Here is a 57,671-nt window from a genome sequence, read left to right as displayed (position 1 = left end):
ATATGCCACAATTCGTGATCCAGGAATATTGTCCACTGATCGATTCATCGGATATGGCGCCGACAGATTGGCAGATGATCGCCAATGATATTAAGTTAAACTACGATAAGTATGATGGCTTCGTGATCTTGCACGGCACAGATACCATGGCCTTCACTGCTTCGGCCTTGTCCTTCATGTTACAAGACCTCTCAAAACCTGTGATTGTCACGGGGTCTCAGATCCCCTTAGCCCAGCTCAGATCCGATGGTCAAACCAACCTGTTAAATTCACTCTACATCGCCGCTAATTACCCGGTCGCCGAAGTGTGCCTATTCTTTAATAACAAGCTGTTTCGGGGAAACAGGACGACCAAGGCTCATGCCGATGGTTTCGGCGCCTTCGCCTCACCTAACTTTCCCTTATTACTCGAAGCAGGCATCAAGATCCACATGAAGGCCGGGAAAATAGCTGAGCCGTCGGATAAGCCTTTAGATGTCGCCACCATCAGTCCCCAACCAATAGGCGTAGTGACACTCTATCCGGGCATCACCACCGATATCATAGAGAACATCTTACAGCAACCGGTCAAAGCACTGATCTTGCTTACCTATGGGGTCGGTAACGCCCCTCAAAATCCAGCGCTGCTTAAGGTGCTGTCACAGGCGAGTCAACGTGGGATAGTCTTGGTTAACCTCACTCAATGTCTACAGGGCAAGGTCAATATGTCGGGCTATGCGACGGGGAATGCCCTGCAAGAGGCGGGTGTGATCAGTGGTTCGGATATGACGACGGAAGCCGCTTTGGCTAAGTTACACTACCTACTGTCTAAGCCCTTGTCCCCTACACAAGTGAGAGAGGCGATGCAGCAGGATCTGGTTGGCGAGCTGAGCGAAGATTGATCTCCCATTGAAACCTTACTGTGAACTCGATGTTTATTGAAGTATGAGAGATTAGCAATAATATGCTGCGCATATTAGCCAGAAAATAAAGAAAAAAGGCGAGTAACTGCTATTTGGTTACTCACCTTCTCAATAGAGATGCGTAGCAGATCTATTATAGGTCTTTCTCTTTAAACTCGGCGATGGACTCACCTTTGAACTGTTTCTTTAGCTGAGACTTAGATAATTCATTGAGCTGCCCGGCAGAGTTCACCGTTAAATGATCCGTTTGGTTCAATCTTCTCGCTTGATACAGCATCACCAACTGCAGAGTCGAGTCACGCTGCGCTTGTGACAACACGGTGCCGTCTTCCCACTTGCCCAACTCGACGCCGCTAACCAGTCTCTCATAGACGACATGGGGCATCTCATCGATCATCTTATTTATATCTGTCATACACTTTTCCGTTTATGCAATACCATTCTCACGCGAGTGATCATGTAGCCCACAAAACCCAGCACAAAACACACACCGGCGATGTAAGATCTAATCCCTTGGGCAGGCTCCCCTCCCCAAAACCAGATCACCACTCCCGCTATAAACAAGGTCATAGACAACATGCTGTGGTTCATCAGCTGATTCGAACGCTTAATATGACTGATGGTGGTCAATGAGTCAGTATTACCGGTTAGGTCTGCATTGCAGAAGCTGCATGTTGTCGCCTTACTCGAGATCCGTTTCTGACAACTTGGACATTTAATTAATGCCATCGTTACCTCAAATTTATGATGAGTGACCTAGCGAAGTTCGTCCACTACGGCTAACATCGCCGTGAGTGAGGCTTCACCTAAGTAGATTGAGCGTTCAGGAGACCATCCCGACATAGGATCTGCTAAATTATCATTATCTTTAAATGGCATCTCCAATGTATTAGACAAACATTGGAATGTTTCAGCGACCCAGTTAGAGGCCACGGTTAGATTTGCCTTGCCAGGCTCATCTTTGTCGTAACCGAACTCAGTTTGGAAGTCGGCGCTGGTTAATTTAAGTGTATCGATAAATTTCTGCTGCAATGCTGCCATCTTATCATTATAACAAGGGACGCCTTCACAGCCTGCAAGGAAGACGAAAGGCAGGCCTTCATCGCCATGAACATCATAAAACAGATCCACGCCAGTCTCTTTCATCTTGTTGGTGACATGGAATACTTCCGGGCTCTTCTCGAGAGACGGGCTGAGCCATTCACGATTAAGGTTGACGCCGGCAGCATTGGTTCTCAAGTGCCCTCTCACCGAGCCATCCGGATTCATATTAGGCACAATATAGAAGTTTGCCTTGTCTAATAATGCCTTTGCATTGGCACAATCACCGTCGAGCAGATTATTGATAAAGCCTTCTACCAACCATTCGGCCATCGTCTCGCCCGGATGCTGACGAGCGGTGATCCAGATATTTGCCTTCGACTCGTCGCCATCACCCACCTTGATTAAGGTCAGATCTCGGTCATCGAGTGTCAGACCCAGATGCTCAAGACTCACGAGAGGGTGCACTTGCACTGCGGCCAGTAGATCTTGATGACGCTCGTAGCTGTATGGGGCAAAATAGGCAATTTGAATCGCATCACAGTCGAGATCGACCGCTATGGTCAATTTGCCATCTTTATACTCTGTGGGCAGCCTAAACCATTGTTGTCTGTCGTATGTGGCGACGGCTTGGTAGTTTTCCCATCCTTTTGGATAGGAAGCAGAACCAGCGTTGACAATATTAAGCAGATATCGATTACCCACTTCACCTTCGAGGCGGAAGTTGAACCATTGGTAAAATTCTCCACCAACGTCCGGACGAATGGCTAACTGCACATCATTAATATCATCTTGATTGATGACTTCAATGTTTCCACCATCAAAATTAGCACTGATCCGCATAGGTCTTCCTTTGATTAATCTGAGAGAATGAGTCATCTGAACCTAGTGACTCAATAAATGGCCTATAGGATAAACGAAAATGTGCAATGGGGCAGCTAAAAAACAAAAAAGCCACATCGAATGTGGCTTTTGTATCCTTTATTTAAACCGGTTCACCAATTAGCAAAGCTATACCCTTGTCCTCTGACCGTGTTAATCAGAGTTTTTGGTAGCTGGGTATCGGCTAATTTACGGCGAGTGTTACTGATATGCATATCCAGATTTCGATCGAACCTGCCGAGATCTTTGTGCAGTACACTGCGCTGTAATTCCTGTTTCGTGATCACTTTCCCTTTGCGTTCAAACAGGTACTTAAACAATTTAAATTCTGTTTGAGTAAGGGTAACCTTTCTCGATGCTATCGAAACACAATATTGAGTATCGTCAAATTTAACTTCAGTGTCAGAGCTTGGGCTGACAGTAAATTGCTCTGCTCGAGTTAATTCTACGCGACGTTGTAATGCTATCATGCGGACTAAAAGCTCCTTTACGCTAAAAGGCTTTGTAAGGAAATCATCGGCCCCGAGTTCATAGCCTTTTATTCTTTCATCTTCATTATCGATGGCAGAAATCACTATCACAGGGATCTGATCTTTCCTTGCAGCCAATAAACCAAATCCATCTAATTTTGGCATCATAATATCTAGCAGAATAATATCGGGGAGGTCTTCCTCTAATATTGCCAATGCTTCAAAACCATTCTCAGCACAGACGATATTGTGTCCTTCAGCCTCTAACGCTTCCTCAAGTAATTCCCTAAACACTAGATCATCATCGACCAATAATATGTTGCTCATCTCACCAAACATTGCGAATGCGAACCGTTATCATTAACACTACTATAGCTATTATTTTTATTCCAGTTGTTTTTTATTTAAATGTGAGCTGTGTTAGTTATTTAAACTAAAAGCATTGGTTAGCACCTTGTTAAATACCTAGGCAAAAAAAAAGACCAGACTAATGCCTGGTCTTTTTTTGAACACTCTTTTTAAACAGAATGTCGAACCCTAATAGTTCAACCTGCTCGCTTACAATGTTATTTCATCATCAGCTCTCGGATATATTTAACAGGGGCACTGCCGTAACTTAGAAATTGCTCATGGAAGCCTTTAAGATCAAATTTCTCGCCTTGAGACATTTTAAGCTCCTCCCTGAAATCATAGATCTCGCGGTAACCTGAATAGTAACTGGTCAGCTGTACTTGACTCAGCGTCGCCCTCCTCCACTTACCTTCGGCTTCGGCCGTCTGCTGGAAGGCTTCTTGGGTCATCAAGTTAAGGGCTTCTTGCTCAGTCATGCCTTTTACCTGAATACTGTAATCGAGAATGGTGTTGGCAATAACTCGTAAGTTCCACTTGTAGTACATCAACCACAGCTCAGGCTCAAAGTTACCGTAACCTTCTTCGAGCATCATACGCTCAGAATACACGGCCCAGCCTTCGATCATGGCGCCGTTGCCAAACAAGCTCTTTATCATGCTCGGCGACTCATTTGAATAAACCAGCTGAGTGTAGTGACCAGGAATGGCTTCGTGAATATTAAGCACCTGCAAGATCCAGTGATTGTATTCACGCAGATAGCTTTCTGCCGATTCATCACTCATACCATCGAGAGGAGTCACGTTATAATAAGTGTTACTCGACTTCTCATAGGGACCAGGCGCACTGATTGACGCCCCGGCAAAACCACGCATATAGGCTGGCGTCTCACGCACAACCAGAGGTTTATTGGGATCTAAGGTGACTAGCTTCTTTTCTTTCACAAATGCAATGAGTTCAGGGATTTGTGCGCGTACTTCATCGACAAACGCATCGCGTTTTACATGCTTAGATGACAATTTATCGATCAACTGCTTGGTGGCGGTGTTTTTATCTGCAGGCATAGCTGTGTCAAAATACGTAGACCAAAGCCTAGAGGTGATTTCTGCCATCTCGTCCTGTACCCGAACCTTATCGGCACTGGCCTTCTCATATAAGGCTTTGCCACTCATCCCGGCCTGAATATCGAAGGCAAACTTCTCTTCGTAGAGGGCTTCACCTATTCTGAAACTGCGCGCACCATCCCGAGTTAATTGTGTTTCTAACCCATCCAGCCACTGAATATGCGTATTGATAGCGTGCGTCGATGCGTTAAAGCGCGTCTCGAACAAGGCTTTTTCATCTGCTGTTAACCCAGACTCTTTTGCCTGAGTCAGTAGCTCATCAGAAAAAACGGAGAAGGCGCCCTTATTCTGCATTATCGCTAATTGAGTATGCTCAAGCGTTGGCGATTCAATATTATCCTGGGCCGCTTGATAATAAGCTGGCACATTTTCCATTCGGGCGAGCACCGAGCGTAGACGGGTATCCAAGGGAGCAAAATCTTCGTTCACCAGCTGTGCGAAGCCGCCGGCAACATTGTATGAAGAGGGATCCCACTGCCAGGACTTAAACTGCTTGATCTCCCAGATGTCTCTTTTAAGTAAGTTTTCAATCAATCGATAATCGATCAGCTCATTAGCCGACAACTTGTCTAGATCGAAAGAGGCGAGCTTACTCAACTCTTTCTGGTTAAAGGCTAAAGACAGTTCACGATTCTTGGCATTGGGTACTTTAAGCACCCCATCATATTGGTGAAAACCACTGTAAAGCGCCCAAGTCGGTGACTCTTTCCATAAATCGTCAATAAACTGGCTGGAAAATGTTGCGAAATTCTGTTGCTGACTGGCCTGTGCCTCAGGAGTCTCTGAGGTTTCCTCCTGCGTTTGGCATCCGCCTAATCCGGCAAAAGATAAGGCTATGGCTAGCGATAATGTGGCTTTTTTCATTGTTATTCCCAATATATATTTTCGTTATTATTTTTTGTGGGAGAACTCCCACCTTGACACTAGAAATGCACCAAACAGTAGAACACGTATGATGAGAAATATCAGCATCGGGCATTGATATGTCATAGAGATTTACAATTTCAACGCCTGACACTGTGCTGAAATCTAGGTCAGATTAGACTCAACCCAAAGTTTTACCTCGCCGAAGGGATATTTTTCCAAAGAAGCATGGCCTTTACATGCCCTCATCTTGAGACGAGTGAATATGGGCGTCGTCAAACCACACAGAAATCGTGACAAGAGTACCGGGCTGCACGCCTTATCCAGTTTTATGATGCCAGCTTGGGTAAGCGCATTAAAATCGAGCTCATTTAAGGAACGAAGGTAAGGTTGCGGCGGTAATACGGCCAGTTGACCCAGACAGACACTGCAAGTGCCACAAGCAGCCGTCATGTTCCTGTCGGCAAAATAGTGAGCCAGTTGTTGGCTGAGGCATGAATCAGACGTAAAGAAGGACACCAGATGGTTAATTCTCTCTATCTCACTGCGCTCTTTTTGGCTAAATCGCTCAAACAGAGAAGACTGCAGAGATTGTGCAGAGAAATTAGGATCTAGAATGTCATAGACTTGGGTCATCTGTTTACTCTGAAGCTCGATCATGCCTTTTTCATCCAGGTAATTAATGGCTTTGAGTACACGCTGGCGATCACTGGCATAATCTTGGTGTAGCCTATCGAAATTGACACTAAACCAGATCTTAGCTTTATCTGAACTGTTAAAAATGGCGTGAACAAAATCACGCCTCTCGCCGTTAAAACCGGCCAAGATCTCCTCTTCGCCTTTGAGTAATTTATATTTATACTCGGCAAAATAGCTGTAGGTGGGCTTGATCACATTAAACAGCTCGAGATATACCAGTAAGGTCTTTAGAGACAAGGGGCGAATATTTGATTGCCCGGACAGGCTATTGAGCACCAGTTCCCACTCCTGGCCTTTGTTGTCACTCTGGCTATGCGCCGCCTTAAGGATTTCATCGAGCACGATAGCAATGGCTGAAGATTCTGGTGTATCGCCATAGACGAAGTTTTCCAGTGTGCTTAAGTTATCGCCATTGGCTAACACCAGACAGTCAGAATCGCCACCATCACGACCAGCACGGCCAATTTCCTGGGCATAGTTTTCAATGGATTTTGGCAAATCATAATGCACCACGTAGCGAATATCGCTCTTATCTATCCCCATGCCAAAAGCAATAGTCGCCACAATAAGCTGCTGCCTACCTGACATGAAATCATCTTGAATTTTTGAGCGGACATCTGAGTTCATGCCGGCATGATAGGCTATTGCCGGGATATTTCTGCTTCTAAGGTGATCGGCCACCTGCTCGGCAGTCTTTTGCAAGGTGACGTAGATGATGCCTGACAGCTCTTGTCTGGGCTGTAACCAGTGGCACAAGATATCAAGTTTATCTGCGCTTTTAACGCCCTGTACGGCCAGGTGAAGATTGGCACGATAGAAACCAGTTAAGCTGACATTGTCTTTAGCTATGCCAAACTTATCCCCCATATCCTCAATCACCTTAGGGGTGGCTGTGGCAGTCAAGAGTAAGGTCTGTGGGATATTAAGCTCTTGTCGATAGCGGGGTAGTTTAAGGTAATCGGGCCGAAAGTTATGCCCCCACTCTGAGATACAGTGCGCCTCATCCACCACCAACAAAGACAGGGGGATCTCTGAGATAAACTGTCTGAACCTTTCGTTATTGAGGCGCTCGACGGAGATCATCAATATTTTAATCTGACCACTTCTTATCCCCCTCATGATTTCATTGGCTTGCTCCCGGCTCTGGGTGGAATCTATGCTTGCCGCACTAATCCCCTTCTGCTTAAGAAATGCCAGCTGATCTTGCATCAAGGCCAATAATGGCGACACCACTAATGTCAGGTGAGGCAAGGCGATAGCGGGGAGTTGGTAACAGATAGACTTGCCGGAACCGGTCGGAAAAATCGCAGCAGCGCTCTGCCCGTTCAAAATAGCATTGATAACGTCAAGTTGACCTGGCCTAAACGCTTCAAAGCCAAAATATGATTGTAACAAGTGATAAGACTGGGAAGTGATAGCATTTGAAGACATGTGATGCGCCTAAATATAGAGAAACGGGCTCTTAAAACCCTAGTGTACAAGCTTAACCATGATAAATGGCTTCAATCACGGATTTTTCTAGAAAACTAACAAGATGAATCTCAACTTACACAGAAAATCAGCTGCACTTTCGCTGTTACTTAGTTTTCAACGCATCTCTTTTGACATCACCTAAACCTAAACTAGAATTTATGATATGAAGGCTGTGAGTGACATTACCTTGATACCTTTACTTCAATCTATACCTGACTCCGATTTTCCTCTCAGGCATTGGCTCTGCGAAAAAATGGCCCCCATGGGGATGCTCAGATTTATCACAGGCTCGATGGCGATGCTATTACTTGGGAGCCTGATCGCGGCTCAGGCAAACGAGCAAGTGCCCAAATTATCCATATCAACCAAAGAATGGCCTCCCTACCAGATGGAGTCGAACGACAAACAGACTGGCTATGCTATCGATGCGCTCAATTGTGTGATGACGCGCCTTAAACAGGATTATCGGGTCATATTTCTTCCCTGGGGGCGCGCACAAAAAGGCGTCGAATTAGGAATGTATGATGCTTTCTTTGCCGCATCACATAATGATAAGAGAGACATTTATGCCGTTCAATCAAATACCTTTATTGAACAAGATTGGAATTTTTACCTGCTAAAAGACAGTAAGATCCCCTCTAGCCCAACCGAGATAAAATCGACAGCCGTCTTTGCCAGTCGTCAGCACTCAAATACCACACATTGGCTCGTTGAAAACAATTTTATGATTGCCCATCAAACCAACTCTATCGATCAGCTCATTAAGCTACTCATTCACAAACGAGTGGATGCCATAATGGAAAATAGTTTACTGTTCCAATCCGCTGTCGAGCGAGCGGAATTGGACATGGACCAATTTAAGCGTGTACATAACAAGAGCAAACCACTTGGGGTGTATTTCGGTAAAATTTTCTTGGCTAAATACCCGGAATTTATTACAGACTTTAATGAGCATACCTCAGCCTGCTCTTTTGGCAGTCAATGAACTGAGCAGATTTAAATCTTGTCCCCATATTTATCAGGAACAGTTCAATGGGATCACTTAAGCATGAAGCGAGCCGTGATGGGGTTGTGATCTGAGCTTGAGGTCGCTAAAGATTCGGCCTCTTTGAAGATTAAGCCACGATAGTAAAGGTGATCTAAGGGGAAGCCAAATACACGTTGGCGTTCATCGACTCGATAACTGATTTCAGACAAGTTAAATCGCTTAGCAAAATCGCTAACAAGATTGAGTCTCTGTGCACGCCAGGTATTAAAGTCACCCGCTAAGATGATAGGACCCTGATGCTTTTCGAGTTCGAGGGCTATCGCCTCAAATTGCCTGGAGTAATGGGTGAGAGTCCACTCAAAATTAATGCCATGTAGATTCACAACCAAAAGTTCCTCGCCGCTCGACAGTGGATAATATGCAAGTATCCCGGATTTTTCGAAACGGATTAACGGCTCTGTTGCCGTAAATGCACAAGCAGATTTTACCTCTGTGTGAGACAGGTTCATCACGCCATATGAGGTATCCAAGAGCGTAAATGCCTTCGCCATAGACACCTTTAATTGAGCATGTCGAATATACTGCCTGAGTTCAGGGCTCAGGCCTGCCTCTTGCAGTAACACCAGTTGACTCGCGTGATTTAAATTCGCCAGTTGCTTCTCCCAGCCTTGCCTCTTCTGCTTATATATATTCCAGATAGAAACACTCAATGAGCCTTGGTTATCCAGGTATGAACTCTTAGAGTCAAGGCCTTGGACACATCGATTATCGAAGGATGGTATGTCGAGATCAGTCAAGATTTTAGGCTCACTCGTTGGCAATAATGCTAAAAATAGAATGATTGAGATAAAAAGAACAAAAATAAAAATGCAAAAGGAACGGATCAGATTAGCGATTTTCATGCCAGTGAAATAAATAAGGATAAGTCTGCAATTTATACCACAAGTCATCGCACCTAAACATCGCCAGGCACACATATTACCGATACAGTGCAAGCGCAATGGTGGCGAGTTCAGACTCGCCATGTACTAAAAATACTGATCTTTATAGCTATTTAATGCAGTATATTATCAAGCATTCCCTTGAAAATAATTGAAGGGAAGTTATTTAAAGGCAAAAGACTCCATGGATCATTTGTACGAAATTCTCACTCTATTGAGCGTGCTTGCTTATTGGATAATAATCGCAGCTATCACGGCTCGGATTGTGATAAGACGTCGCTCCATCGGCGTGTCATTTGCCTGGATGATGGTCATTTATGTCATTCCTGTGGTAGGCATAGTCGCCTACCTGCTTTTTGGTGAACAAAACATAGGTCGTACCCGGGCTGTCAGAGCTAAAAACATGTATCGGCCCTATGCCGAATGGTTTTCACATCTGTTTAAAATTAGACAGTATCAACCCGGTACCCTGAGCCACCATGCGCAATCTATTGGCCTCTTATGTGAAAACCGCCTCGGGATCCCCCCTCTTGCCGATAATGACTTACAACTATTATCATCTCCCGAGCAGATCTTGAACTCGATGATTAAGGATATTGATAACGCCAAGCACTCTATCCATTTGGAGTTCTATATCTGGCACCCCGGCGGCATGGCAGACTCAGTAGCCCAGGCCTTGGTGCAAGCGGCTCAAAGGGGCATAACAGTAAGACTGTTACTCGACGCGGCAGGGAGTCATCAATTTTTTCGAAGTAAATGGCCGGCTAAAATGCAATCTGCTGGTATCACGCTAGCCAGAGCACTTAAGGTCAGTCCGCTCAGGGTGTTGTTTCGAAGAATGGATCTTAGAATGCACAGAAAAATCGTGATCATAGACAATAGCATCGGCTACACGGGCTCGATGAATTTAGTGGATCCCAGTTGTTTTAAAGCAAGCTTAGGTGTCGGCGAGTGGATAGACGTGATGATCCGCATCACAGGGACCTGCGTACCTCTTCTGGACGTCATCCAATCTTGGGACTGGGAAGTGGAAACGGATCAGCGTTTTTTACCAGAGAGCCCCATTTGTAAGCCCCATCATTCCCCGGAGCAGCTGGACACGGTTCAGGTCATCCCCTCGGGACCTGGAATGCCGGAAGAGATTATCCACGAAGTCCTGCTACAAAGCCTTTACCAAGCAGAGCACAAGATAGTCATCACAACCCCCTACTTTGTGCCCAGTGAAAACTTACAGGTAGCTTTAATTTCCGCGGCTCACAGAGGCGTATGTGTCAATATCATTATCCCCAACAAAAATGACTCAGTCATGGTGGAATGGGCCAGCCGGTCCTTCTTCACCGAACTTTTACAAGCCGGAGTTAACATCCACAGATTTAAGGGCGGTCTGCTGCATACTAAATCTGTGGTGATTGATGAGACGTTCAGCTTAATCGGCACCGTTAATCTCGATATGCGCAGCCTGTGGTTAAACTTCGAATTGACCTTGGCCGTCGACGATCTTAGCTTTACCCAGGAGTTAACTCAGTTACAGCAGGAATATATGGATAGCTCCAGCTTAATCGATTACTCACTCTGGCAGAAAAGACCGGTTCATAAACGTGCAACAGAACAGTTTTTCTATCTGTTCAGTCCACTGCTTTAACTGACAGATTAATAGATTCATTACTCGTCTATTTTTTTCAAATTTAAACCAACTTAGCTAATATTGCTTAGCAAACGTGCAAACGCTTGAAAGTACACTTTTATCCCTTGACCATTAAACCGGTATTGCGTAAAGTACGGCTCCGTTAAAGGAGAAAGCAATTAAGCCAGCTTGATGAATCTTTTAACGATATTGGTGGCGTTAAACACTTTAAACATAACGAAAATTGGTGAGTTGGCTGAGTGGCTGAAGGCGCACGCCTGGAAAGTGTGTATGGGTTTATAGCCCATCTAGGGTTCGAACCCCTAACTCACCGCCATATTTTAAAGTTAAAGCCCTGATTAATAGAAATATTAATTCAGGGCTTTTTCGTATTAGCCATGAATCAGTCACCATTCTAGTCATAAATTCAATACCAGCAAGGCCGCCTTCATCGCGTAGCGACCCCTGCTGCTTAGGTCTTCCAATGAGTAAAACTCCCTCTGCAGGCTATCAAGCCCCTTCAAGACATCCTCAGACATCTTTAGAAACTCCGAGAACTCATATCCGTCAAAGTTTGATAGCGAAACATTGAAGTAGCCCTCGCCCGCATAATTCTCAAGAACTTGGAATGTTTGCAAAGATAGAAAGAAACTTCATTGTCACTCGTACCAGAGAGGGTAAAGAGGCTTCAAATAACTTTGGTAAAAGAAAGCCCAAGTTAACACCTCTAATCAGGTGGCCAAATTTAGCGTACCACTACTCAGATTAGAGGTTCAAAAGAAGTTAGTTAACGGTCTGAGCCAAATCTATATTTTTTACTGCACTTAAATTTGAAAGAGTATTGATAAGCTTGTTCGCTTTACCATTTTCGTCTGCCAATACTTTCCATTCTAATTGCCACAAGTTATCCTTGATGGTTTTTTCCCACAAGAGGGTATTTTTTGCACCAGATGCTTTAGATACCCAGTCAGTATTAACCAGCATTGCGCTGCTAAAAACCTTAAGTAGTTTATCGATATTTCCGGATGTGACCACTCCATAACTTCTGTACCAATTGTTTTTATCACCAAAGCCAATAGCATTTGAAAACTTTGCATCTTCCGGCCACTGATAATCATTAGTCGGCAAATGCTTGTCTGCCATAGCCGCACGAATAAATACATCACTTTGCTTCCAATCGTATTCAATATACATTGCAATGGTCTTAGCTGATTCTATCCCGTTAACTTTACTAACCAAATATAAAGATGCATCGATGCCTGATGAAAGACCTGCCGAAGTAATAATTTTACCATTATCGACATAGCGTTTATCATCCAAAACATTAATTTCAGGAAACTCATTTGCTAAATCATCAAGGTTCCTATGAAATGTAGTGGCACTAAGACCATTGAGTAATCCTGATTCAGCGATGATATTTGAACCAGTACAAACAGAAAGTACATGGTCCACTTTCCTGTGTTGTTCTTTCAACCAGTTTAGTACCTGTTTATTTTTCCTGACTATGGAAACATCACCACCGGGAACTACAATAGCGTCCATTTCCGGTAAGCTACTGAAACTATGATCCGGCGTAACTTTTAGCCCCATTGCCGTCGTTATTGGTTTACCCGTTGCTGATACGGTATATATTTCAAATCTGGCATGACCAAACACTTCGTAAGGTGCAGCAAAATCAATTATCTGTACTTCATCAAACATCAATATCCCAACTTTGAATGGTTCTTTCTTTTCAATAGCCCAAGTATTAAAACTGCTAAGTGTAACGATAAATAAACAAAGTGAAATTAATAAATTACGCAAAATATGTTCCTTTTAGTTAGTATGGTTAAATCATAACAGTTAACACAAACCGATCACAATCGTTAACATAAGATGGCAAAGCGCCGGTCAACCTGGAAGTGTCTCTGTTCGAGTTTATCCATCAAAAAATCATATTAAACAACTGTTTGTCTACAGTGAATCCTAGCTGGATCATTTTCTGGATTGATTTGGACTGAGATAGGATCTGATATTCGCTCAATGGGTGTTAAGAGGCGGTAGCCGTGGTGCCTTAGGGAGGAAAAAAGCAGGTCAGGAAAACAAGGCTCTGATGGTGACGGAAATGGCCTTATCCTGTGTGGTAGTTAGTGCTGGCCACTATCCATCATGTTCAACGCTATGACAATTTGATTGAGCAGCCAAATAACAGAATCAATGGTTATAGATGTCAATAGTGTTGTAGTGTGAGAAATTTGGGGTTCAAACGTGTACTGGATATACCAACTCAAAGACATAACACAGTATTTTTACGGTGTATCAAAGCTTTACACCATCTTAAATAAGATTTGAAGCCCTCCTCACCGCCATATTCGGTAAGAAAGCCTACTATCGTTGCTGAGCGTTAACTAATACTAGGCTATCAGGCAGAAAAAAAGCCTACGAATAGGCTTTTATCTCTTGTAAAAATACTGCTGTCGGCTGCAAGCTAATTAGCTTAACTTAAACTTACTGACTTCCTGCGCCATCTTGTTAGCATCTTCGAGTAAGGTTTCATTAAGCTGACTGAGTTCATCGGCGACAGCTTGGGTATTTCGATAGGTATCGCTTATCTTGAGCGCATTGCGATTAACCTCTTCAGACACGGTTGACTGCTCGTGAGTCGCCGCTGCGATCTGTTCGTTCATGCTGTCGATGATTCCAACCTCAGTGACGATGCGATCTAACTCTTCACCTGCCTTACGTGATTCGGTGACACTGAGCTCGGCTTGAGCCTTGCCCTTCTCCATCGCATTGACCGCAAGTTTAGCGCCCGACTCGAGACGTTCTGTCATGGTACGGATATCTTCGGTAGAGGCTTGAGCACGCTGTGCCAGGCTTCTTACCTCATCGGCTACGACGGCAAATCCGCGGCCCATCTCACCGGCTCTGGCGGCTTCGATAGCAGCGTTAAGTGCGAGTAAGTTCGTTTGCTCAGCAATGCTGCTTATTACGGCCAACACACTGACTATGGATTGAATGTCATTGTCTAAGTGATTAATAGCATTCGACGCTGCATCGATTTCAACCGCAAGCAGTTTAATGCTGGTGCCTGTCTTACTGACTTCCAAGCGTCCCTCTTTGGCATCTATGTTTGCGGCGGCAGAGGCTTCCGATGCACTCACTGCATTCTGGGCAATCTCTTGTACCGTGGCACTCATCTCTGTCATCGCAGAGGCCACCTGCTCCGATTCGCTATGGCCAATGGCAACATCTCGCTGCATTGAGGTGGCGCACGTGTCCATCTTCTGAGATGCCGTTAACAGGCTCGCGGTATTGTCTCTGACTCTTAAGATGACATGCTCAAAATCCATCATCATCTGGTTGAATGCCTTACCCAGTTGACCCAGTTCATCACTGGTGTCGGCCTTGACTCGTAGACTGAGATCGAAACTGGCTTGGGCTTGAGTGACAATTGAGTGCATGTTGCGCAAATTCTGATGCAGATACTTGCCCAGTATGACTGATATGCCGCACACTAAAACGCCAGACACTAACATCAGAGTGATGATGCTATACATCAGGGCATTAGATGCGGATAATTGCTTTTGAGTTTGGCCCATTAAGCCATTGGCCAGTGATTGCTCAAACTGACTGAGCAGTTCGATACGCGCGGTTGCTTGAGTAAACCACTGCTCCTTGCTTTGTGCTGCAATGGCCGCTAAATCTTGGCTTAGCGCGACTTGTCTCAGTGTATTAACGTCACTGACGGCCTTGGAATCTTGCAGGCGCCGATAATCTTGATTAATCCCATCATCTGCTAATGCCAAAAACCGTTCTTGATAGCTATTTTGTTCTGAAATCAAAGTGATAAACTTAATGAAACTCTGTGGATCGACTTCCTCTTTACCAAACATGGAGCTAAGGACGGCACGCTCGAGTCCAGCGCGCTCCTTCATCTGCAAATAAGCACTAAAAGACGCGGCCTGAATGGCGATGGCCTGACTCCCACCCTCATGGGCTGTTTGATCGACAATGCTGAGTAAGGCCATATTGAGTCTGGTGTAAAACTGCACTTCTTCAGGGACTGAAATCGATAAGTTATTAACGCTATTTCTCATCCCATGCAAGCTTGCCAGCGCCCTGTTCACACTGGTTAATTGACGGCTAAAGCTATCGGGTAAACGGTTATCGGCAATAAAAACTTGGTATGCGTTGATCTGTCTATCTGTGGCCTTTCTCTGCTTTGGCAGTTTAGCCGCAAACGCCTGACCGCTTGCACTCAGAAATCCGGCACTCATGCCGCGCTCTTTTTGTAATTCATGCACTAGGGAGCTATTCACCTTGGCCAGCTCACTGAGCACCTGCACCTTAGAGAGGCTTTGGCTTAACTGTAATTGGTTATAGACGATGAATAAGCCAAAAAATAAGCACCCCAAGATGGGAGGCAAAATAACAATGAGCAGTTTATTTTTTATGGTAAGGTTTTCGATCCATCGAATATTCATAAATGATCTCCTTGATCAAGAGTTTGTAGGGATTATGACGAGAGTTTAGTGCAAATGCCCCAGCAAGACTTTAAAAAATACCACAAAAAAGCCCTCTAATTGAGGACTTATTAATATAGATCAAATTTAATTGCTACCTGCATGAAATTTAACTGTTTTCTTCAGTTAATGTAACATTCCGTATCAGGCATTCCCTTTCACTTTCATGTTTAATTCGGCAGCAAAATTTAGCATTCTATCCAGTGAGATTAATGCGCCTTGACGTAACTCATCATCGACAAAGATTTCATGCTTGCTGGTTTCCGTTGCTATCAATGATGCTTCAATCGCCTGTAGGCCATTCATGGCCATCCAAGGACAATGGGCGCAGCTCTTACAGGTAGCACCGTCGCCACCTGTCGGCGCTTCAATAAGGATTTTGTCAGGGGCTGCCTGTTGCATCTTATAGAAGATGCCCCTATCGGTCGCCACAATGAATTTATCGTTATCCATCTGCTGCGCAGCCTTAATGAGCTGACTGGTCGAGCCCACGGCATCGGCCAACTCGACGACACTGGCCGGTGATTCAGGATGAACCAATATTGCTGCTGTTGGATGCAGCAGCTTGAGCTCCCGCAGCGCCTTAGCCTTGAATTCATCATGAACGATACAGTCGCCTTGCCACATCAACATCTCTGCGCCGGTCTGTTTGGCAATGTAACCACCCAGATGACGATCCGGCCCCCAGATTATTTTCTTACCTTGGCTATCGAGGTGATCGACTATTTCCAGGGCAATGCTTGACGTGACGACCCAATCGGCGCGAGCTTTGACAGCGGCCGATGTATTGGCATAAACCACAACGGTGTGATCCGGGTTAGCATCACAGAACTTGCTGAAGGCATCGATAGGACACCCTATATCCAGCGAGCAGGTGGCCTCTAAGGTCGGCATTAATACTGTCTTTTCTGGGCTGAGTATTTTTGACGTCTCTCCCATAAATTTAACCCCCGCGACGATCAAAGTCTTAGCCGGGTGGTCTCGACCAAACCTGGCCATCTCCAATGAATCAGAGACGCAGCCACCGGTTTCTTCAGCCAAGGCCTGGATCTCAGGGTCGGTATAATAATGAGCCACGAGCACGGCATCTTTTTCGATTAATAACTGCTTGATACGCGACTTGTAACGCGCCTTTTCGAGTTCGGTTAATGGAAGTGGCTTAGGTGGAAAAATATATTGAATATCTTCAATTTCTGGGGCTGACTGACTCATCTTAAAACCAAGGAGGAATTCTTATTAGCGGGATTATACGTAAATATGATTGAAAAATTAACTAAAAATGAATTATAAGCCATAAAAAAGAGCGCGAATGCGCCCTTCTTATTGTACAAGATGCCAATTATGAGCTACTGCATAGCCAATAGCATCTCTTGTGGGTGCTCCAGGTACAATTTCCACAGATTACAGAATCTGGCTATAGTGCCGCCATCTATGACTCTATGATCCCCTGACCAGCTGATCTGCATGATTTTACGTGCTTCAACTTCACCTGCAGCGTTAAATCTCGGTAATACCTGCATCTTACCCAAGGCAACAATGGCGACTTCGGGCTTATTGATGATAGGTGTTGCCACCGTGCCACCCAGTGCGCCTATATTGGAAATTGACACTGTGCCCTGTTTAAGATCGCCAGGGCTAACACGACCACTACGGGCAGCCTTAGTCAAACGAGTGATCTCCGAGGCAATCTCTAATATCGACTTATCCTGCACGTCTTTAACATTAGGCACCAGTAGACCCACTTTAGAGTCCACCGCCATGCCTATGTTGTGACGACTGAAATAGGTCAACTCGGTGCAATCGGCATTCACTTTACTGTTAATCACAGGGAACTGTTTAATTGCCAGTGACAGTGACTTCATGAAGAATGGCATCATGGTGAGCTTTAACTCATCGTTTGAATACTTCTTCTTCATACTCTCACGTAATTTAACCAACTCAGTCAAGTCTATCTCTTCACAGTAAGTGAAATGAGGAATGGTCGATACAGACTCCATCATCATCTTGGCCATCACAGCCAGAACGCCGCGAATAGGCTCTACCCTATTCTCACTATGATCTGATACCTGAGTCGTGCTGACGACTGTGGAGCTGGATTCATCAACGGCAGTAAGCGATTCAACTTGAGTTGAAGATAGCTTGCTACCAGAGTGATGACGCTCGATATCATCTTTATATACCCGGCCATTTTTACCTGAGCCACTCACGGTAGAAATATCGATATCTAAGCTTCTCGCCATGCGCCGAACAGCTGGACTCGCGAGCGCCTTGCCTTGAGGGACTGGCTCGCTATTCATTTGACTCTGAGGTTCAGCAGAATCTTCGACTGTCACTACAGGTGTAGCGTCAATAGCCTCTTCGGACTCAACCTCTACCGCAAACAAGGGCTGATGGACTCTTGCGAGTTGGCCTTTGCGATAATATAACTTAACGATTTTTCCCGCTTTAATTGCCGGAATTTGTACCAGTGCCTTGTCTGTCATCACATCGGCAATAGGCTGATCTTCAGCCACTATATCGCCTTCACTGACGAGCCATTCAACCAGTTCACACTCGACAATCCCTTCACCTATGTCTGGCAGCAGGAATTCTTCTATGTGCACCTGGCCGGTAACTTGGACCGGTTCTGGCAGTGAAATATGTTCATCGGAGGGATGAGAGTTTTGCTTGCCTGATGACTTGTCTCCCTCATCATTCACACCATCTTGCTCTGTAGTGCTGATATCCACTGAATAAAGAGGTGAATGTACTTTGGCTATCTCACCTTTGGCGTAGTAAAGTTTTTTGATGACACCACCATGGGGAGCCGGGATTTGCACCAGAGCCTTGTCAGTCATGACATCGGCAATCGGCTGGTCTTCGGTGACAAGATCACCTTCACTCACCAACCACTCGACCAGTTCACACTCAACAACCCCTTCTCCGATATCGGGAAGAATAAATTCTTTAATCATGCCAGGTTCCTAAAAGTTGACCGTTGCTTTAATCGCTTCGAATGTCTTGAGCGCATCAGGCATATACTCTTTTTCATGGATCAAAGGATAAGGCGTATCCAGACCACAGACTCGGGCGATGGGTGATTCGAGGTAAAGGAAACACTCCTCTTGTATCGTCGCCGCGATCTCACCGGCGAATCCGCCCGTCAGTGGCGCTTCATGGTTAATCAATAAACGACCCGTCTTCTTGACCGAAGTCGCAAGGGTGTCAACATCCCATGGAGCTAAGGTTCTCAGATCGATGATCTCACAAGAGATGCCTTTCTTAGCCGCCATATCAGCAGCATGCTCGACGATCTCCACCTGAGCGCCCCAGGCGAGTAAGGTAATATCTTTACCTTCTCTAACGACTTCTGCCTTGCCGAGTTCGATCTCATAGTCTTCATCGGGTACTTCACCAATATTGGCGCGATAGAGGCGTTTTGGCTCGAAGAATATCACCGGATTGGGGTCGCGAATCGACGCCAATAACAGGCCTTTTGCCTGATAAGCATTACGAGGCACCACCACTTTGAGGCCTGCAGTCTGGGTAAAATAAGCTTCCGGTGATTGAGAATGATAATGACCGCCAGCAATGCCGCCGCCATAAGGTGTCCTGAAGGTCACACCACCGACATTGAACTCATTACCACTTCGATATCTGAACTTAGCGGTTTCATTGACTATCTGATCGATGGCGGGAAAGATGTAATCCGCAAACTGGATTTCGGCAATGGCGACCATGCCGTTAGAGGCTAAACCATTGGCGAAGCCCGCTATGCCTTGCTCAGTCAAAGGTGTGTTGAAACAACGATCGCGGCCGAATTTTTCTTGTAGACCCGAAGTTGCCCTGAAAACACCGCCAAAATGACCGACATCTTCACCAAAAAGAATCGAGTTTTCATCGGACTCCAGAGCAATGGATAGCGCATCATTGATGGCTTGTAACATATTAATCTCAGCCACGACTTAGAGTCTCCCTTTACTGTTTGGATAGGAATCCGGGTATTTCTTAAGATGTTTCTTAAGGTCTTTTAACTGTTGCTTAAGACGAGGGGTTGGTGTGTCATAGACATCTTCAATTAAAGTATCGAGCATAGACATAGGTAGCTTCTCTGCTACTTTAAGCTCTGCAAGGATCTCTTTACGATATTTCTCGTACATTTCAGCATCTTGCTTCTCGGTTAACCAGCCCTTATTGATCATCCATAATTTAAAACGCTTAACGGGATCATGCTGTTGCCATTTAGCCTCTTCATCTTTGGAACGATATCCCGATGGGTCGTCAGACGATGAATGAGCACCCAAACGATATGTCATGGCTTCGATTAACACGGGTGAATGGTTTTCTACTGCATAGGCGCGAGCCTGCTGAGTCGCGGCGAGTACCGCCAGCATATCGTTACCATCGACACGTATCGTGTGTATGCCGTAACCAGGACCACGGCTGGCAATGCCATTACCACAAAACTGCTCACTTGTCGGCGTAGAAATAGCGTAACCATTATTTCGACAAAAGAAGATGGTGGGTGATTTGAGTACCGCAGCCATGTTTAATCCGGCATGGAAATCGCCTTCCGACGCAGCGCCTTCACCAAAATAACAGATGGCGATGTTACGCTTACCTTGCATCTTGAAGCTATAGCCGACACCTGTAGCCTGTGGGATCTGGGTGGCTAAGGGAGAAGAGACGGTTTGATAATTGAGTTCGGCACTGCCGTAATGGATCGGCATCTGCCTGCCCTTACCGAGATCTTTTTCATTACTGAACAATTGGTTCATAAATTGCTCAGTGGTAAAACCACGATAACGGATAGCCGCATGCTCACGATATTGAGCCAAGATAACATCACCATCATCTAAAGAAGCTGTGCTGCCTATGATAGAGGCCTCTTCACCGGTACATGTCATATAGAAGCTGATGCGACCTTGCCTCTGTGCACCCAACATACGTTCGTCTAAAACACGAGTGAAAACGCAGGTATCATAGATTCGATGAGCCAATGCCTCATCAATTGCAGGCAGTACGGCCTTGTCATAAACGGTACCGTCGGCTTGCAATACTTTAAGAATAGGGATGTTAACTGACTCCCTGTCGAGAAAACTGACTCTATGGACAGTCTCGTTATCGCTTGTTGCGTTGCTCATACTATATCTCTTATCAGCTGAGTGCTTTGTTATAAGTTGACCCGCTCTTGTCGATCGGATCAGCAATTCTTGTAATACGCGGGAAAGACATTACGTTAACGTAAACGTGCAATCAACCGTTCTCAAGGCCTAACTAACAACTAACGGTCACTCGCGGCGTATGTTTAGCTTTACATGCAATTGAGATTTAGCCAGCACTAAGCAATGTTATCTATGCTGGCAGGCTTTAGGCATAAAACGGTTCTCTGGCCGACGGGTACCTTGGCATTAGGAAACACGATGGCTTCAACCTCATGCTCAACCTTGATATCCATACCACCTTCTTTGGCTAAGATGTAACCCTTAGGGAATGCAGTAAAATTTTCGACATCGTTGGCAAAGGTAAATTCAAAATCATCGAAACCTTTATTGATCGCGCGGCAGACCTGATACAGGTTAACCTTGTTCACATCGAATTCATCAAGTGCTAAGTCCTGATTGGTGATCAAGCGATTCAACATCTCTCTTAAAGCGATAAAGCGCGTCATGTCATTCTGGCCGAAGGGCAAGACTTTACCTAACTCAATGGTGAATGCATCGGCTTGGTAATTCTTTGAAGAGTAATAGCTGAATGTTGTGGTCGGTTCATGATGGAATAAGACAGTATTGATACCACAAGCCTCGAGATACATGATCTGCTCGGCGCTATACTTGCGACCGGGGCGATAGGGATAAATAGCGAACTTTTCATGTTTTGAGCCACGAATGGCCGTATGCAGATCGTAATGAATTCTTTGATCTGTTGCACTAGACGCCGAAAAGAACTTATCGACGTAAAACTCGAGTTTTTTTGCTCGAATACGCTCAGGATTAGTCAGCCCCTCACCCGCAGAGTGTGCACCGTTGAATAAACGATTTAAGTTTTCTTCGATAAAGCGGGTGCCATTGATGATTGCTGGCGGATTACCAAACAAAAACAAGACTCTTTGCTTGGTAATGATCTTTTCCTGCAGCAGGTCCTTTATCAGGTCATTGCAGAGCTCGATGGGGGCTGTTTCGTTACCGTGTACCGCACAAGAGAGGACAATATCTTTTCCTTCTGCATGCTTTGGCTCAAATACAATGACTCCGGTATCCCACACTGTTACTTGAGTGTGTTCGCCTATGGAAAATGTACCGCTTTCATCTATATGATGTGGGTTATCTAACGTAAATGTTAAAAAGTCTTGTGACTCTATTAGCGCCTCTAGCACAAAATTCTCCTTAATTGTTCTCACCAATAAATTGCGGCTCAAGATGGCGCAATTTCATGCAAGATCCTTTAATTTTATGTCGAAAAATCTATTGCTTAGAATAATAACACTTAACCCACACGTCAGCTATTTATCGGGGCATCAAATAATACCTATTTACCTATTGCAAAAGATAACCATTAAGTACAGACTGTAGACTTCTAGCCATCCAGACGTTTGAATGGGTATTTATTAGAGTCAATCGCGCTAAGTGAATTGCGGGTAGTAAATGGTTCAGTATTGCCTCTAGCAATGCAAACCAGAGCAAACGATAGTTAATCTAATACAAATTCAAGAGGTCTATATGGCAGTAGCGACATTTGGTGCGGGGTGTTTTTGGGGTGTGGAGTATTTTTTCAACCAGATTGCAGGCGTTAAACTAACAACGTGTGGCTATATGGGTGGCGATAACGCAACGAACACCTATCAAGAAGTTAAAATCGGTCAAACCGGTCACGCCGAAGTCGTCCAGGTGGAATACGATGAAAGCTTAGTCTCTTATCAGGACTTGCTCGAGGTGTTTTGGCAAAATCACAACCCGACCACGCTCAACCGACAAGGGGCTGATGTCGGCTCTCAATATCGCAGCGCCATTTTTTTCCACGACAATGGACAAAAAACGATTGCTGAGCAATCGAAACATGCCCTGATCTTTAGTGGGAAATGGGGAGAGAAACAGATAGTCACACAAATAGCCCCGGTACTCGAATTTAATCGCGCCGAAGAATATCACCAGAATTACCTGAAGAAGAACAATCTCCCCAGCTGCCATATATCTTTCTAATAAAAGTTCCTAGCACTCAAGCGTACAGCCTAGGTACTAGGAACAAGCAAGTAGTCCGTTAACCCCCTATTTTAAATCAGGAGTGCATCGATCATGGCTTGTGCCTCAATGATAACTTGTTCCAGATGGGCTTGGCTAATAAAGCTCTCGCCATATATCTTAAACAGGGCTTCGGTGCCCGATGGACGAGCCGCGAACCAGGCATTCTCTGTGATGACCTTGATGCCACCTATGTCGGCATGATTTCCAGGCGCTTTGGTCAGCACAGTTAATATCGACTCTCCGGCCAACATCTCGGTGCCTAAGGTCTGGGTATTAACATCATTTTTCAGAACCTGGGCAAACTTGGCCTTCTTATCAGCTTGTACCGGACTGTCGACCCTCTTGTAAAAACTCTCTCCGTGTAACGCCACTAATTCCTGATATCTTCGCGCGGGTGTCTTACCCGTTACCGCGAGAATTTCAGCCGCTAGCAGTGCGAGAATAAAACCGTCTTTATCGGTACACCAGGTGCTGCCATCACGTCTCAAGAATGCCGCACCGGCACTCTCCTCTCCCCCGAAGGCAACACTTGCATCGGCGAGACCATCGACGAACCATTTAAAGCCAACCGGCACCTCACACAGTGGCTTATCGTGCTGGGCGCAAACTTTATCGATCATGGCACTTGAGACTAAGGTTTTACCTATGATCAATGCATCAGACCATTGTGGTCTATGAGTCACCAGATAATCGATGGCCACCGCCAGGAAGTGATTGGGATTCATCAAACCAGAACCGGGACACACGATGCCGTGGCGATCGTAATCAGGGTCATTGCCAACACAGAGGTCGAAATTATCTTGCTGCTTTAACAAGCCAGCCATGGCATAAGGTGAAGAGCAATCCATGCGTATTTTGCCATCTTTATCCAGCGGCATGAAACTGAAACTGGGATCGATACGGGTATTGACCAGCTTTATATCTAAGTCGTAGCGCTTAGCAATCTTAGCCCAATAGTGGATGCCTGAGCCGCCCAATGGATCGACGCCGATGCGTATGCCCGCATCTGAAATGGCCTTCATATCGATAACAGCATCTAAATCATCCACATATGGCGCGATTAGGTCTTCAGCTTTCACTAACGGCGACGCTATGGCCACAGCATAATCGAGACGTTTGACGCCCGCGAGCCCATCTCTAAGATACTGATTGGCCTTTTGCTCGATCCATTTGGTGATCTCGCCTTCCGCCGGACCACCATGTGGCGGGTTATACTTGATGCCGCCATCTTGTGGAGGATTATGGGAAGGCGTGACAATAAGACCGTCGGCTAGTGCCGGCTTAAGTGCATCAGGCTGTTTGTTCGCTTGAATGATCGAGTGAGAAACCACAGGTGTCGGCGTGAAGCCATCATCTTTATGTATGATGACGCTAACCAGATTCGCCACTAAGACCTCAATCGCACTGATAAATGCGGCTTGTGACAATGCATGGGTATCTATGCCCAGATACAAGGGACCGGTGATTCTGGCACTATTGCGGTAGTCGACAACGGCTTGGCTGATGGCCAATATATGCGCTTGATTGAAACTGCCCTTCAGCGAGCTGCCACGATGACCGGATGTGCCGAAGCAGACTTTCTGCTCATCCAATTTAATATCTGGCTTGATGCAAAAATAGTGACTCATCAACTTGGGAATATTCACTAAGTCCTCTTGCTGTGCAACTTGCCCTGCTCGCTCATGAATGCTCAATCTCGTGTCCTTATTGCGCTGATTTAATGATGGGTAAAAAAAAGCTGAATTCATACTCAGATGATTTCAGCTTATTGCTGGCCTATTACATTTATGTTGTTACCTACAAATTATTTGTAATCGCCTCAATTTGCGCTTCGACCGTGCCATATTGCTGTAGGACTTCGGTCAGAATATTACGCTTCTTGGCGGTATTATTGTTGGTGGTCACCCAAAAACCACTCTGACCTATCTCTTTTGGATTGGCAGACTTGCTGGCCTTAAGCAGTGATTCTCTTGAGGTCGCAAAGTAGAGTCTATCGCGGCCCTGAATCTGTAACACTTGAGAGAACTGCTCTGGCGCGGCGCGGTAAACGGCCTCTAAGATAAATAGAAAACGACCCACAGCCCCTTTCTGAGCCGCGAGTTCCTCTGTGTCTATACACTCTGAGAAGTCTTTATTCGATTGTCGCTTATGGCCAGTTTGAGCCTTAACTTGAGGCTTGGCTGGAACCGACTCCATTCCAGGATGGCTTATCGTTTCCGGCGTGTCATGATTGATAGACTCGACATCTAACCCAAGCAAGCGGCGCAGGATATCTGAAGCACTCTCACCAATACGCTCTGTCTTACCGGCAATATGGCGATACAGCTCTTCATCGACCTCGATATATTTCATGACCTTAATCTTCCTTAAGTGAAATTAATTAATTTTCCGCTCGCACTGAACATTTTGGCTTTTCTTGTTTAAATCAACGTTCATATGTCAGTTGCAAGTGTATGCCAACTCGTGGCTTATAATAAAGTGCCAAACCAGTAAAAATGACATAGATCCTCATTAGATCCTGAAAATATGACGAGTTTGCTCAAAAAGACGGCAAGCATTGTCTCTATATCCGAGTTTGATTGTTAAATTACCTCATTTACAGGCACAATCTGCACTCTTCAAAAACGTCGACAGGATTTACCATGCATTATATCTCTTCTGGTAAGGGTTCCGCTGTGATCTTAATTCATGGCCTCTTCGGTAATCTGGATAATTTAAAGGGCCTCGGCAAGAGCCTGGAAGAGAATCATCAGGTGGTGCGAGTCGATGTGCCCAACCATGGACTCAGCCCCCATTGGCAAAAAATGGATTACCCACTGCTGGCACAAGCCGTCATCGAGCTTATGGACAGTCTGCATTTAGAGCGCGCGCATATTCTTGGCCACTCTATGGGAGGAAAGATAGCCATGGCGACGGCGCTAGGTTATCCGGACAGAGTGACTAGTCTGATTGCCGCCGATATCGCTCCGGTGAGTTATGAACAACGACATGATAAGGTTTTTTCAGGACTAGAGGGTATCGATCTTACCGGCTTAAAGAGTCGCTCTGATGCACTCAAACAACTATCAGCTGCAGGGTTAGATGAAGGTACCGCTCAGTTTTTGTTAAAAAATCTGTCTCGAACCGACGAAGGGTTCAACTGGAAAATGAATCTGGCAGGACTGAAGTCTTGCTATCGGGACTTGATCGCTTGGTACAATGACATCGAGGCCGAAGATTTTTTACAATATAGAAAACCCACCTTATTTATTCGCGGTGGCGACTCAGATTATATTACCAGTGAACATAGGCAAGCCATCATGAGTCAATTCCCCCAAGTTCAGGCTAAAACGATTGAGGGGACGGGCCATTGGTTACATGCGCAAAAACCCGCCATTTTTAATCGGATAGTGAGTGAATTTCTAGCGAAACACGAGGTTAAATAATGCCCATAGGGCACTATCCATATGGCAGGCACTGCTCAACTATGATATATTCGCGCCTCTTTTTGGCCTGAAGAATTGATTTATGTTGTCTCAGTACATGATACAGATTGAAGCAATAGGCCTAGACCTATTCTTTGCAGCGATTTTTTTCTTTATCGGCATGGCTATCCATGACGTACTGAAACAAGGTAGAGTCCCCAAATTTGGCCGTATTATTGTTTGGTCAGTGCTATTTTTAGGCTGCGCGGGATTTGTTGCGAAAGGAATGATTCAGCTCTTTTGGGAAGGCGTAGGGTAAGATTGAACCGATGGCAAAAGAAACATCAGATAGAACCACAATCGATCTATTCGCCACAGAAAAACGTCGTGGTCGTCCACGTAGTAATCCACTGCCTAGAGATCAGCAGCTTAAAATTAATAAGCGAAATCAGATCCAACGCGACAGAGCGAACGGTTTAAAACGAATAGAGTTAAAGGTGTCACAAGATTTATACGACGCCTTGAATGAAAAGGCTTTGGCCAGTAATATCAGCCGCAGTCAATTAATCGAATTAATATTGCAGAAGCAAGTCAACGCCTGATTGCTCTTGTTAACGATCAACATACAACGAAATAGATAAAGGAAAGACAATGGCAACTGTAGGTCTTTTTTTCGGTAGCGATACAGGTAACACTGAAGCCATCGCCAAGATGATCCAGAAAAAACTGGGTAAAAAAATGGTCGAAGTCAAAGACATCGCCAAGAGTACCAAGGAGCAGATAGAAGAATATGATCTTCTAATGTTCGGTATTCCTACCTGGTATTACGGTGAAGCTCAGTGTGACTGGGATGATTTTTTCCCGGAATTAGAACAAATCAACTTCGAAGACAAACTCATTGCCATCTTCGGTTGTGGCGATCAGGAGGATTACGCCGAGTACTTCCTCGATGCCATGGGTATGGTCAATGAAATCGTTGAAGGCCGTGGCGGTATCGTCATAGGTCACTGGCCTGTCAAAGGCTATGATTTCGAAGCTTCTAAAGGGTTAACGGAAGATGAGAAACACTTCGTCGGTCTGGGTATCGATGAAGACAGACAGCCTGAACTGACCGAAGAGCGAGTCGATGCTTGGGTCAAGCAGATCTACGAAGAGATGTGTTTGGCTGAATTAGCAGATTAATTCTCCATAGCTCTTAAAAAAGCGGCGACTAGAAATAGCGCCGCTTTTTAATGTCTGGAACATTTATGTCAGTTTTACACGGATTTATAAAAACTGACCTTGTGTCAGGAACACTTATGTACTCTTTATTTGATAAGAAGCCATGGATGGGAAAAATTTCACCTTGTATATTAATACAAGTCATAGCCGCCCCATATCAGCCAAATAAATGAGTAGATCATGATTAAGCCGCTCTCCTCTTCCGGGCACTGGGACATCTTCTGTGCCGTCATAGATAACTATGGCGATATTGGGGTAACCTGGCGCTTAGCGAAACAACTGGTACATGATTTCGATATCGAAGTCAGACTCTGGGTCGACGATCTCAAGAGTTTCGCCCATATTCTGCCAGAACTCGATATCACCCTCTCTCGGCAAGAGATCATGGGAGTCAGGATATATCATTGGCGCCAGCCTTTACCTGAGCAATGGCAAGCGGGTGACGTACTTATCGAAGCCTTTGCCTGCAACTTGCCAGCATGTGTACTCGATCAGTTAGCCTCTCTCGACACGCCGCCACGATGGCTCAACCTGGAATACCTGAGCGCCGAGGACTGGATAGATAGCTGCCATGGCTTGCCCTCGCTGCAGTCCAATGGGATAAGTAAGCATTTTTACTTCCCGGGGTTCACACCAAGCAGCGGCGGTTTGCTCTGCGAACACGGTCTATTCGAAGCTAGAGACAGTTGGCAAGGCGAGCCTACTAATCGAGCTCATTTACTCAAGCAATTAGGCATAGATGGCGTTAACAGTGAAGACACCCTGATCAGCGTTTTTAGCTATGAAAGTTCTGCATTGCTGAGCCTTTGTCAATCGTGGCGGCAAGCTACAAAGCGGATTCATGCTCTTATTCCCATGGGACGTAGCCTAAATAGCCTCAAGGGCCTGATCCCAGATGGGCTAAGCCTTGTGCCCGGAGATTCACTGACTTTAAATTCCCTGACCTTACATATATTGCCCATGACAGATCAAGGCGCTTACGATCGTTTGCTCTGGAGCTGTGACTTTAATATTGTGCGTGGGGAGGACTCTTTTATTCGTGCTCAATGGGCCGCGAAGCCATTCATTTGGCACATATATGGCCAGGAAAATGATGCACATTTAGATAAATTATCTGCATTTAGCGACCGCTATATTGACTCTCTAGATGAAGACACAGGACAAGCCTGGTCAAGGCTCAACCTGGCCTTCAACCAGGAAGACGGAGAAATTACAGTGAAAATGTGGAAAGAGTTACATGAGCGCCGCACTTTTATGGATAAACACGCCACTAAATGGCCAATGTTGGCATTAAATCACGCAGATTTGGCAACTCGACTAGTGCAATTTGTCAAAAAAGGCTAATATTCTGCGCTGAAACAAATTGTCTGTGAATATTAGGAATTAAATAAATGAAAACAGCTCACGAAATGCGAGTCGGTAATGTGATCATGGTAGGCAAAGACCCTATGGTCATTCTCAAGTCTGAAACTCACAACTCTGGCCGTTCAGCTGCTGTTGTGAAGATGAAGCTTAGAAACCTACTGACAGGTTCAGCAACTGAAACCGCATTTAAAGCCGAAGACAAATTAGAAGACATCATCCTTGAGCGCTTAAATTGTACCTATTCTTATTACGCCGACCCTATGTATGTATTCATGGATGAAGACTTTAATCCATACGACGTAGAAACCGAAAATGTAGGCGATGCGCTTAACTATATTGTTGATGGCATGGAAGATATCGTTCAAGTTACCTTTTATGAAGGTAAAGCCATATCAATTGAGCTGCCAACAACAGTCGCACGTGAAGTGGGTTACACAGAGCCTTCGGCTCGTGGCGATACCTCTGGAAAAGTAATGAAGCCAGCGACATTACTTGGCACTGATTTCACCTTAACGGTTGCTGACTTCGTCAAAACAGGCGATATGATAGAAATTGATACTCGTACTCATGAGTTTAAGAAACGCGTATAGCCGTTACTTGTGGCGCTCTCAGTCCTAATATACAAAGGATACCTGACCGCCAGTTACAACTGACGTCGACTGTAATAAGGCCAGTGACACACTCACTGGCTTTTTTATACCCCAAATTCAACTTCTAAATGCCCTTGATTATACTTATCGATATTAGTCGACGTTCGAGCCGAACCCGATAGTGATAAGTACTGAAATTGTCGCCTCACACAGGGCATTCGACTGTGGCGATGTGACTAATTGTTAAGATTCAGTTATAACGACTCAGAAGTTTTACTGGCTACTTCCACATATCCACCTGAAATTACTTCTCAACTCGCTATTAATTCGTTATTGTCCAATGACTTTATGCATTATTTGCTTTCATTGAACACCAAGCGGTGTTCTTGAGAATTTTAGAGGTTAGAGAGTGCGACCAATAATCAAATCGAACAAGCTAGATACCGTCTGTTATGACATCAGGGGCCCGGTACACAAAGAAGCCAGGCGACTCGAAGATGAAGGCCACAGAATTTTAAAACTCAATATCGGTAATCCCGCCCCTTTCGGTTTTGAAGCCCCAGAAGAGATTGTTCGTGATGTGATTTTAAATCTGCCCAGTGCCCAAGGCTATTGTGAGTCTAAAGGGCTTTTCTCTGCCAGAAAGGCGATTGTGCAGCATTATCAGTCGCAAGGGATCTTCGGTGTCGATATCGAAGATATCTATATTGGTAACGGCGTATCTGAATTGATTGTAATGGCCATGCAGGGCCTGTTAAATTCAGGAGATGAGGTATTGATCCCCTCTCCGGATTACCCCCTTTGGACTGCAGCCGTTCACCTCTCAGGCGGTAGTGCCCGGCACTACCGCTGTGATGAAGAATCAGACTGGTTTCCCGATCTGCAAGATATCAAGTCTAAGATCAACCCAAGGACCCGAGCCCTGGTATTGATTAACCCCAATAACCCTACCGGTGCAGTGTATTCCAGGGCCTTGCTATTAGAGGCCGTCGAGCTATGTAGACAACACGACCTAATCCTGTTCGCCGATGAAATCTACGATAAAATACTCTACGATGAGGCGATGCATATTCCAGCTGCGAGCCTATCTGATGATATCTTGACCGTCACCTTCAATGGTCTGTCAAAATCATACCGAGCGGCAGGCTTTCGCGTAGGCTGGATGATGCTATCGGGTAATCTGAAAGCGGCTAAAAGTTATATCGAGGGCTTAGAAATGCTGGCTTCGATGCGCCTCTGTTCCAATGTACCCAATCAGCATGCTATTCAGACGGCACTGGGGGGCTATCAGAGCATCAACGAACTGCTTGTGGATGGTGGCCGTCTCAAAGTACAGCGAGATACCTGTGTAGAACTACTCAACCAGATCCCTGGCATCAGTGTCAAATGCCCCAAGGGAGCCATGTATGCGTTTCCTAAGCTAGACGCCAAGAAGTTCAATATTCGCGATGATGAGCGTTTAGTGCTGGACCTGTTGAAAGAGAAGAAAATATTGCTGGTTCATGGCACCGCATTCAACTGGCCTGAGCCGGATCACTTACGTGTAGTCTTTTTGCCACATAAGGAAGATCTCGAAAAGGCCTTAATCGAGTTTGGTGAATTTATGGATGGTTACCGTCAATAATACCAGTCCCATTAAATATGCGATCAGTTCAGAGGCTCACTTAGTGCGGCTGATGTTTAAAGCAAAGGGCCAAAGCCCTTTATGCTAGGTTAGATGTTCTTGATATACGGCTGAGTGGCCTCAAAATAAGACATTTCCTCCCCTGACCCATAGGGGTATAGGTGGTTGAGTCACGCAGGAGTAGTTACCGAGGAGCAATATTTGGACCTTGCCTACAGCACTTTGAACTCCCGCTGAACTATCACATATTTAATAGGGTTGGTATAAGACCCTAGTCTATTTGTGCTTGTCGACGCACCGATTGTGGATAATAGCTTATCCACAATCGGTCAACTAGTTCGATGAAGCTAAACTGCTAATTTACAGTATAGAGTGATTCACCATTTCATCATTCATCGAATATGCAGAGCCAGTTTCCATTGAGAACGCTGCAGCGCTTTCACCTAGTGAATCTATGATCAAAGGCCCGTCACTATTTTCACCCAATAGACCATTGATTATCTGCTCATCGGTATTACCGAATGCCGCTTTAAGATCGACACCGTCCAGAACGATATGTTGCTCGAAGGTTCCATCTCCATCAGCATCAATATCGATTGTGGTAGAGTGACTAGTGATATCGACGCTAAAGTTGAGATACTCATCGAGATTACCAGTTGTAGCTCCCTGAATCAGGTCGCTCAAATCAAGCTTATCTTCATTGAGGTTAAAATCAGCAATATGATCTGTCCCCTCAGAGCCAGTCGTCCAAATGAACGTGTCCGCACCACTTCCGCCACTTAGCAGATCATCACCCAGACCACCGATCAACATATCTTCACCATCACCGCCAAGTAAAATATCACTGCCTGAGCCACCAACGAGGACATCATCACCGGCGTCACCATCTAAGACATCACCGAACACCAGTTTACTTTGAGCCCCGCCCTCATAAGCCAGATAGACACCGCTCTTTTGTGAGCCATCACTCAAGGTGACGGTAAAGGTCACCGCTTGATGAGCGAAGACACCACTGTCATTGCTGTTAAGCAGGCTGGTATCGAGGGTAAACCAGAATTCATCACCATTGGTAAAATCACCCTCTGAAAAGTTAACCGTGATAACTGAGTTCCCTTCAGACAGAGAAAAAATACTGCTCGTTGGGTTCAGGCCAACAGAATCTCCCAGCGCGTAATTTTCGATGAAGGCATCCTTATCATTGCCGCCCCTGAGATTAACGCTGACGCTTGTTACCGACAGCGCATCGCTGTTAGTGGCAAATTTGAAACCGAACGGATTGTTAACCCTGCTGTTCTCACCCGGCGTCACTATCGCCATGATCAAAGCATCATTTGGTATTAGCTGGCCGGTACCTGAGTTGATAATGATATCGTTTTCGGCCGTTCCTATTAACTGCTGTGAGTAGTCGAGATCCACATGGGTCGAATCTTCACCTTGGCCACTGCTGCCCTTTAGGGTGTAATTGAAACTCGAGCCTTCTGTCGTCGATGATAATGTCACTACGTCTTCACTGAGGGTCACATTATCGCCGGACACCTGAGTGATACCCGCATTACCCGCTGTCTTATCACCGTGGAGTAGATATTCGACCGGAATATCTATGCTCGCTCCTTCGGCCAAATTAGTAATAATGTTGTTCGAATTCGCATCAAGATTTGCATGGTAATCGATACCCAGTTCTAAGGTGACAGAGGCCGTATCTCCATCACCGTCTTTCACAACCGCAATAAGTGTTTCTTGTTCGTTAAGCACATCACGGTCCACATCGATAGAGTAGCTATACTCGCCGGTATCGAAGTTAACAGTGAATTTGCCCCCGAGCGCCGTCGTGAACACCTGAACCGGATTTGAACCATCATAGTTATGGGTCACACCATCGACATTTATGCTCCCTATGCGTCCACCATCGGCGCCAAATACGACACCTGTGCTATAGCTCCCCTTTATGGTATCACCATCGAAATAGTTAAGTATGGTGCTAGCGAGATCTTCGGGATCATCGAGTTTAACCGCATACGTTTCATCACCATCGACTTCGGGGTAAGCAACGGGCAGTAGATCACTCAGGCCCGCATCGCCGATACCAATACCGAACGCTGTCTTATAGCCATTGGTTTCGAGATAGTTCTCCCAGGTTGACTGCAATGTACTGTCAACCTCCTGCCCTTGTGAGGGTGAGCCATCCGAAATAAAGTAGAGTAGGCTTTGGTCGGCTCCCTCTGGCAGAGGCCCGCTATTCATCACCGCATTTAATGCCGCATCATAGTGAGTCGGTCCATAAGCGACCAGAGATTCGAGGTAACTGATGGCGCCGGCGACATCATCAATCAACCAACCGGAAGAATCGGTATTTCCGTGGAAATTAACAATTTGAATATTAACATTACCGGTATTATCTACCTCATCGATCAACGCCGTTAAGGCGTCGATTGCAACTTCCAGGTAGGTTTGGCCATTACCGACGGGATCGCCCATACTGCCGGATACATCCAATACCAGAGTCAGGTTGGTTGTGACAACATCTGCACTGGATTGCAGATTCTGGCTGATATCATGTGTAACCGGTGCATCGTCACCAAGCTTGACCGTCAAGCTGGCACTGTCGTTGCTGCCCAGACTATTAGTAATGGTATAATCGAATGACTCACTGGCATAATCGCCATCTGTACTGTTAGAAGTCAGCTTATATTCATAGTCTCCGGCTCTGTGTTCGCCAGAATCTTGGCTATATACCGTCAACTCACCTAAGTTAGTCGTCACGGTGATCACACCGTTTATCGCTGTCACCCCTTCCACTTCACTGATATGGGTAGAGCTACTCACACCTGAGTCATTATCGAGCAGGTTGCCTGTGGTGACATTGCTGCTGTCACCAGCTGTCGTACCTGAAGCCAAACCAGATTCTGCCACACTGGCTGAATCGTTGCTCGCTTGTGGGTTAGAGTCTTGATTGATGGTGAGTGTCGCCGGATCGCTGTCACCATCGGCATCGGTCAGAATATAGCCAAACTCATCACTGGTCAGCGGGTGTACGACCGCCGTTTGCACCGAAGTCAGTGATAAATAACCTGTTGAATCAGCCGTTATAACCACATATTGATAGGCTTGACCCGAATTGATGTTCAGTGAATCACTGCCGGAGAAAGTGCCGCTCGAGACCAGATGCCCGACGCTGTCATAGGTTGACCATTGACCGTGGGCATAACTATCGCTTCCCGCCCAGCCATTTAAACCTAACGACACTTCGTTGATGCTAGCCTCGAGATCGATAACGACCGACTCACCACGCGCTATCCATTCATCGTCACCGGCACCTATCTGTTTGTTATATTCATAGATACCGTCACCTGAACCGTTAAGTTTGGAGGTATCCAGCTTGCTACCATTGACGAAGTTGGTGGATGCATCAAAACCATATAACTGAACACCATTGCCGATAAACAGATCTTCAGCGTTATGATTAACAAATTCATTTAGGGTCGATTGATAGCTGTAACTTCCATCATGGTTCATCACTAAGATGCCATCATCGGTGGTAATCGTGATATTACCATCGGCATCGAAATCACTATAACTCGTGCTCTTATAGGAAACCGAGGAGATGCTCGCCGAATCTGCCCCCAGAGTATCAATACCGGTGCCGATCGCGGAGATGACGTTACCATGGGCCGTGCCACCAAATCCGATACTGTCTACATCATCATTTGCGACCGGAGCCGTATCGGCAATATTGACTGTGACCTTGGTCCAGAGTGAATTTTCAATTCCGTCTGTTGACTGATAAAAGAAGCTGTCTGTCAGGTTATCATCCCCACTGTGATCTAAGCTGGCTGGGGACTGATAGCTATAACTGCCATCGAGGTTAATGGTGACTGTGCCACCGAGCGCAGTGGTGAAACTTACGCCCTGCTCTATTGCCGTTATCGCTCCGCTACCTGAGCTGTCTGTAGCCAACGAGGTAACAGACAAGTTACCCGAGTCGTAATTGTCGTCATTGCCTAACAGGCTCGCCTCATTGAAGTTAATTGACTGACCTTCACTCAGTTCTATACTGTCTTCCTTAGTCTCAGGCGGAGTACTCGTCTTAGGCTTCACCGAAAATGCCCCCTCGACACTATCGCCATCGGCGTCGGTGATGAGTACATTGAAGTCGATATCACCATCGGAACTTGGTTTCATATCCTGGTACTGATGGAAGTCCCACTGTCCGGTGCCCGGAGTAAACTCAAGTTTGAAGATCACGACTCCGGATGCGGTTTGTCCCAACAAGGTATTACCCGATTGAGTGATGGAAATAGCTTCTCCGGTACTGGTCACAAGCGCGGTTTCATCACTCCCGGTCAGTTCGATAGAACCCACTCCATCGGCCCCCCACTCTGGAGTAACAGTTCCCGATGCATAGGCAATGGGATCGCTTGTTTCTGTGCCGACAAACTCTATCGATTTTATCGTCAGATCGCTGTTATCGCCATGTGCAGCCGAGTGGCCGTTATCGGTTGCCTTGATAATGACACTGTCAAAACCGCCTTCAAGCACCTCAAAGTTAGCCGCATAATTACCATGGAGAGCATCGGATGTGAAAGCTTGAGTCGCGACCATCTGACCATCACGGTAAAACTCAACAACGCCGGTCTCGAGTTCACCACCAAACATCTGGCTAAACTCTATGTTCATGCCAAATGCAACGGTACCCGGATCTAAGGTGATAACAACCTCCTCCGAAGCCGTGCTACCATCGGCAAACTTACGAAACTCAACTTCATTATTTAAACTGAGGTAGGGAGAGTCTGCACTTTGGACACCTATACCTTGGCTGCTGCCATATAGCTTACTATCGACGAGTGTAGAGTCCGTTGCAGAGGTAAAACCCCTGGCGGTAATGGTGAATCCATCAAAATCGAGCGACTCATGAAAGCCCTGATTGTTGGTTAAGTCAGTCTCTCCAATCAATGAATCTGGAATATCATTCAATACCACGTCAACGGCAGGAACTGCAGTAAACTCAGGGGCATCATCTTCAACCGTGACAGAGAAACTTCCGCTAGCCGTACCGCCATTTCCATCGGAGACATTGACTCCGATAGCCAAGGATAGTGTATCTTCTGTGTTGTCATCACTATGATCCACGGCACCTTTCAGGGTCAACTCATAGCCCCAATCGCCAGATGAATGACCAGCCGGTGGAGTCAGGCTAATTTCTAATATCTCTTGATAATCACTCTCGCCAGGTGTTCCCACATAACCGGATAATGTCTGTGAGTCTGAATTCCACTGCCACTGAACGACTTGCCCATCGGAGGTAAGTCCCTCAGGACCGGAAAGAGTGACATTCAGTGTGTCAGTATCAATATCTTGCAGTCTAAACGTTCCGTTAGCCGTAACTGAGTCCGTTGTATCTGAACTGCCTTGGTTATCAGCAAGACCAGAGGTTAACCCCTCTTCGGAAACTATGGTGTCCGAAGTGAAAATTATCGTTGGCTTATCATTCACTGGGGTGACTGTGATGCTTAAGCTTGACGTGTCAGTACTTGAGCCGTCGGTCAGGCTATAAGTGATCACCGGGACCGCGCCGTTATAGTTGGCGGCTGGAGTAAAGGTGTAGTCACCCTGACTGTCTAGGCTAAAGGTACCGACATCGGCAATCGTAATATCGCTGCCATCGGCTTGATAAACGTTGCTATCGCCATCGACAGTAAAGCTGGTTAGCGAGAGTTCACCGTCGACGCTGCTGCCGTCGATGACATTGCCGCTCACTTCTGGGCTGTCTTCGCTTATGGTGCGCACTTCATTGTCATCGGTAAAATCATCATTCACTGGCGTGACTGTGATACTTAAGCTTGAAGTATCAGTGCTTGAGCCGTCGGTCAGGCTATAAGTGATCACCGGGACCGCGCCATTATAGTTGGCGGCTGGAGTAAAGGTGTAGTCACCCTGACTGTCTAGGCTAAAGGTACCGACATCGGCAATCGTAATATCGCTGCCATCGGCTTGATAAACGGTATCGTCGCCATCGACAGTAAAGCTGGTTAGCGAAACATCACCGTCGACGCTGCTGCCGTCGATGACATTGCCGCTCACTTCAGGGCTGTCTTCGCTTATGGTGCGCACTTCATTGTCATCGGTAAAATCATCATTCACTGGGGTGACTGTGATGCTTAAGCTTGACGTGTCAGTACTTGAGCCGTCGGTCAGGCTATAAGTGATCACCGGGACCGCGCCATTATAGTTGGCGGCTGGAGTAAAGGTGTAGTCACCCTGACTGTCTAGGCTAAAGGTACCGACATCGGCAATCGTAATATCGCTGCCATCGGCTTGATAAACGGTATCGTCGCCATCGACAGTAAAGCTGGTTAGCGAGAGTTCACCGTCGACGCTGCTGCCGTCGATGACATTGCCGCTCACTTCAGGGCTGTCTTCGCTTATGGTGCGTACTTCATTGTCATCGGTAAAATCATCATTCACTGGCGTGACTGTGATGCTTAAGCTCGACGTGTCAGTACTTGAGCCGTCGGTCAGGCTATAAGTGATCACCGGGACCGCGCCGTTATAGTTGGCGGCTGGAGTAAAGGTGTAGTCACCCTGACTGTCCAGGCTAAAAGTCCCGACATCGGCAATCGTAATATCGCTGCCATCGGCTTGATAAACGGTATCGTCGCCATCGACAGTAAAGCTGGTTAGCGAAAGTTCACCGTCGACGCTGCTGCCATCGATGACATTGCCGCTCACTTCAGGGCTGTCTTCGCTTATGGTGCGCACTTCATTGTCATCGGTAAAATCATCATTCACTGGGGTGACTGTGATGCTTAAGCTTGACGTGTCAGTACTTGAGCCGTCGGTCAGGCTATAAGTGATCACCGGGACCGCGCCATTATAGTTGGCGGCTGGGGTAAAGGTGTAGTCACCCTGACTGTCGAGGCTAAAGGTACCCACATCGGCAATCGTAATATCGCTGCCATCGGCTTGATAAACGGTGTTGTCGCCATCGACAGTAAAGCTGGTTAGCGAAACATCACCGTCGACGCTGCTGCCGTCGATGACATTGCCGCTCACTTCAGGGCTGTCTTCGCTTATGGTGCGTACTTCATTGTCATCGGTAAAATCATCATTCACTGGCGTGACTGTGATGCTTAAGCTCGACGTGTCAGTACTTGAGCCGTCGGTCAGGCTATAAGTGATCACCGGAACCGCGCCGTTATAGTTGGCGGCTGGGGTAAAGGTGTAGTCACCCTGACTGTCGAGGCTAAAGGTACCGACATCGGCAATCGTAATATCGCTGCCATCGGCTTGATAAACGGTGTTGTCGCCATCGACAGTAAAGCTGGTTAGCGAAACATCACCGTCGACGCTGCTGCCATCGATGACATTGCCGCTCACTTCTGGGTTGTCTTCGCTTATGGTGCGCACTTCATTGTCATCGGTAAAATCATCATTCACTGGCGTGACTGTGATGCTTAAGCTTGACGTGTCAGTACTTGAGCCGTCGGTCAGGCTATAAGTGATCAGCGGGACCGCGCCATTATAGTTGGCGGCTGGAGTAAAGGTGTAGTCACCCTGACTGTCCAGGCTAAAAGTCCCCACATCGGCAATCGTAATATCGCTGCCATCGGCTTGATAGACGTTGCTATCGCCATCGGCTTGATAGACGTTGCTATCGCCATCGACAGTAAAGCTGGTTAGCGAAAGTTCACCATCGACGCTGCTGCCATCGATGACATTGCCGCTCACTTCAGGGCTGTCTTCGCTTATGGTGCGCACTTCATTGTCATCGGTAAAATCATCATTCACTGGCGTGACTGTGATACTTAAGCTTGAAGTATCAGTGCTTGAGCCGTCGGTCAGGCTATAAGTGATCACCGGGACCGCGCCGTTATAGTTGGCGGCTGGGGTAAAGGTGTAGTCACCCTGACTGTCTAGGCTAAAGGTACCGACATTATTGATAACAATATCGCTGCCATCGGCTTGATAAACGGTATCGTCGCCATCGACAGTAAAGCTGGTTAGCGAAACATCACCGTCGACGCTGCTGCCGTCGATGACATTGCCGCTCACTTCTGGGCTGTCTTCGCTTATGGTGCGCACTTCATTGTCATCGGTAAAATCATCATTCACTGGCGTGACTGTGATGCTTAAGCTTGACGTGTCAGTACTTGAGCCGTCGGTCAGGCTATAAGTGATCAGCGGGACCGCGCCATTATAGTTGGCGGCTGGAGTAAAGGTGTAGTCACCCTGACTGTCCAGGCTAAAAGTCCCCACATCGGCAATCGTAATATCGCTGCCATCGGCTTGATAGACGTTGCTATCGCCATCGACAGTAAAGCTGGTTAGCGAAAGTTCACCATCGACGCTGCTGCCATCGATGACATTGCCGCTCACTTCAGGGCTGTCTTCGCTTATGGTGCGCACTTCATTGTCATCGGTAAAATCATCATTCACTGGCGTGACTGTGATACTTAAGCTTGAAGTATCAGTGCTTGAGCCGTCGGTCAGGCTATAAGTGATCACCGGGACCGCGCCGTTATAGTTGGCGGCTGGGGTAAAGGTGTAGTCACCCTGACTGTCTAGGCTAAAGGTACCGACATTATTGATAACAATATCGCTGCCATCGGCTTGATAAACGGTATCGTCGCCATCGACAGTAAAGCTGGTTAGCGAAACATCACCGTCGACGCTGCTGCCGTCGATGACATTGCCGCTCACTTCTGGGCTGTCTTCGCTTATGGTGCGCACTTCATTGTCATCGGTAAAATCATCAGCTACCGGAGTAACGATAATGTTCAAGGTAGAGCTTAAGTCTGTATTCACCGTATAGATGATAACTGGTACTGTGCCATTCCAGTTTTCATTCGGGGTAAAAATGTAGCTACCATCGGTGTTGAGCACCAAGCTGCCATCATCCAATATAACCGTAGTGCCAGCGCTGTATCTGCTGCCTTCGACTTCGAAGCTCGTCACACTAAGATCATTATCGATATCCGTGTCGTTATTTAACACATTACCGGTCGCAACTGTATCTTCGGCTATGGTGTTGCTGTCACTTTCCAGGGTCGAGGGCTCATCTATGTCACTGCTCTCAATACCATCTGTAGTATCAAAACTGATTTGAGTCGTACCAATAGTGGAATAACCCGCCGCCGCTATGGTTTCATGCCCGGTACGTCCCACAGAGATGAAGTGGCTTTCTCCCTCATTGCTGAGTCCTGAGCCCGCAGCAGTCTCAGGTAACATAACTGTCGGATCTTTTTCTGCAGAAATTAAATCTTGTAGTTGCGCGATCTCGGCAGCATCAGACAAAGCATCACTGATTTCATTATTGTCGACAATCTGACCGTGTTGAGTTTGATGAAAAGCGGTGCCATCTTCATAAGCTATGCTGATCTCTGCACCATCTTCTATAAAGAGAATTGATCCTGCGTGGATATGTTTGCCCTGGGTGATATCTTCCACCACACTGTTTACTTCAACCTCGATCACTCCACGAGCAATCAAAACTTCTCCAGACTGCGTAATTACCACTTTTTTCAATTCAATTCTCCAGAAGGACAAACACCAAGTCCGTAACACTCATCTCAAACTGGCAACACAACACATGTAACCAATCAAAAAAACGGACGGCATGTTACATTTTTAGTGGCAATAAGTCAATTAGTGAGCAGTTAAAAACCCTACCAACTCACACTCCCCAGGCTTTAACACTGCTATCACCATCAATACTGGTACAAGCGTCTAACTTAATAAATTGTCCATATAAAATATATAAAAGTCACCAGTGTGCGTAACCATGCACTTTTGATGCATAGTTAACTCTTAACAGTCTGATTAATTGGCATTTCCCTCACTTGTATACATGCTGACACAGAGAATGATAACTTCACTCTGAACACACAGTTTCAACCGGAGCCCGCAGAACTGTTATCAACAAAAGAAATGAAAATACGGATCAATAACGAGGTGATTTCTAGGAAGAAGCCTCACTAGGCTGTGTAAATAATACTAGCGATAGAGATTTACGCCCTATCGTTAACTTAATATGAAGGTATAGCCGCCACTTTTCACTACTCCAATTTATCACTCTGGCTAACCCTAAAAGGAAGCAGTAAATCAAGCTGTTTATATTTAATCTTTTCATCCTTTGGACTGAGAATGATGATAGATCACCGCTTGTTAATCTGTACCATTCTGAGTTAAGCGACAATTATTTGCCTCTAGCTGGAAGGCTTGTGATAATGTAACTTTATGTAGTCATTGTATTAAGTTGCAAATCAATATGAGTCACCTCTTCGCTCACCTAGCTCGCATGAAATTAATTCAACGCTGGCCACTAATGTACAATGTTAGAAGCGAAAATGTGCAAGAACACTCTCTTCAGGTGGCCATGGTCGCACACAGCCTCGCCATCATAGGTAATCACAAATTTGGTAAGTCCCTATCCCCAGACAGAGCAGCAACTGTTGCCATTTTTCATGATGCCAGTGAAATCATTACCGGCGATCTCCCCACCCCGGTAAAGTACTTCAATAAAGAGATAGAAGCTGAGTACAAAAAAATTGAAGCCATTGCTGAAAACAGATTACTCGAAATGGTCCCTGAAGAATTTAAACAAGAATATGCCAGCTTACTCACCAGTGAGGATGCCGATATTGAATATAAGGCGCTAGTCAAATCAGCCGATACGATTTGTGCTTACCTTAAGTGCTTAGAAGAAGATAGAGCCGGTAATAGTGAATTTAATACTGCCAGAAAACGGCTCGAGCAATCACTGAATGATAACCCGGATCCTGCCGTGCAATACTTTATTGATTGTTTTGTTCCGAGTTTTAAATTAAATTTAGACGATATCAACCAGTTACTTTAATTATTCAGGTTAATCACTCCAAGGATTAACGCAGGTTAAGGATCCCAATGACAGAGTCAGTATGGCATGCCAGACGTTTAACAGAAGATAAGAAACGTAGAAATGATCACCGCAGTCCCTATCAAAGAGATAGAGCACGGATCTTACATTCGGCTGCTTTTAGACGTCTGCAGGCTAAGACCCAAGTCTTGGGTGTCGGTATGAATGATTTCTATCGAACCCGGCTGACTCATTCTCTGGAAGTATCACAAATAGGCACCGGCATACGTGCTCAACTCAAACAGAAGCAACCTCAATTGGACCACTTGTTTGATTCCATGAGTTTAATCGAATCCTTGTGCTTAGCCCATGACATAGGTCATCCCCCTTATGGTCATGGCGGAGAAGTTGCACTCAACTATATGATGCGAGATCATGGGGGTTTTGAGGGTAATGGCCAAACATTCAGGATCCTCACAGGCCTAGAACCCTACACAGAATTTTATGGCATGAACCTGTGCCGCAGAACCTTATTGGGGCTCTTGAAGTACCCAGCCGCTTATTCGAGTCTACATCAAGATTCATCCAGCCAGCCAGTCACCAACATTCGCCAACTCAAACCCTCTGAATGGCCACCGGTTAAAGGCATATTCGACGACGATATCGAGATACTAGATTGGGTCTTGTCTCCCCTGTCTGAGAATGACAGACATAAGTTCCTCTCACATCAGGATGTCGATGGCCAACAACACAGGCGGACGCGCTATAAATCATTAGACTGCTCTATCATGGAATTAGCCGATGATATTGCCTATGCGGTGCACGATCTCGAAGATGCGATTGTCATGGGAATCGTCAACCAGGAACAATGGCAAGTGGATGTAGGCAGCAAACTCACATGCAGTGAAGACCATTGGATCCAGGATGAGTTTGGTTCTATTGGCAATAAACTCTTTTCCAGTAAGCATCACCTGAGAAAAGATGCCATAGGGACCTTAGTCAATGGTTTCGTCACCGCCATCGATATCAAACTCAATACCGATTTTGAAGATAACTTATTGCGCTATAATGCGGGTTTGGATAAGAATTTTTCCGAAGCATTGGAAATATTGAAGCAATTTGTCTTTAAATATGTGATCAGAAAACCCGAAATACAGATGCTTGAATACAAGGGTCAGCAGATTGTTATGGAGCTATTCGAGGCATTCGAATCGGATCCTGAGCGGTTATTACCGATCAATACTCAAGAAAGATGGCGTAATAGCAGAGACAAGGGATTGAACAGTCACAGAGTCATCGCAGATTATATCTCTGGCATGACCGATGAGTTTGCAGCCAGGCTACACCAACAGCTATTTAGCCCAAATTCAGGCTCTATGCTAGAGTTTAATCGAGAACTCTGAAACCAGTACACACAAACAGACTGGAATTTCAGTCTGTTCATCACCTGCACCTCTCAGCCTTAAATGGGCTGAGCAGCTACTTGGTGATGACTTTTGCCATAGCCTCTGTGGCAAAAGTCATCACAGAACACGAAAAACTTGCCATAGAATATCGATCATAAGCTAAGTTGAGCCTAGCAAGTCTTCAACTTTTCTAGACATATCAAACACGCTCAATGGTTTATCAAAAATGGCATCGGCCCCTAACGCATCCGCCAAGATAAGATAGTTACTCCCCCGACTCGGCCACCGCCGGACATGGCTATAATGGGTATATCAGGCATCTCTTGCTTTAACCGTGTGATGATCTCTATCCCTTCCACATCCGGCATGATCATATCCGTGATAACAAGAGAAGCGGGTAAACTGTATATTAAGTCGAATACCTGACTAGATTTACCACAAGTTATAAATTGATAATGGCTCAGAAGCATAGACAAGGAGTCTTGTAAGGCTTCCGAGAAATCAGCATCATCATCAACAATAAGAATATTAGTCATAGATCTCTCCTTTTTAAGAACTCAATGCTAACACATGGGGTAAATCGATTAGAAAGGTCGTTCCACAGCCTTGTTGACTCCTACACTCTATAGTGCCGGCATGCTGTTCTATTATTCCATAACAAATAGAAAGCCCGAGCCCAGTACCCGAACCGACGGGCTTAGTCGTGTAGAAAGGTTGGAATATTTTTCTAATCAGTGAGCTTGGAACCCCTACACCCGTGTCACTGACTTCAATCAAGACACGTTCTGCTCGGCACTGCACATTAATCGATATCAGTTTTCCTATGCCCTGTGGCAGGGCTAAGGATTCGAGTTCGATGATGGCATCTTTGGCATTATTGAGTAGATTGGTCAGCACTTGTAGTAGCTGAACCTGATTACATAATATAAATTGACCCTTGTTTTGGATATTTACGGCGAGTGTGATGGAAAGCAGCTTTAATTCTGGGGAAATGAGGATCAAGGATTGATCGATCAACCAATCCACGGCAATGATTTCCCTTTCTTCACCCTGCTCATCTCGACTGAACAGTCTTAGGTGATTGATGATCTTGCTGATCCGCTCTATTTGCATTAAGTTTTTTTCTAGCATGTCATTTATCTTAGAGGGATGCCCCTGAACCAGAAGCATGCAGTCTGTGTATAATCTCATCACCCCTAGTGGCTGATTTATTTCATGAGCAATGCCCGCCGACATCTCCCCTATTGAAGAAAGCTTGGCCGATTGCTCCAGTTGTTTATTCGACGTGATCAGCTTCTCGTGAATACGTTCTAACTCTTGATTACGCAGGTTTAATTCCCCCTTTGTTTTCAATACTTGTTCATTGGTCTGTTTTAATGTGCTGTAGAGATGTTCAATCGCTTGTTTTTTTTCGGACTCTATTTGTCTGCCAAGATCTATCGTCTGCATCATGACTAAAAATTGCCTAGCTAGATCTCCCACTTCATCCTTAGATGTTATCAAGGCGAGTCGCGTCAACAACATTTCATAGTCCAGGGCATTATTATCATTAAAAGCGTAGCGCTTAATCACTTCGTCGCTGATGAGTTTTATTTTATTGATGGGAAAAATAAGTTGCCTGGATACGAGCACGTGCATAAAATAACTTAACAGTGCCGTGATAGTGACTTCCAACAGGAAAAGGACAGAAAACAGCCATTCTCTATAAACATTCTCTTTTAACAAGGCTTCTACCAGCTCAGACTTACCGTACAAGGCATCATTAGTAAATGCTCTAATTTGATTCGAATACAAGATAAATTCTTGTTGATATGACTTTCCGCTGCCTCTGAGAGAGCGACTAAATGACAGGCTGACCACTTTAATCAACTGGGTCCTCATCAGTTCGAGGACGGGTTCTATCTCTTCAGCCAAAGACTCATCATTGATAAAAGCATGCCGCTGCGAAATATACTTAAACTCCACCAGAGTCGATTGAAAGTCTTCGGCCTTCGCCAGTAATAAGACATCAAATTCACGACTATCGAAGAATAACATCTGATTCAGGCCCTCGTTGACCTTAGCAAGGTTACTTTCTAAATTTGACAAAATATTTTTTTGGGTAATAACGTCATAGATCAAAACATTGCGTGCGCGCTGGTCATTAATAAAGGCATACACAGTGCTCGTTATGATTAATATCCCCAAAATATAGACAATACCAGGCAAAGCAAATTTTTTCGCTATGGGTAAATCTCTCAATGACAGGTTTTTCATCGCAATAAACATAGGTAATTCCTACATCATCTGACATCAAAAACTTGCACTCTATGATTGGCAGTATCGGCAACATAAAGCAACTTATTCAAACCTATAACGAGACCATGTATATTGCCGAAATCGCCGGGTTCACGGCCACTTTGACCGAACATATACAGAAATTTGCCACGGCTGTTAAATTTCTGTATCCGGTTATTACCAATTTCCGCTACATACACATTATCGTTAGCGTCTATCGCTAAGCCTGAGGGCTTCCTGAATTCTCCCGGACCATCTCCCTCATTTCCCCAGAGAAACAGGAAGTTACCGTACTCATCGAAAACCTGAATTCGGTGATTTCCAAGATCGGCAACATAAAGTAAGCCTCGACTGTTATGTTTGATGGCTTCAGGCCTGCTTAACTGACCCGGTTCATTGCCTTTTTGTGCGAAGGTAAATTGAAAGTTCCCCTCTTTATCGAACACGCTGATACGACTATTGCCAGCCTCGGGCACATACAGGAAACCATTTTGATGAAACGTCATAAATTCGGTTTCCTGAGTCTTCCCCTCGACGCTGCCATAACCGCTATATGTCAGCATATGGTTATGGTCAGATGAAAACTTCTCTACATGGCCGGTTAAATAATCCGCTACATGAATATTCCCATCTTCATCTATGGCTATCCCCTCTGGCTTTCTCAAGCCCCCTATCTGTTTAGTGGCCCCAAACATGGAAATATAGGTGCCGTCGGCGCTGAAGACCTGAACATTGCCATTGAGCGCATCGGTAATCAGTAAATTCCCGTTGCCATCCACTGCGAAGTCTTCTACGTATTTAAACTGACCAGGGGCTGCACCCTCCTCCCCGAAGATGAAGAGAAGTTCGGCATCGACCTGCTCTCGGGAGCAGGCACATAAAATAAAGGCGAGTGTTAGAAGACTGATTAAATGACAGTATTGTAAAAAAAAAGGTTGGCGAGGAGTCTGAAGCTGTGACATAAAATCTTCCATGATATAGGAGGTAGAGCTCTATCAAAATCTTAGTACAGATCCGCTATAAGGGTTATTTTATGATGAAACAAAAACGCCGTTCGAGTCATTCAAACAGCGTTTACTCATGTAGCGCCTTACTGGCTGCACATGTGAAACAATAATGAAAAATTACGTAAATCCTGATTAAGCTTAATACTTAAATGGCTAATTCAGCAAATTGGGAAACAGGCCTTTAAACCCTGCCACGATCACTTCGATACCAATAGATAGCATCAAGAGTCCCATCAATCTAGTAATGACATTAATACCCGTTTTCCCCAGCACTTTATATATCACGGGCGCCGCCCTAAAGAGCATAAAGCTGGTTAAACCAAATACCATGACTGTGATAGACATGCCGACATGATTGATAAAGGTGTTATTTTCAGCCGCAGACACAATCACAGAGCTAATGGCACCTGGGCCAGCCATCAAGGGTAAGGCCAGAGGTACCACGGCAACCGACTCCATGCCCGATGATTCCCTGTCTTCTTCCTTGTTACGTTTAACCTCACCCAATTTTCCCTGCAGCATAGACATGGCAATGATCGCAATCAAGGAACCACCGGCTATCCTAAAAGCCGACAGCGAGATACTGAACAAGTTTAGAATATGCTGACCGGCAAATATGGTCACCAGCAAGATAACCACAACGGCAAAGTTAGCCACTTTTCCCGTATGATTGCGTTCGATATCATTTTGATGACTGGTTAAGCTCACAAACACAGGTAAAAGACCCACAGGGTTGATGATGGCCAACAAGCCTAAAAAAAACTTAACATAAAATGTATAATCCAACGACATATCCTCGAGTGTAAATACAGATTAAAGCGTTAGCTAATTTGCCATCGCCCTTGTATTGAGCAGACGAGTTTACCTTATGATTTCATCCGGTAAAAATGAGTTTTTTTATTCCGATTAAAAACATCACAGCTCACCAATTAAACAAACAAGTCGTTAACAATGTAATTTAATTACAACAAGGCCGCAAACTGTGGCTAAGATCACGGTTATCGAGGGGGTTTGGGTGTAATTTTTAGTCATCGAGAAGATTTAGCCAAAACCGATTTTGGCTAAATTTTTTCAAGGAAATACAAAATGACAGTGACCAATGAGCAAGAACTCGATCTTCTTGTACAACGAGTTGCAGATGCACAAGCCCAGTTTGCTAACTTCAGTCAGGAACAAGTCGATATCATCTTCAGAGCGGCGGCGTTAGCGGCGGCCGATGCAAGAATATCTCTGGCTAAGATGGCAGCATCAGAAACTGGCATGGGCGTGATTGAAGATAAGGTGATCAAGAATCACTTCGCCTCCGAATACATCTATAACAAGTATAAGGACTCGAAGACCTGCGGCATAATAGATGAAGACCCCACCTTCGGCACCATAACCATAGCCGAACCTGTCGGTATCATCTGTGGCATAGTCCCCACCACTAACCCAACTTCCACCGCCATCTTTAAAGCGCTTATCAGCCTCAAGACCCGTAATGGCATCATCTTCTCACCTCATCCCAGGGCGAAAGAGTCGACCACAACCGCAGCACGCATCGTACTGGATGCTGCCGTTAAAGCCGGAGCTCCGAAAGATATTATCGGTTGGATAGATGAGCCGAGTGTCGCATTGTCGAATCGCTTGATGACCCATGACAAGATAAACCTCATCTTAGCCACCGGTGGACCCGGCATGGTAAAAGCGGCTTATTCTTCAGGCAAACCCGCCATCGGCGTCGGCGCGGGTAATACCCCAATCGTGATAGATGAAACCGCTGACATCAAGCGTGCTGTCAGCTCAATATTGATGTCTAAAACCTTCGATAACGGCGTCGTGTGTGCATCAGAGCAAGCGGTGATCGTCGTCGATGAAATTTATGACACAGTGAAAGAGCGCTTCGCAACTCACGGCGGCTATATTCTCAGTGCCGATGAATCAGAGGCCATGCAAGGCGTCATACTCAAGAATGGCGGACTCAATGCCGACATCGTCGGACAGAGCGCGATAGATATCGCCTCCATGGCTGGTCTAGACGTCCCCCATTGGACTAAGGTCTTGATTGGCGAGGCGACAGATATCAATGACGCCGAAGCCTTTGCCCATGAAAAACTCTCTCCTTTATTGGGTATGTATCGAGCCAAAGACTTCGATGATGCTATGGATAAGGCGGAGGCCCTGGTCACCTTGGGCGGAATAGGACACACCTCGGGTCTCTATACCGACCAAGATACACAAGAAGATCGCGTCAAGACCTTCGGTTTTCGCATGAAGACCGCCCGCATATTGATCAACACACCAGCCTCCCAAGGCGGCATCGGCGATCTGTATAACTTCAAGCTAGCACCTTCACTCACCTTAGGTTGTGGCTCATGGGGCGGCAACTCCATCTCAGAAAATGTGGGACCGAGTCACCTGATTAACAAAAAAATGGTCGCTAAGAGGGCTGAAAACATGTTGTGGCACAAGCTTCCTTCATCTATCTATTTCCGCCGTGGTAGCTTGCCTATTGCACTCGAGGAACTGAGTGACAAAAAACGAGCACTGATAGTTACAGACAAGTATCTGTTCAATAATGGATATTGTGACGAAACCGTCAAGATCCTCAAGGCTCAGGGATTAGAAACTGAGATATTTTATGAAGTAGAAGCCGATCCTACCTTAGCCATCGTCAAACAAGGCGCCAAGGTGGCCCATAGCTTTCAACCCGATGTGATCATCGCACTGGGCGGCGGCTCTCCCATGGATGCGGCTAAGATTATCTGGGTCATGTATGAGCATCCCGATGTGGATTTTGCCGATCTCGCCCTCAGATTTATGGATATTCGCAAGCGTATCTACAAGTTCCCTAAATTGGGTGTCAAAGCGCAGATGGTCGCCATCCCGACCACCTCAGGCACAGGTTCAGAAGTCACGCCATTCGCGGTAGTGACAGATGAAACCACGGGAATGAAGTACCCTATTGCCGATTATCAATTAACACCGAACATGGCCATAATCGATCCTAATTTAGTCATGGACATGCCCAAATCTCTCACCGCCTTCGGTGGAATAGATGCCATCACCCATGCACTGGAAGCCTATGTCAGTGTGATGGCCAACGAATACAGTGATGGCCAAGCTCTGCAAGCATTAGACCTGTTATTTAAGCACCTTCCCGATGCCTATAATCTGGGCGCTGCGGCGCCCGTGGCACGCGAGAAGGTACATAATGGCTCTACCATCGCAGGCATAGCTTTTGCTAATGCCTTCCTTGGAGTCTGTCACTCTATGGCCCATAAGTTAGGCGCCGAATTTCATCTTGCCCATGGCCTGGCAAATGCATTGCTCATCAGCAATGTTGTCCGTTTCAATGCGACTGACATGCCCACTAAACAGGCGGCATTTAGCCAATACGATCGACCAAAGGCTCTTTGTCGCTATGCAAAGATTGCAGACTACCTAGACTTAAGTGGTAATACAGATGAAGAGAAAGTTAAAGCTTTGCTTGAAAAAATCGATGAGCTCAAGAAGACGATTGGCATTCCGGCTTCAATCCAAGATGCAGGCGTCAACGAAGCCGACTTCCTAGCTAAACTAGACGAGTTAGCCGAAGATGCCTTCGATGATCAATGTACCGGAGCGAACCCTAGGTATCCCCTGATAGCAGAGCTAAAGCAGATACTGCTCGACAGTTTCTATGGCAACGCCTATAGCGATAGCTAATACCAGTTCCATGTGCATAGGGTCTAAACACTAGCTGCTCCCAATCGGTATAAAATCAGCCGTATAAGAAAGCCAGTTAACATCATAATGTTAACTGGCTTTTTATTTAAAATATCAAAGGGATGGTGGCGTATCTATTTTATTGAGCTTGCTCAGCCTTCTTTTTAATCCGATAAGCGTGCAGCAAGGGCTCAGTGTAACCCGAAGGCTGCTCTTTTCCTTTGAACACCAGATCAAGCGCCGTGTTAAAGGCGATACCGCTGAAATCTGGCGCCATTTTGTGATAGAGCGCATCACCGACATTTTGCTTATCGACAACAGCAGCCATCCTCTTCATGGACGCGGTAACTTGCTCTTCGGTGCAGATCTTATGCTCCAGCCAATTGGCAATATATTGTGATGATATTCTCAAGGTTGCCCTGTCTTCCATTAGGCCCACGTTATTGATATCGGGCACTTTCGAGCAACCGACACCATGATCAATCCAACGCACAACGTAACCTAAGATCCCCTGGGCATTGTTGTCGAGTTCACGTTGGATCTGCTCATCTGTCAAGGTTTCCGATAACAAGGGAATGGTCAGAATGTCATCTAATTTAGCATGGGTTCTGTTAGACAATTCCAGCTGTTTCTCGGCGACGTTGATCTGATGATAATGAGTCGAATGCAGTATGGCGCCATTGGGTGATGGCACCCAGGCAGTGTTAGCCCCCGCATTGGGATGGGCTGACTTTTGTGCAAGCATGGACGCCATCTCATCTGGCATGGCCCACATCCCCTTGCCAATCTGAGCACGACCAGGTAAACCACATGCCAGACCGACATCGACATTCCAATCCTCATAGGCATTGATCCAGGCTTGCTGTTTCATCTGTGTTTTTGGCACAAAAGGCCCGGCGAGCATAGAGGTATGGATCTCATCGCCAGTTCTATCGAGAAATCCTGTGTTAATAAACACCACTCTCTCCTTAGCCACGCGAATACACTCTTTTAAGTTTACTGTCGTCCTGCGCTCTTCATCCATGATCCCAAGTTTGATGGTATTTCTGGACAGGCTCAGCGCATCTTCGATGCGGGTAAACAGCTCACAGGTAAACGCCACCTCATCCGGTCCATGCATCTTAGGTTTAACAATATTGATCGATCCAGCTCGGCTATTAGTCCGCTGCTTATTATTGCCCTTAAGATCGTGCATTGCAGCCAGCACCGACACCATGCCATCTAAGATCCCCTCGGGAACCTCATCACCCGCCTTGTCTAAAATGGCATCATTGGTCATCAAGTGACCGACGTTCCGGATAAATAACAGGCTTCGACCAGGCAGAGTAAACTCCCTTCCAAGAGGACACAGATAATGACGATCAAGGTTGAGCTCTCGAGTGATGGTCTTGTCGCCTTTAGTCAGATGGGCTTTGAGATCGCCTTTCATTAAGCCTAACCAGTTTTGATAGACCTCACACTTATCTTCGGCATCGACAGCAGCCACCGAGTCTTCACAATCCATGATGGTGGTCACAGCAGCTTCTACCAGCAGATCTTTCATGCCAGCCAGATCTGTCTTACCTATGACGTGATGTCTGTCTATCTGGATCTCCACATGCAGACCATTATTTTTGAGTAAGACTGCATGGGGAGCAACCAAATTACCGAGATAACCCACCAACTTTTCAGGCTGCTTGAGCCCAGTATCAGTTCCATCCCTTAGGGTGATAACCAGCTGGTTTCCATCTATTTGGTAATGGCTTGCCTCGCGATGGCTGCCTACCGCTAAAGGAGCCAGTTGATCTAAGTGTTGCTTGGCAAACGCTATCACCTTACTACCACGTACCGGATTGAAACCGCTACCCATCTCGGCGCCGCCTTCTTCACTGATGGCATCGGTACCATAGAGGGCATCATATAAACTACCCCATCGCGCATTCGCAGCATTTAGGGCAAAACGGGCATTTTTAACCGGGACTACAAGCTGAGGACCCGCTTGCTGGGCAATTTCAATATCTACATTTTCTGTGGTAATACTGAAATCGTCGCCTTCTGGAACGAGGTAATCTATCTCTTGCAAAAATGCTTTATAGGCCAGAGGATCATGGACTTTATTATCTGTATGCCACTTATCTATCTGAGCTTGTAACTCATCGCGGCGGGCCAATAAACTTCTATTCTTTGGCGTTAGATCATCAATAATGGATTCAAGTGAGTTCCAAAACCTTTCCGATGAGATGTCGGTCCCAGGAATAATCTGCTCATTAACTAATTTAAATAATGATGTAGCGACCTGTAAATTGCCAACTTGAATACGTGATGTCATATTTTTCCCTTCCGATAGGTGTCATTGACTATGTCGTGCCTGTCTCTATTGCTAAAAAATGAAGCCGATTGAACCTCACTCTACATGAAGACTCATAAGAGCAGAATGTTAGTAGAAGTTTTGTTCAGTTTATCCAGCCTAAATGTATATCACTAATTTATCGTAGTTATAGCTAGCATTCATAAAACTTATATTACTTAAATAAAACTTGATGTCCAATGACTAGAATCTATCTATGATTCTGGCAGTTTCAGTGATGAGTTCTCTCATCCATCTGTGAGCCGGATTATGTTGCAATAAGGGGCTCCAGGCCATGGTCAACTCTATGGGGGGATATCGAATGGCGGTGTCACTATACTGACTCGGGTATTATCTTGCTGTAATCTGGCCATTTTACTGGGCACAGTGGCAATCAAATCTTGCCTCTCCGCCAATGAACTGGCCGCTTGATAATTTCGGGTGAATACTGTGATACGACGTTTTGCACCAATTTTTGCGAGGGCCTCATCTACCCAGCCCAGACGTTGGACATCATCGGGATCCATGCCGACCCCGACCCCCATGCCGGTCTTACTCACCCAGACGTGATGAGACTTAAGATAATTGTCTAAATTAAAGTCCCTCAATACTGGATTAGTGCGGTTAATGAGGCAACTGAATGTATCTTTCCAGAGCACTTTTTGATGAAAAGATTGAGGGATTTCATCGAAGCGGTTAATCGCCATATCCACTCTACCCTGTTCCACATCGGCAAAATTGACATCGCTTGGGGTCATGATATCCAAAATGACTTTCGGTGCTTCATTACGCAAGCGAGCGATCAACAAGGGAATAAGGGTAGACTCGGCATAATCCGACGCCATCATGCGAAACACTTGCTCACTCTCTAATGCATTAAACTCGGCTTTGGGTTGTACGGCTTTCTCCAGCCCAATTAATAGCTCACGGATCACAGGTTTTAACTCACTTGCCCTCTCTGTCGGTGTCATCCCCTTACTGGTTCTGATTAAGAGCGGATCGTCGAACAAAACCCTTAACCTTTTAAGACCATTACTCATGGCCGGTTGGCTGATCCCCAGCTGATCTGCGGCTCGGGTTACATTCAACTCCCTGAGCAAGACATCAAAATAAACCAACAAATTCAGGTCAATACGAGATATATTCATAAAACAAATACCGAAGATAATTACTATAAATTAGACTAATTTAGCTCAATATTACTATTATTTTGAACGGAAGCAATCGTTGATAATTATTTTTTGTAGGAAGGGACTTACCATGTCAAATTACCGAACCGATATTGATACTGCAGCAAGCTTGATTGAGAATGAAGGTAGTGCCTGGAATGCAATCAATCCTGAGTCAGTCGCTCGTATGCGCACTCAGAACCAATTTAAGACGGGTTTAGACATAGCTAAGTATACCGCCAAGATAATGCGTGAAGACATGGCTAACTATGATGCTGATAGCTCTCAGTACACTCAATCACTAGGATGTTGGCACGGTTTCATCGGCCAACAGAAGATGATTGCGATTAAGAAGCATCTTTTGACTACGAAACGACGTTACCTCTATCTTTCGGGTTGGATGGTTGCAGCCCTTCGCAGTGAGTTCGGTCCTCTGCCTGACCAATCAATGCATGAGAAGACTTCAGTCGCTAGCCTAATTGCCGAGCTTTATACTTTCCTTCGCCAAGCCGATGCTCGTGAGTTGGGCGGCCTGTTCCGTGAACTTGATAATGCCGACGCCGCCGATAAAGCCGCGATTCAGGATAAGATAGATAATTTCGAGACCCATGTTGTACCTATTATTGCCGATATCGATGCAGGTTTTGGCAACGAAGAAGCCACTTACCTGATGGCTAAGCAGATGATTGAAGCCGGTGCCTGTTGTATACAGCTTGAAAATCAGGTTTCCGATGTAAAGCAATGTGGTCACCAAGACGGCAAGGTAACGGTTCCTCATGTTGAGTTTTTGGCTAAGATCAATGCCGTACGTTATGCCTTCTTAGAACTTGGCATCGATGATGGCGTTATCGTGGCACGTACCGATTCTCTCGGTGCGGGTCTGACGCAGAAGATTGCGGTAACTTCAGAGCCGGGTGATTTGGGTGACAAGTACAACTCTTTCATCGAAGTAGAAGAAGTCACTAGCGACAACTTAGAAAATGGCGACGTAGTGTTTAAGCGCGGCGATAAGCTGGTTAAGCCTTCACGTCTACCCAATGGCCTGTTTAAATTCCGCGCGGGTACTGGTGAAGAGCGCTGTGTGCTCGACTGTATCACCAGTCTTCAGAACGGCGCTGACTTATTGTGGATTGAGACCGAGAAGCCTCATGTGGCTCAGATTGGTGCCATGGTCAATGCCATTCGTGAAGTCGTGCCAAATGCTAAGCTGGTTTACAACAACTCGCCTTCATTTAACTGGACGCTTAACTTCCGTCAACAGATCTTTGATATCATGCAAGAAGCTGGTAATGATGTATCAAGTTACGAACGTGCTGACTTGATGAATATCAAGTATGACGAAACTGAACTCGGTATTCAGGCGGACGAGAAAATCCGTACCTTCCAGGCCGACTCAGCCCGTGAAGCCGGTATCTTCCATCACCTGATCACGCTACCGACTTACCACACGGCTGCCTTGTCTACGGACAACTTGGCGAAAGAGTACTTCGGTGACCAAGGCATGCTAGGTTATGTGGCTAATGTGCAGCGCAAAGAGATCCGCCAGGGTATCGCCTGTGTTAAGCACCAGAACATGGCTGGCTCAGATATGGGTGATGCTCACAAGGAATACTTCTCTGGTGATCAGGCGCTGAAGGCGTCGGGTAAAGACAACACCATGAACCAGTTCGGCTAATGCCCTACTAACTACCCCGACTAAATCCCCAATAGGGATAAGGGAAACAAAAAACCGGAGTCACACGACTTCGGTTTTTTCTGTTTTTGGAATACGAAAAGTCATCCCAATCTATTCATCTGATTGACTAAATATACCAAGGGAAAATCTAGCCTGTATACCTAGGGTATTAACTAAACGCCTGTTCGATGGCCACGGCGATTGCCACGCTGGCCCCCACCATAGGGTTATTTCCCATGCCAACCAAACCCATCATCTCCACATGGGCGGGTACCGAGGAAGAGCCTGCAAACTGGGCATCGCTGTGCATCCTACCCATAGTATCTGTCATGCCATAGCTAGCAGGGCCGGCGCCAACATTATCCGGATGCAGAGTACGTCCGGTTCCGCCGCCTGATGCCACAGAGAAGTAAGCTTGTTTCAACAACAGACGCTCTTTCTTGTAAGTGCCGGCCACAGGATGCTGGAAACGGGTGGGATTAGTCGAATTGCCTGTGATAGAGATATCCACCCCTTCTTTGTGCATGATGGCCACGCCTTCCATCACATCATCGGCGCCATAACAGTTGATCTCTCCACGCACGTCCTTACCAAATCGCTTCTCACGCACCACGCTGAGCTCGTCGGTCGCATAATCAAACCGAGTCTCCACATAGTTAAAACCATTGATGCGGGCAATAAGGTAGGCCGCATCTTTCCCCAGACCATTAAGAATCACCCTTAAAGGCGATTGTCTGACCTTGTTGGCATTCTGGGCTATCTTGATGGCCCCCTCGGCTGCGGCAAAGGATTCATGGCCCGCGAGAAAACAGAAACAACGGGACTCTTCAGACAAGAGGCGTGAGGCAAGGTTGCCGTGGCCCAAGCCTACCTTCCTCTGCTCAGCTACCGAGCCAGGTATGGTGAAAGCCTGCAAGCCTTCACCGATGGCATTCGCCGCCTCATAGGCCTTAAACTTCTGTTGTTTTATGGCAATAGCGGCCCCTAAGGTGTAAGCCCAGGCCGCATCATCGAAGGCGATGGTTTGTGTCTCTTTCACTATGTCGAAGGGATCGAAGCCATGCTTATTACACAAGTCACGGCTGTTAGTTAGACTCTCTAGGCCATACATATCCAATATCTGCTGAATACGTGGCATACGTTCCACGCTACGTTCAAATTCAATCATGATGATCCCCTACTGTTTTCTTGGGTTAATGTATGACACGGCTTCATCGAATCGACCGTAATGGCTCTTGGCTCTGTCGATGGCTTCATTTGCATCGACGCCATCGGCCACTAATGCCATCATCTTACCCAGTTGCACATATTCATAACCGATCACCTCAGTGTCTTCATCCAATGCCATTCGGGTAATGTATCCTTCGGCAAGGTCCAGATAACGAACCCCCTTGGCCCGGGTGCCATAGGTGGTCCCCACTTGAGAGCGCAGCCCTTTGCCTAAATCTTCCAACCCGGCCCCAATAGGCAAACCGCCTTGAGAGAATGCGGTTTGACTGCGTCCGTAGGCCATCTGCAGAAACAGCTCGCGCATGGCCACATTGATGGCATCACACACAAGATCGGTATTCATGGCTTCGAGTAAGGTCTTGCCCGTCATGATCTCAGAGGCCATGGCGGCTGAATGTGTCATGCCAGAGCAACCAACGGTCTCTATCAAGCACTCTTCGATGATGCCGTCTTTTACATTGAGGGTCAGTTTGGCCGCACCCTGCTGCGGCGCACACGTCCCGACACCATGGGTGACACCTGAGATATGGCTGACTTCTGTGACGTGGATAAAGTTTCCCTCTATGGGGACGGGCGCATTAGCATGATTGGGTCCTCTTGCTATAGGACACATATTTTGAATTTCGGTAGAATAATTCATAGCAGTCTCTTCGCTTAAATGGCTAGGAAGACCGTTGTGGAAGGAAATTGATACAGCTGTGCCCGACCTCTAACGATCTTAATTCGTTATAAATGCCAGGAGTCATCAGCCCAGAAGGCGGTTTAATATCAGTCCATT

At 45.9% G+C, this 57,671-nt stretch carries 39 protein-coding genes, 1 tRNA gene, 1 pseudogene and 1 riboswitch (2 of these 42 only partly in view); of the genes and pseudogenes, 16 read left to right on the top strand and 25 right to left on the bottom strand.

Annotated features, from left to right (window positions below; all coding sequences use genetic code 11):
* Positions 1 to 881 carry the 3' portion of an asparaginase gene (gene ansA / locus FM037_RS13205; RefSeq protein ID WP_144046390.1) on the top strand. The gene continues 133 nt to the left of window position 1, outside the view, so 881 of the gene's 1,014 nt are visible here — the last part of the coding sequence; its start codon lies beyond the left edge, outside the window; the stop codon is at positions 879 to 881.
* Between the two features lie 154 nt (positions 882 to 1,035).
* On the opposite strand, the gene FM037_RS13200 is transcribed toward ansA, so the two are convergent.
* The 6 genes from FM037_RS13200 to FM037_RS13175 form a co-directional block, all read right to left on the bottom strand.
* Complete coding sequence (locus FM037_RS13200; protein ID WP_144046389.1) at positions 1,036 to 1,317, bottom strand: YeaC family protein; 282 nt, start codon at positions 1,315 to 1,317, stop codon at positions 1,036 to 1,038.
* Positions 1,314 to 1,631 (bottom strand): zinc ribbon domain-containing protein, encoded by a 318-nt coding sequence (locus FM037_RS13195; RefSeq protein WP_144046388.1) that lies wholly within the window; start codon positions 1,629 to 1,631, stop codon positions 1,314 to 1,316. Before FM037_RS13195 ends, FM037_RS13200 begins: the two co-directional genes overlap by 4 nt.
* A gap of 27 nt (positions 1,632 to 1,658) precedes the next feature.
* Positions 1,659 to 2,786 carry a M14 family metallopeptidase gene (locus tag FM037_RS13190; RefSeq protein ID WP_144046387.1) on the bottom strand — a complete coding sequence of 376 codons (1,128 nt, stop codon included), beginning with the start codon at positions 2,784 to 2,786 and terminating at the stop codon, positions 1,659 to 1,661.
* Positions 2,787 to 2,938: 152 nt separating this feature from the next.
* Positions 2,939 to 3,622: a response regulator transcription factor gene (locus FM037_RS13185; protein WP_144046386.1), complete on the bottom strand. Its 684-nt coding sequence runs from the start codon at positions 3,620 to 3,622 to the stop codon at positions 2,939 to 2,941.
* Positions 3,623 to 3,861: 239 nt separating this feature from the next.
* The gene (locus FM037_RS13180) at positions 3,862 to 5,631 is read right to left on the bottom strand and encodes a DUF885 domain-containing protein (RefSeq protein ID WP_144046385.1); all 1,770 of its coding nucleotides are present in this window, start codon (positions 5,629 to 5,631) and stop codon (positions 3,862 to 3,864) included.
* A gap of 165 nt (positions 5,632 to 5,796) precedes the next feature.
* A complete protein-coding gene (locus FM037_RS13175) occupies positions 5,797 to 7,761 on the bottom strand; it encodes a RecQ family ATP-dependent DNA helicase (RefSeq protein WP_144046384.1) in 1,965 nt (654 codons plus the stop codon).
* A 205-nt stretch (positions 7,762 to 7,966) separates the two neighbouring features.
* On the opposite strand from FM037_RS13175, the gene FM037_RS13170 reads away from it, so the two are divergent.
* Positions 7,967 to 8,788, top strand: a complete 822-nt coding sequence (locus FM037_RS13170) for a substrate-binding periplasmic protein (protein ID WP_144046383.1) — start codon at positions 7,967 to 7,969, stop codon at positions 8,786 to 8,788.
* A gap of 53 nt (positions 8,789 to 8,841) precedes the next feature.
* On the opposite strand, the gene FM037_RS13165 is transcribed toward FM037_RS13170, so the two are convergent.
* Positions 8,842 to 9,693, bottom strand: a complete 852-nt coding sequence (locus tag FM037_RS13165) for an endonuclease/exonuclease/phosphatase family protein (protein WP_144046382.1) — start codon at positions 9,691 to 9,693, stop codon at positions 8,842 to 8,844.
* Positions 9,694 to 9,916: 223 nt separating this feature from the next.
* On the opposite strand from FM037_RS13165, the gene cls reads away from it, so the two are divergent.
* On the top strand, positions 9,917 to 11,374 hold the full coding sequence (gene cls, locus FM037_RS13160; protein ID WP_144046381.1) for a cardiolipin synthase: 1,458 nt from the start codon (positions 9,917 to 9,919) through the stop codon (positions 11,372 to 11,374).
* 228 nt (positions 11,375 to 11,602) lie between these two features.
* Positions 11,603 to 11,693: transfer RNA gene (locus tag FM037_RS13155), tRNA-Ser, on the top strand.
* A gap of 446 nt (positions 11,694 to 12,139) precedes the next feature.
* On the opposite strand, the gene FM037_RS13150 is transcribed toward FM037_RS13155, so the two are convergent.
* From FM037_RS13150 to astE, 7 genes are all read right to left on the bottom strand, one after another.
* Entirely contained in the window at positions 12,140 to 13,159 is a 1,020-nt protein-coding gene (locus FM037_RS13150; RefSeq protein ID WP_144046380.1) for a DJ-1/PfpI family protein, read from the bottom strand.
* Positions 13,160 to 13,827: 668 nt separating this feature from the next.
* Positions 13,828 to 15,822, bottom strand: coding sequence for a methyl-accepting chemotaxis protein (locus FM037_RS13145; protein WP_144046379.1), 1,995 nt, complete (start codon positions 15,820 to 15,822; stop codon positions 13,828 to 13,830).
* 183 nt (positions 15,823 to 16,005) lie between these two features.
* Complete coding sequence (gene nadA / locus FM037_RS13140) at positions 16,006 to 17,073, bottom strand: quinolinate synthase NadA (RefSeq protein ID WP_144046378.1); 1,068 nt, start codon at positions 17,071 to 17,073, stop codon at positions 16,006 to 16,008.
* A 134-nt stretch (positions 17,074 to 17,207) separates the two neighbouring features.
* On the bottom strand, positions 17,208 to 18,815 hold the full coding sequence (locus tag FM037_RS13135; RefSeq protein ID WP_144046377.1) for a dihydrolipoyllysine-residue acetyltransferase: 1,608 nt from the start codon (positions 18,813 to 18,815) through the stop codon (positions 17,208 to 17,210).
* Positions 18,816 to 18,824: 9 nt separating this feature from the next.
* Positions 18,825 to 19,802, bottom strand: a complete 978-nt coding sequence (locus FM037_RS13130) for an alpha-ketoacid dehydrogenase subunit beta (RefSeq protein WP_144046376.1) — start codon at positions 19,800 to 19,802, stop codon at positions 18,825 to 18,827.
* A 3-nt stretch (positions 19,803 to 19,805) separates the two neighbouring features.
* Positions 19,806 to 20,984 carry a thiamine pyrophosphate-dependent dehydrogenase E1 component subunit alpha gene (locus FM037_RS13125; RefSeq protein ID WP_144046375.1) on the bottom strand — a complete coding sequence of 393 codons (1,179 nt, stop codon included), beginning with the start codon at positions 20,982 to 20,984 and terminating at the stop codon, positions 19,806 to 19,808.
* 197 nt (positions 20,985 to 21,181) lie between these two features.
* Positions 21,182 to 22,216, bottom strand: a complete 1,035-nt coding sequence (astE, locus tag FM037_RS13120) for a succinylglutamate desuccinylase (RefSeq protein WP_144046374.1) — start codon at positions 22,214 to 22,216, stop codon at positions 21,182 to 21,184.
* Positions 22,217 to 22,559: 343 nt separating this feature from the next.
* On the opposite strand from astE, the gene msrA reads away from it, so the two are divergent.
* On the top strand, positions 22,560 to 23,039 hold the full coding sequence (gene msrA, locus FM037_RS13115) for a peptide-methionine (S)-S-oxide reductase MsrA (RefSeq protein ID WP_144046373.1): 480 nt from the start codon (positions 22,560 to 22,562) through the stop codon (positions 23,037 to 23,039).
* Positions 23,040 to 23,110: 71 nt separating this feature from the next.
* Here the strand turns inward: msrA and pgm are convergent, their stop codons facing one another.
* Positions 23,111 to 24,775: a phosphoglucomutase (alpha-D-glucose-1,6-bisphosphate-dependent) gene (pgm, locus tag FM037_RS13110; protein WP_144046372.1), complete on the bottom strand. Its 1,665-nt coding sequence runs from the start codon at positions 24,773 to 24,775 to the stop codon at positions 23,111 to 23,113.
* Positions 24,776 to 24,878: 103 nt separating this feature from the next.
* Positions 24,879 to 25,433: a replication initiation negative regulator SeqA gene (gene seqA / locus FM037_RS13105; protein ID WP_144046371.1), complete on the bottom strand. Its 555-nt coding sequence runs from the start codon at positions 25,431 to 25,433 to the stop codon at positions 24,879 to 24,881.
* 290 nt (positions 25,434 to 25,723) lie between these two features.
* Here seqA and FM037_RS13100 point away from each other — a divergent pair, with 290 nt between their 5' ends.
* From FM037_RS13100 to FM037_RS13070, 7 genes are all read left to right on the top strand, one after another.
* Positions 25,724 to 26,506, top strand: coding sequence for an alpha/beta fold hydrolase (locus FM037_RS13100; protein WP_144046370.1), 783 nt, complete (start codon positions 25,724 to 25,726; stop codon positions 26,504 to 26,506).
* A gap of 82 nt (positions 26,507 to 26,588) precedes the next feature.
* Complete coding sequence (locus FM037_RS13095) at positions 26,589 to 26,804, top strand: DUF2788 domain-containing protein (protein WP_144046369.1); 216 nt, start codon at positions 26,589 to 26,591, stop codon at positions 26,802 to 26,804.
* A gap of 10 nt (positions 26,805 to 26,814) precedes the next feature.
* Positions 26,815 to 27,087, top strand: a complete 273-nt coding sequence (ybfE, locus tag FM037_RS13090) for a LexA regulated protein (RefSeq protein WP_144046368.1) — start codon at positions 26,815 to 26,817, stop codon at positions 27,085 to 27,087.
* 49 nt (positions 27,088 to 27,136) lie between these two features.
* On the top strand, positions 27,137 to 27,667 hold the full coding sequence (fldA, locus tag FM037_RS13085) for a flavodoxin FldA (protein ID WP_144046367.1): 531 nt from the start codon (positions 27,137 to 27,139) through the stop codon (positions 27,665 to 27,667).
* Positions 27,668 to 27,886: 219 nt separating this feature from the next.
* On the top strand, positions 27,887 to 29,050 hold the full coding sequence (gene earP / locus FM037_RS13080) for an elongation factor P maturation arginine rhamnosyltransferase EarP (protein WP_144046366.1): 1,164 nt from the start codon (positions 27,887 to 27,889) through the stop codon (positions 29,048 to 29,050).
* A 47-nt stretch (positions 29,051 to 29,097) separates the two neighbouring features.
* Positions 29,098 to 29,661, top strand: coding sequence for an elongation factor P (locus FM037_RS13075; RefSeq protein ID WP_144046365.1), 564 nt, complete (start codon positions 29,098 to 29,100; stop codon positions 29,659 to 29,661).
* A 409-nt stretch (positions 29,662 to 30,070) separates the two neighbouring features.
* The gene (locus tag FM037_RS13070; protein WP_144046364.1) at positions 30,071 to 31,285 is read left to right on the top strand and encodes a pyridoxal phosphate-dependent aminotransferase; all 1,215 of its coding nucleotides are present in this window, start codon (positions 30,071 to 30,073) and stop codon (positions 31,283 to 31,285) included.
* A gap of 360 nt (positions 31,286 to 31,645) precedes the next feature.
* Here FM037_RS13070 and FM037_RS13065 read toward each other — a convergent pair whose 3' ends face one another.
* A complete protein-coding gene (locus FM037_RS13065) occupies positions 31,646 to 40,771 on the bottom strand; it encodes a tandem-95 repeat protein (RefSeq protein ID WP_144046363.1) in 9,126 nt (3,041 codons plus the stop codon).
* A gap of 778 nt (positions 40,772 to 41,549) precedes the next feature.
* On the opposite strand from FM037_RS13065, the gene yfbR reads away from it, so the two are divergent.
* Both yfbR and FM037_RS13055 read left to right on the top strand, forming a co-directional pair.
* Complete coding sequence (yfbR, locus tag FM037_RS13060) at positions 41,550 to 42,137, top strand: 5'-deoxynucleotidase (protein ID WP_144046362.1); 588 nt, start codon at positions 41,550 to 41,552, stop codon at positions 42,135 to 42,137.
* 47 nt (positions 42,138 to 42,184) lie between these two features.
* Positions 42,185 to 43,519 (top strand): anti-phage deoxyguanosine triphosphatase, encoded by a 1,335-nt coding sequence (locus FM037_RS13055; protein ID WP_144046361.1) that lies wholly within the window; start codon positions 42,185 to 42,187, stop codon positions 43,517 to 43,519.
* A gap of 242 nt (positions 43,520 to 43,761) precedes the next feature.
* On the opposite strand, the gene FM037_RS13050 is transcribed toward FM037_RS13055, so the two are convergent.
* From FM037_RS13050 to FM037_RS13035, 4 genes are all read right to left on the bottom strand, one after another.
* Entirely contained in the window at positions 43,762 to 44,058 is a 297-nt protein-coding gene (locus tag FM037_RS13050; protein ID WP_144046360.1) for a response regulator, read from the bottom strand.
* Positions 44,059 to 44,071: 13 nt separating this feature from the next.
* Positions 44,072 to 45,790 carry a sensor histidine kinase gene (locus FM037_RS13045; protein ID WP_144046359.1) on the bottom strand — a complete coding sequence of 573 codons (1,719 nt, stop codon included), beginning with the start codon at positions 45,788 to 45,790 and terminating at the stop codon, positions 44,072 to 44,074.
* Positions 45,791 to 45,804: 14 nt separating this feature from the next.
* Positions 45,805 to 46,761, bottom strand: coding sequence for a 6-bladed beta-propeller (locus FM037_RS13040; protein ID WP_185977023.1), 957 nt, complete (start codon positions 46,759 to 46,761; stop codon positions 45,805 to 45,807).
* A gap of 198 nt (positions 46,762 to 46,959) precedes the next feature.
* Positions 46,960 to 47,592, bottom strand: coding sequence for a YchE family NAAT transporter (locus FM037_RS13035; RefSeq protein ID WP_144046357.1), 633 nt, complete (start codon positions 47,590 to 47,592; stop codon positions 46,960 to 46,962).
* A gap of 300 nt (positions 47,593 to 47,892) precedes the next feature.
* Between FM037_RS13035 and adhE the strand changes: the two genes are divergently transcribed.
* Positions 47,893 to 50,493: a bifunctional acetaldehyde-CoA/alcohol dehydrogenase gene (gene adhE / locus FM037_RS13030; RefSeq protein WP_144046356.1), complete on the top strand. Its 2,601-nt coding sequence runs from the start codon at positions 47,893 to 47,895 to the stop codon at positions 50,491 to 50,493.
* A 139-nt stretch (positions 50,494 to 50,632) separates the two neighbouring features.
* On the opposite strand, the gene FM037_RS13025 is transcribed toward adhE, so the two are convergent.
* Both FM037_RS13025 and FM037_RS13020 read right to left on the bottom strand, forming a co-directional pair.
* On the bottom strand, positions 50,633 to 52,801 hold the full coding sequence (locus tag FM037_RS13025; RefSeq protein ID WP_144046355.1) for a malate synthase G: 2,169 nt from the start codon (positions 52,799 to 52,801) through the stop codon (positions 50,633 to 50,635).
* 222 nt (positions 52,802 to 53,023) lie between these two features.
* Positions 53,024 to 53,967, bottom strand: a pseudogene (locus tag FM037_RS13020) (LysR family transcriptional regulator).
* Between the two features lie 112 nt (positions 53,968 to 54,079).
* Between FM037_RS13020 and FM037_RS13015 the strand changes: the two are divergent.
* Positions 54,080 to 55,663 carry an isocitrate lyase gene (locus tag FM037_RS13015; protein WP_144046354.1) on the top strand — a complete coding sequence of 528 codons (1,584 nt, stop codon included), beginning with the start codon at positions 54,080 to 54,082 and terminating at the stop codon, positions 55,661 to 55,663.
* A gap of 169 nt (positions 55,664 to 55,832) precedes the next feature.
* Here the strand turns inward: FM037_RS13015 and FM037_RS13010 are convergent, their stop codons facing one another.
* Complete coding sequence (locus tag FM037_RS13010; protein WP_144046353.1) at positions 55,833 to 56,831, bottom strand: GGGtGRT protein; 999 nt, start codon at positions 56,829 to 56,831, stop codon at positions 55,833 to 55,835.
* Positions 56,832 to 56,840: 9 nt separating this feature from the next.
* Positions 56,841 to 57,533, bottom strand: a complete 693-nt coding sequence (locus FM037_RS13005; RefSeq protein ID WP_144046352.1) for an iron-sulfur cluster assembly scaffold protein — start codon at positions 57,531 to 57,533, stop codon at positions 56,841 to 56,843.
* A gap of 89 nt (positions 57,534 to 57,622) precedes the next feature.
* Positions 57,623 to 57,671: riboswitch (Fluoride riboswitch) on the bottom strand; it runs 33 nt beyond the window's last position.

Origin of the sequence: Shewanella psychropiezotolerans (genome assembly GCF_007197555.1) — a bacterium.
GTDB lineage: Bacteria > Pseudomonadota > Gammaproteobacteria > Enterobacterales > Shewanellaceae > Shewanella > Shewanella psychropiezotolerans.
Note: the sequence above shows the minus strand (reverse complement) of the source record. Positions and strands in the feature narration are given on the sequence as shown.

What these genes read in the sequence shown, in the direction of transcription:
- FM037_RS13045 (WP_144046359.1), bottom strand. Translation starts at nt 45,790, where the DNA reads ATGTTTATTGCGATGAAAAACCTGTCATTGAGAGATTTACCCATAGCG.
- FM037_RS13050 (WP_144046360.1), bottom strand. Translation starts at nt 44,058, where the DNA reads ATGACTAATATTCTTATTGTTGATGATGATGCTGATTTCTCGGAAGCC.
- FM037_RS13185 (WP_144046386.1), bottom strand. Translation starts at nt 3,622, where the DNA reads ATGAGCAACATATTATTGGTCGATGATGATCTAGTGTTTAGGGAATTA.
- FM037_RS13010 (WP_144046353.1), bottom strand. Translation starts at nt 56,831, where the DNA reads ATGATTGAATTTGAACGTAGCGTGGAACGTATGCCACGTATTCAGCAG.
- seqA (WP_144046371.1), bottom strand. Translation starts at nt 25,433, where the DNA reads ATGAAATATATCGAGGTCGATGAAGAGCTGTATCGCCATATTGCCGGT.
- FM037_RS13200 (WP_144046389.1), bottom strand. Translation starts at nt 1,317, where the DNA reads ATGACAGATATAAATAAGATGATCGATGAGATGCCCCATGTCGTCTAT.
- FM037_RS13125 (WP_144046375.1), bottom strand. Translation starts at nt 20,984, where the DNA reads ATGAGCAACGCAACAAGCGATAACGAGACTGTCCATAGAGTCAGTTTT.
- FM037_RS13100 (WP_144046370.1), top strand. Translation starts at nt 25,724, where the DNA reads ATGCATTATATCTCTTCTGGTAAGGGTTCCGCTGTGATCTTAATTCAT.
- FM037_RS13095 (WP_144046369.1), top strand. Translation starts at nt 26,589, where the DNA reads ATGTTGTCTCAGTACATGATACAGATTGAAGCAATAGGCCTAGACCTA.
- FM037_RS13145 (WP_144046379.1), bottom strand. Translation starts at nt 15,822, where the DNA reads ATGAATATTCGATGGATCGAAAACCTTACCATAAAAAATAAACTGCTC.
- FM037_RS13175 (WP_144046384.1), bottom strand. Translation starts at nt 7,761, where the DNA reads ATGTCTTCAAATGCTATCACTTCCCAGTCTTATCACTTGTTACAATCA.
- earP (WP_144046366.1), top strand. Translation starts at nt 27,887, where the DNA reads ATGATTAAGCCGCTCTCCTCTTCCGGGCACTGGGACATCTTCTGTGCC.
- ybfE (WP_144046368.1), top strand. Translation starts at nt 26,815, where the DNA reads ATGGCAAAAGAAACATCAGATAGAACCACAATCGATCTATTCGCCACA.
- FM037_RS13135 (WP_144046377.1), bottom strand. Translation starts at nt 18,815, where the DNA reads ATGATTAAAGAATTTATTCTTCCCGATATCGGAGAAGGGGTTGTTGAG.
- FM037_RS13190 (WP_144046387.1), bottom strand. Translation starts at nt 2,786, where the DNA reads ATGCGGATCAGTGCTAATTTTGATGGTGGAAACATTGAAGTCATCAAT.
- yfbR (WP_144046362.1), top strand. Translation starts at nt 41,550, where the DNA reads ATGAGTCACCTCTTCGCTCACCTAGCTCGCATGAAATTAATTCAACGC.
- FM037_RS13195 (WP_144046388.1), bottom strand. Translation starts at nt 1,631, where the DNA reads ATGGCATTAATTAAATGTCCAAGTTGTCAGAAACGGATCTCGAGTAAG.
- FM037_RS13170 (WP_144046383.1), top strand. Translation starts at nt 7,967, where the DNA reads ATGAAGGCTGTGAGTGACATTACCTTGATACCTTTACTTCAATCTATA.
- msrA (WP_144046373.1), top strand. Translation starts at nt 22,560, where the DNA reads ATGGCAGTAGCGACATTTGGTGCGGGGTGTTTTTGGGGTGTGGAGTAT.
- FM037_RS13005 (WP_144046352.1), bottom strand. Translation starts at nt 57,533, where the DNA reads ATGAATTATTCTACCGAAATTCAAAATATGTGTCCTATAGCAAGAGGA.
- nadA (WP_144046378.1), bottom strand. Translation starts at nt 17,073, where the DNA reads ATGAGTCAGTCAGCCCCAGAAATTGAAGATATTCAATATATTTTTCCA.
- fldA (WP_144046367.1), top strand. Translation starts at nt 27,137, where the DNA reads ATGGCAACTGTAGGTCTTTTTTTCGGTAGCGATACAGGTAACACTGAA.
- FM037_RS13040 (WP_185977023.1), bottom strand. Translation starts at nt 46,761, where the DNA reads ATGTCACAGCTTCAGACTCCTCGCCAACCTTTTTTTTTACAATACTGT.
- adhE (WP_144046356.1), top strand. Translation starts at nt 47,893, where the DNA reads ATGACAGTGACCAATGAGCAAGAACTCGATCTTCTTGTACAACGAGTT.
- FM037_RS13165 (WP_144046382.1), bottom strand. Translation starts at nt 9,693, where the DNA reads ATGAAAATCGCTAATCTGATCCGTTCCTTTTGCATTTTTATTTTTGTT.
- FM037_RS13025 (WP_144046355.1), bottom strand. Translation starts at nt 52,801, where the DNA reads ATGACATCACGTATTCAAGTTGGCAATTTACAGGTCGCTACATCATTA.
- FM037_RS13180 (WP_144046385.1), bottom strand. Translation starts at nt 5,631, where the DNA reads ATGAAAAAAGCCACATTATCGCTAGCCATAGCCTTATCTTTTGCCGGA.
- FM037_RS13015 (WP_144046354.1), top strand. Translation starts at nt 54,080, where the DNA reads ATGTCAAATTACCGAACCGATATTGATACTGCAGCAAGCTTGATTGAG.
- FM037_RS13075 (WP_144046365.1), top strand. Translation starts at nt 29,098, where the DNA reads ATGAAAACAGCTCACGAAATGCGAGTCGGTAATGTGATCATGGTAGGC.
- cls (WP_144046381.1), top strand. Translation starts at nt 9,917, where the DNA reads ATGGATCATTTGTACGAAATTCTCACTCTATTGAGCGTGCTTGCTTAT.
- FM037_RS13055 (WP_144046361.1), top strand. Translation starts at nt 42,185, where the DNA reads ATGACAGAGTCAGTATGGCATGCCAGACGTTTAACAGAAGATAAGAAA.